This is a genomic window from Kribbella sp. NPDC048837, assembly GCF_055586945.1.
This window is the reverse complement of record NZ_JBVJHF010000006.1, coordinates 403,314-460,984: the sequence shown is the minus strand read 5'-3', so window position 1 is coordinate 460,984 and position 57,671 is coordinate 403,314. Positions and strand designations below refer to the sequence as shown.

General features: G+C 68.4%; 49 protein-coding genes (2 of these 49 cut by a window edge). 36 read left to right on the top strand and 13 right to left on the bottom strand.

Going from position 1 to position 57,671, the window contains the following annotated elements:
* The 24 genes from ACZ6O0_RS28725 to ACZ6O0_RS28610 all read left to right on the top strand — a co-directional run.
* Positions 1-30, top strand: the final stretch of a protein-coding gene (locus tag ACZ6O0_RS28725) for an AtpZ/AtpI family protein (protein WP_465768103.1). Its footprint begins 183 nt before the window's first position; the window shows 30 of its 213 coding nt (coding positions 184-213); its start codon lies beyond the left edge, outside the window; the stop codon is at positions 28-30.
* A 118-nt stretch (positions 31-148) separates the two neighbouring features.
* The gene (gene atpB, locus ACZ6O0_RS28720) at positions 149-931 is read left to right on the top strand and encodes a F0F1 ATP synthase subunit A (RefSeq protein WP_465768102.1); all 783 of its coding nucleotides are present in this window, start codon (positions 149-151) and stop codon (positions 929-931) included.
* A gap of 75 nt (positions 932-1,006) precedes the next feature.
* A complete protein-coding gene (gene atpE, locus ACZ6O0_RS28715) occupies positions 1,007-1,228 on the top strand; it encodes an ATP synthase F0 subunit C (protein ID WP_328519104.1) in 222 nt (73 codons plus the stop codon).
* A 30-nt stretch (positions 1,229-1,258) separates the two neighbouring features.
* Complete coding sequence (locus tag ACZ6O0_RS28710; RefSeq protein ID WP_465768101.1) at positions 1,259-1,831, top strand: F0F1 ATP synthase subunit B; 573 nt, start codon at positions 1,259-1,261, stop codon at positions 1,829-1,831.
* Positions 1,831-2,628, top strand: coding sequence for a F0F1 ATP synthase subunit delta (locus ACZ6O0_RS28705; RefSeq protein WP_465768100.1), 798 nt, complete (start codon positions 1,831-1,833; stop codon positions 2,626-2,628). Before ACZ6O0_RS28710 ends, ACZ6O0_RS28705 begins: the two co-directional genes overlap by 1 nt.
* 89 nt (positions 2,629-2,717) lie before the next feature.
* Positions 2,718-4,355 carry a F0F1 ATP synthase subunit alpha gene (atpA, locus tag ACZ6O0_RS28700; protein ID WP_465768099.1) on the top strand — a complete coding sequence of 546 codons (1,638 nt, stop codon included), beginning with the start codon at positions 2,718-2,720 and terminating at the stop codon, positions 4,353-4,355.
* A 6-nt stretch (positions 4,356-4,361) separates the two neighbouring features.
* Entirely contained in the window at positions 4,362-5,273 is a 912-nt protein-coding gene (locus ACZ6O0_RS28695; protein WP_465768098.1) for a F0F1 ATP synthase subunit gamma, read from the top strand.
* A 5-nt stretch (positions 5,274-5,278) separates the two neighbouring features.
* Positions 5,279-6,733, top strand: coding sequence for a F0F1 ATP synthase subunit beta (gene atpD / locus ACZ6O0_RS28690; RefSeq protein WP_465768097.1), 1,455 nt, complete (start codon positions 5,279-5,281; stop codon positions 6,731-6,733).
* Position 6,734: 1 nt separating this feature from the next.
* On the top strand, positions 6,735-7,139 hold the full coding sequence (locus tag ACZ6O0_RS28685; RefSeq protein ID WP_465768096.1) for a F0F1 ATP synthase subunit epsilon: 405 nt from the start codon (positions 6,735-6,737) through the stop codon (positions 7,137-7,139).
* A 101-nt stretch (positions 7,140-7,240) separates the two neighbouring features.
* Entirely contained in the window at positions 7,241-7,672 is a 432-nt protein-coding gene (locus ACZ6O0_RS28680) for a DUF2550 domain-containing protein (protein WP_465768095.1), read from the top strand.
* A 133-nt stretch (positions 7,673-7,805) separates the two neighbouring features.
* On the top strand, positions 7,806-9,449 hold the full coding sequence (locus ACZ6O0_RS28675; RefSeq protein WP_465768094.1) for an ABC transporter substrate-binding protein: 1,644 nt from the start codon (positions 7,806-7,808) through the stop codon (positions 9,447-9,449).
* 2 nt (positions 9,450-9,451) lie between these two features.
* Entirely contained in the window at positions 9,452-10,450 is a 999-nt protein-coding gene (locus tag ACZ6O0_RS28670; RefSeq protein ID WP_465768093.1) for an ABC transporter permease, read from the top strand.
* A 2-nt stretch (positions 10,451-10,452) separates the two neighbouring features.
* Positions 10,453-11,313, top strand: a complete 861-nt coding sequence (locus tag ACZ6O0_RS28665; protein ID WP_465768092.1) for an ABC transporter permease — start codon at positions 10,453-10,455, stop codon at positions 11,311-11,313.
* Complete coding sequence (locus ACZ6O0_RS28660; RefSeq protein WP_465768091.1) at positions 11,310-12,323, top strand: ABC transporter ATP-binding protein; 1,014 nt, start codon at positions 11,310-11,312, stop codon at positions 12,321-12,323. The genes ACZ6O0_RS28665 and ACZ6O0_RS28660 overlap by 4 nt, the downstream gene beginning before the upstream one ends.
* Positions 12,320-13,282, top strand: a complete 963-nt coding sequence (locus tag ACZ6O0_RS28655; RefSeq protein ID WP_465768090.1) for an ABC transporter ATP-binding protein — start codon at positions 12,320-12,322, stop codon at positions 13,280-13,282. The genes ACZ6O0_RS28660 and ACZ6O0_RS28655 overlap by 4 nt, the downstream gene beginning before the upstream one ends.
* The gene (locus tag ACZ6O0_RS28650) at positions 13,279-14,292 is read left to right on the top strand and encodes a LacI family DNA-binding transcriptional regulator (RefSeq protein ID WP_465768089.1); all 1,014 of its coding nucleotides are present in this window, start codon (positions 13,279-13,281) and stop codon (positions 14,290-14,292) included. The genes ACZ6O0_RS28655 and ACZ6O0_RS28650 overlap by 4 nt, the downstream gene beginning before the upstream one ends.
* A gap of 15 nt (positions 14,293-14,307) precedes the next feature.
* Entirely contained in the window at positions 14,308-15,867 is a 1,560-nt protein-coding gene (locus ACZ6O0_RS28645; RefSeq protein ID WP_465768088.1) for an FAD-dependent oxidoreductase, read from the top strand.
* Between the two features lie 55 nt (positions 15,868-15,922).
* On the top strand, positions 15,923-17,308 hold the full coding sequence (locus tag ACZ6O0_RS28640; RefSeq protein WP_465768087.1) for a cellulase family glycosylhydrolase: 1,386 nt from the start codon (positions 15,923-15,925) through the stop codon (positions 17,306-17,308).
* 68 nt (positions 17,309-17,376) lie between these two features.
* Positions 17,377-19,431: a DUF6351 family protein gene (locus ACZ6O0_RS28635; protein ID WP_465768086.1), complete on the top strand. Its 2,055-nt coding sequence runs from the start codon at positions 17,377-17,379 to the stop codon at positions 19,429-19,431.
* 138 nt (positions 19,432-19,569) lie between these two features.
* Positions 19,570-20,613, top strand: a complete 1,044-nt coding sequence (locus tag ACZ6O0_RS28630; protein WP_465768085.1) for an ABC transporter permease — start codon at positions 19,570-19,572, stop codon at positions 20,611-20,613.
* Positions 20,610-21,539: a carbohydrate ABC transporter permease gene (locus ACZ6O0_RS28625; RefSeq protein ID WP_465768084.1), complete on the top strand. Its 930-nt coding sequence runs from the start codon at positions 20,610-20,612 to the stop codon at positions 21,537-21,539. Before ACZ6O0_RS28630 ends, ACZ6O0_RS28625 begins: the two co-directional genes overlap by 4 nt.
* Positions 21,536-23,155: an extracellular solute-binding protein gene (locus ACZ6O0_RS28620; RefSeq protein WP_465768083.1), complete on the top strand. Its 1,620-nt coding sequence runs from the start codon at positions 21,536-21,538 to the stop codon at positions 23,153-23,155. Before ACZ6O0_RS28625 ends, ACZ6O0_RS28620 begins: the two co-directional genes overlap by 4 nt.
* Positions 23,156-23,196: 41 nt before the next feature.
* Positions 23,197-24,045 (top strand): ATP-grasp domain-containing protein, encoded by an 849-nt coding sequence (locus ACZ6O0_RS28615; RefSeq protein WP_465768082.1) that lies wholly within the window; start codon positions 23,197-23,199, stop codon positions 24,043-24,045.
* The gene (locus tag ACZ6O0_RS28610; protein ID WP_465768081.1) at positions 24,045-26,546 is read left to right on the top strand and encodes a DEAD/DEAH box helicase; all 2,502 of its coding nucleotides are present in this window, start codon (positions 24,045-24,047) and stop codon (positions 26,544-26,546) included. Before ACZ6O0_RS28615 ends, ACZ6O0_RS28610 begins: the two co-directional genes overlap by 1 nt.
* Here ACZ6O0_RS28610 and ACZ6O0_RS28605 read toward each other — a convergent pair.
* A complete protein-coding gene (locus ACZ6O0_RS28605) occupies positions 26,533-27,792 on the bottom strand; it encodes an MFS transporter (protein ID WP_465768080.1) in 1,260 nt (419 codons plus the stop codon). The genes ACZ6O0_RS28610 and ACZ6O0_RS28605 overlap by 14 nt on opposite strands.
* A 91-nt stretch (positions 27,793-27,883) precedes the next feature.
* Between ACZ6O0_RS28605 and ACZ6O0_RS28600 the strand changes: the two genes are divergently transcribed.
* Positions 27,884-28,435: a CGNR zinc finger domain-containing protein gene (locus tag ACZ6O0_RS28600; protein ID WP_465768079.1), complete on the top strand. Its 552-nt coding sequence runs from the start codon at positions 27,884-27,886 to the stop codon at positions 28,433-28,435.
* Between the two features lie 59 nt (positions 28,436-28,494).
* Here the strand turns inward: ACZ6O0_RS28600 and fabV are convergent, their stop codons facing one another.
* Both fabV and murA read right to left on the bottom strand, forming a co-directional pair.
* A complete protein-coding gene (gene fabV / locus ACZ6O0_RS28595) occupies positions 28,495-29,664 on the bottom strand; it encodes an enoyl-[acyl-carrier-protein] reductase FabV (RefSeq protein ID WP_465768078.1) in 1,170 nt (389 codons plus the stop codon).
* A gap of 70 nt (positions 29,665-29,734) precedes the next feature.
* On the bottom strand, positions 29,735-31,021 hold the full coding sequence (murA, locus tag ACZ6O0_RS28590; RefSeq protein ID WP_465768077.1) for a UDP-N-acetylglucosamine 1-carboxyvinyltransferase: 1,287 nt from the start codon (positions 31,019-31,021) through the stop codon (positions 29,735-29,737).
* 49 nt (positions 31,022-31,070) lie between these two features.
* Between murA and ACZ6O0_RS28585 the strand changes: the two genes are divergently transcribed.
* The gene (locus ACZ6O0_RS28585) at positions 31,071-31,655 is read left to right on the top strand and encodes a cob(I)yrinic acid a,c-diamide adenosyltransferase (RefSeq protein WP_465768076.1); all 585 of its coding nucleotides are present in this window, start codon (positions 31,071-31,073) and stop codon (positions 31,653-31,655) included.
* Here the strand turns inward: ACZ6O0_RS28585 and sppA are convergent.
* The 5 genes from sppA to ACZ6O0_RS28560 all read right to left on the bottom strand — a co-directional run bounded on the left by sppA (position 31,652) and on the right by ACZ6O0_RS28560 (position 36,701).
* Positions 31,652-33,304 (bottom strand): signal peptide peptidase SppA, encoded by a 1,653-nt coding sequence (gene sppA / locus ACZ6O0_RS28580; protein WP_465768075.1) that lies wholly within the window; start codon positions 33,302-33,304, stop codon positions 31,652-31,654. The two genes, ACZ6O0_RS28585 and sppA, sit on opposite strands and share 4 nt — an antisense overlap.
* 79 nt (positions 33,305-33,383) lie before the next feature.
* The gene (locus ACZ6O0_RS28575) at positions 33,384-34,334 is read right to left on the bottom strand and encodes a hypothetical protein (RefSeq protein ID WP_465768074.1); all 951 of its coding nucleotides are present in this window, start codon (positions 34,332-34,334) and stop codon (positions 33,384-33,386) included.
* 110 nt (positions 34,335-34,444) lie between these two features.
* Positions 34,445-35,575 carry a CU044_5270 family protein gene (locus ACZ6O0_RS28570; protein ID WP_465768073.1) on the bottom strand — a complete coding sequence of 377 codons (1,131 nt, stop codon included), beginning with the start codon at positions 35,573-35,575 and terminating at the stop codon, positions 34,445-34,447.
* Positions 35,572-36,192, bottom strand: coding sequence for an RNA polymerase sigma factor (locus ACZ6O0_RS28565; RefSeq protein ID WP_465768072.1), 621 nt, complete (start codon positions 36,190-36,192; stop codon positions 35,572-35,574). The genes ACZ6O0_RS28570 and ACZ6O0_RS28565 overlap by 4 nt, the downstream gene beginning before the upstream one ends.
* A gap of 176 nt (positions 36,193-36,368) precedes the next feature.
* On the bottom strand, positions 36,369-36,701 hold the full coding sequence (locus ACZ6O0_RS28560) for a hypothetical protein (protein WP_465768071.1): 333 nt from the start codon (positions 36,699-36,701) through the stop codon (positions 36,369-36,371).
* A 126-nt stretch (positions 36,702-36,827) separates the two neighbouring features.
* On the opposite strand from ACZ6O0_RS28560, the gene ACZ6O0_RS28555 reads away from it, so the two are divergent.
* Together ACZ6O0_RS28555 and ACZ6O0_RS28550 are read left to right on the top strand one after the other, a co-directional pair.
* Positions 36,828-37,202, top strand: a complete 375-nt coding sequence (locus ACZ6O0_RS28555; protein WP_465768070.1) for an STAS domain-containing protein — start codon at positions 36,828-36,830, stop codon at positions 37,200-37,202.
* Between the two features lie 75 nt (positions 37,203-37,277).
* Positions 37,278-39,257 (top strand): protein meaA, encoded by a 1,980-nt coding sequence (locus ACZ6O0_RS28550; protein ID WP_465768069.1) that lies wholly within the window; start codon positions 37,278-37,280, stop codon positions 39,255-39,257.
* A gap of 35 nt (positions 39,258-39,292) precedes the next feature.
* Here ACZ6O0_RS28550 and ACZ6O0_RS28545 read toward each other — a convergent pair whose 3' ends face one another.
* Positions 39,293-39,883: a TetR/AcrR family transcriptional regulator gene (locus tag ACZ6O0_RS28545; protein WP_465768068.1), complete on the bottom strand. Its 591-nt coding sequence runs from the start codon at positions 39,881-39,883 to the stop codon at positions 39,293-39,295.
* Positions 39,884-39,948: 65 nt separating this feature from the next.
* Between ACZ6O0_RS28545 and ACZ6O0_RS28540 the strand changes: the two genes are divergently transcribed.
* A complete protein-coding gene (locus tag ACZ6O0_RS28540) occupies positions 39,949-40,884 on the top strand; it encodes a patatin-like phospholipase family protein (protein ID WP_465768067.1) in 936 nt (311 codons plus the stop codon).
* Positions 40,885-40,903: 19 nt separating this feature from the next.
* On the top strand, positions 40,904-41,782 hold the full coding sequence (locus ACZ6O0_RS28535; protein WP_465768066.1) for an alpha/beta fold hydrolase: 879 nt from the start codon (positions 40,904-40,906) through the stop codon (positions 41,780-41,782).
* On the opposite strand, the gene ACZ6O0_RS28530 is transcribed toward ACZ6O0_RS28535, so the two are convergent.
* Together ACZ6O0_RS28530 and ACZ6O0_RS28525 are read right to left on the bottom strand one after the other, a co-directional pair.
* Entirely contained in the window at positions 41,710-43,005 is a 1,296-nt protein-coding gene (locus tag ACZ6O0_RS28530; RefSeq protein WP_465768065.1) for an MFS transporter, read from the bottom strand. The two genes, ACZ6O0_RS28535 and ACZ6O0_RS28530, sit on opposite strands and share 73 nt — an antisense overlap.
* Positions 43,002-44,189: an amidohydrolase gene (locus tag ACZ6O0_RS28525; protein ID WP_465768064.1), complete on the bottom strand. Its 1,188-nt coding sequence runs from the start codon at positions 44,187-44,189 to the stop codon at positions 43,002-43,004. The genes ACZ6O0_RS28530 and ACZ6O0_RS28525 overlap by 4 nt, the downstream gene beginning before the upstream one ends.
* A 169-nt stretch (positions 44,190-44,358) precedes the next feature.
* On the opposite strand from ACZ6O0_RS28525, the gene ACZ6O0_RS28520 reads away from it, so the two are divergent.
* Genes ACZ6O0_RS28520 through ACZ6O0_RS28510 form a run of 3 tightly spaced genes read left to right on the top strand, consistent with a single transcriptional unit; the run spans position 44,359 to position 47,554 of the window.
* Positions 44,359-44,997 carry a GntR family transcriptional regulator gene (locus tag ACZ6O0_RS28520; protein ID WP_465768063.1) on the top strand — a complete coding sequence of 213 codons (639 nt, stop codon included), beginning with the start codon at positions 44,359-44,361 and terminating at the stop codon, positions 44,995-44,997.
* A gap of 36 nt (positions 44,998-45,033) precedes the next feature.
* A complete protein-coding gene (locus ACZ6O0_RS28515) occupies positions 45,034-46,701 on the top strand; it encodes a glycoside hydrolase family 32 protein (protein WP_465768062.1) in 1,668 nt (555 codons plus the stop codon).
* Between the two features lie 22 nt (positions 46,702-46,723).
* Positions 46,724-47,554, top strand: coding sequence for an aldo/keto reductase (locus tag ACZ6O0_RS28510; protein ID WP_465768061.1), 831 nt, complete (start codon positions 46,724-46,726; stop codon positions 47,552-47,554).
* 414 nt (positions 47,555-47,968) lie between these two features.
* On the opposite strand, the gene ACZ6O0_RS28505 is transcribed toward ACZ6O0_RS28510, so the two are convergent.
* Entirely contained in the window at positions 47,969-48,457 is a 489-nt protein-coding gene (locus ACZ6O0_RS28505; protein ID WP_465768060.1) for a pyridoxamine 5'-phosphate oxidase family protein, read from the bottom strand.
* An 84-nt stretch (positions 48,458-48,541) separates the two neighbouring features.
* On the opposite strand from ACZ6O0_RS28505, the gene ACZ6O0_RS28500 reads away from it, so the two are divergent.
* From ACZ6O0_RS28500 to ACZ6O0_RS28490, 3 genes are all read left to right on the top strand, one after another.
* Entirely contained in the window at positions 48,542-50,446 is a 1,905-nt protein-coding gene (locus ACZ6O0_RS28500; protein WP_465768059.1) for a hypothetical protein, read from the top strand.
* A 69-nt stretch (positions 50,447-50,515) separates the two neighbouring features.
* Positions 50,516-51,511 carry a helix-turn-helix transcriptional regulator gene (locus ACZ6O0_RS28495; RefSeq protein ID WP_465768058.1) on the top strand — a complete coding sequence of 332 codons (996 nt, stop codon included), beginning with the start codon at positions 50,516-50,518 and terminating at the stop codon, positions 51,509-51,511.
* Between the two features lie 131 nt (positions 51,512-51,642).
* Positions 51,643-57,624, top strand: coding sequence for a DNRLRE domain-containing protein (locus ACZ6O0_RS28490; protein ID WP_465768057.1), 5,982 nt, complete (start codon positions 51,643-51,645; stop codon positions 57,622-57,624).
* A gap of 44 nt (positions 57,625-57,668) precedes the next feature.
* Here ACZ6O0_RS28490 and ACZ6O0_RS28485 read toward each other — a convergent pair whose 3' ends face one another.
* Positions 57,669-57,671, bottom strand: the final stretch of a protein-coding gene (locus ACZ6O0_RS28485) for an isocitrate lyase/PEP mutase family protein (RefSeq protein ID WP_465768056.1). 720 nt of this gene lie beyond the right edge of the window; 3 of the gene's 723 nt are visible here — the last part of the coding sequence; the start codon falls outside the window, past its right edge; the stop codon is at positions 57,669-57,671.

Genomic DNA, 57,671 nt, shown 5'->3' with positions numbered 1-57,671 from the left:
TTGCTGCACTTCCGGTACGGAAAGTCCTGATCCCTTCGGGGTCTGGCGCGATCCGCACCGGGTCTGACGTTGTTGACCGCCATGCCCTGAGCCGCCCTGCCCTTAGCCACAAGGCGTCCGACTTGAGCACGACGCGAGAGGAGACCCGGTGACCGCCGGCGTTCCGACCGAGTTCATCGCACCCGGTCCCCAGAGCTTCGACACCCCGCCCATCATCGACGGCGTGGAGTGGTTCACCAAGCCCGTGCTGGTGTCCGCACTGACCGTCGTCGTCATCCTGTGGTTCTTCTGGGGTGCGTCCCGCAAGGCCGCCGTTGTCCCGAGCCGGCTGCAGTTCGCCGGCGAGCTCGGGTACAACTTCGTCCGCAACTCGATCGCCCGCGACGCGATCGGCAGCCAGGAATACATGAAGTACGTGCCGTACCTGACCGGCCTGTTCTTCTTCATCCTGCTGAACAACGTCGCGGCCACCATCCCGCTGGTCCAGTTCCCGACCTTCAGCCACATCGGCTGGGCGTACAGCGCCGCGATCATGAGCTGGGTCATCTACAACGCGGTCGGCATCAGGAAGCACGGGCCCTGGGGCTACTTCAAGCACCAGACCATGCCGGCCGGTGTGCCGTGGTGGCTGATGCCGCTGATGATCCCGATCGAGTTCATCTCGAACATCCTGGTCCGGCCGATCTCGCTGAGCCTGCGGTTGTTCGCGAACATGTTCGCCGGCCACATCCTGCTGCTGGTGTTCGTCCTCGGTGGTGAGTACCTGGTCTTCGAGACCGGCAGCATCGCTCTCGCCGGAGTCGGCATCGTCACCTGGCTGATGGGCATCGCGATCGCCGGACTGGAGCTGTTCGTCCAGTGCATCCAGGCCTACATCTTCGTCGTGCTGACCGCGCAGTACATCGGCAGCGCCATCGCCGACGACCACTGATCCGCACCACCCACCCAGACCCGTAGTAACGGAAACCCGGATAGCCCCTATCCGTACCGAAAGGAAACACCTGAGATGGCTCTCGAGATTGCCGGCAACATCGCAGTCCTCGGCTACGGCCTGGCCGCGATCGGCCCGGGCGTCGGCGTCGGTCTGATCTTCGCCGCTGTGATCAACGGCACCGCGCGGCAGCCGGAGGCCCAGAGCAAGCTGCAGTCGATCGCCTGGATCGGCTTCGGTGTCACCGAGGTGCTGGCGATCATCGGTATCGCGCTCGCCTTCGTCTTCCGTACCTGAGCTAGTTCCTCCGACTGACAGGATTCAGACATGACGACGTTGGTGCTGCCGCTCACGGAAGCGGCCGGTGAGGCCGCGAACCCGCTGCTCCCGCACACTGCCGAGATCATCTTCGCCTTCGTTTTCCTGATCCTGCTGGCCTACGGCTTCGCCAAGTACGTCGTCCCCCGGTTCGAGAAGGCATATGCCGACCGGACCGCGGCGATCGAAGGCGGGATGGACGAGGCCAAGCGGGCCCAGGCCGAGGCGAAGGCGGCGTTGGAGAAGTACAACGCGCAGCTGGCCGAGGCCCGGCAGGAGGCTGCGAAGATCCGCGAGGACGCCCGCGAGCAGGGTGCCCAGATCATGGCGGAGATGCGAGAGCAGGCGAACGCCGAGGCCGAGCGGATCGTCACGCACGCGCGGACCCAGATCGACGCGGAGCGGGCCCAGGCGGTCGCTTCGCTGCGCAGTGAGGTCGGCACCATGGCGACCACGCTGGCCGGCCGGATCGTCGGTGAGTCGCTCGAGGACGAGGCGCGGCAGCGTCGCACCGTCGAGCGCTTCCTGGCCGACCTCGAGGCGTCGGAGTCCGCCCGGCAGGCCGTCGGAACGGACGGCTGATGCGCGGCGCGTCGAACGAGTCACTCGCCCGGGCCGCGGAGGCCCTGGCGGGTGTCACCGTGACCGAGGGGCTGGGCGCCGAGCTGTTCTCGGTCGCCAAGTTGCTCGACGGCAGCGGCGCGCTCCGGCGCGCACTGACCGATCCGTCCCGGCCCCGCGATGCCCGTGTCTCGCTGGTCCAGCAGCTGTTCGGCGGCAAGATCTCCACCCAGGCGCAGGAGATCCTGACGACCGCCGTGGCCGGCCGCTGGGTCGGCGGCCGTGACCTCGGGAACGCGCTCGACCAGCTCAGCGTGCAGGCCGAGGTGGCGTACGCCGACGGCCGCCGCAAGCTGGACGACGTCGAGGACGAACTGTTCCGGCTCGACCGGATCGTCGCGGCGGAGCGGGGACTGAGCGACAAGCTCAGCGACCGCAACATCCCGCTCGCGGCCCGGCAGGAGCTGCTCGCCGGACTGCTGCAGGGCAAGGCCGACGCCGTCACGGTGCGGCTGGCCGAGCGTGCGGTGGACGGCCGGGGCCGCAGCTTCGCGGCCTCGATGCGGACGTACCAGGTCGCCGCGGCGGCCCGCCGCAACGCCAGCATCGCGACCGTGCGGGTGGCCACCGACCTGACCGAGGCCGAGCGCGCCCGGCTCGCCACGGCGCTGGGACAGCAGTACGGCCGGGACATCCAGCTGAACGTCATCGTCGACCCGAACGTGGTCGGCGGCGTCCGGGTGGACATCGGCGACGAAGTGATCGACGGAACCATCGCGGCCAGGCTCGACGAAGCGCAACGGCGCATCGCGGGCTGAACGCCCCTTAACGACATAAGCGGCGCTAAGGGTCGGGAAAGCCTTTAGAGCCACAACAGGCCAGCAAGGTCAAGGAAGCAGGAAACACAATGGCTGAGCTCACGATCAGGCCGGAGGAGATCCGGGACGCCCTGGATCGGTTCGTCACCGACTACCAGCCGGAGCAGGCGAGCCGGGAAGAGGTCGGCACCGTCATCGACGCGGGTGACGGCATCGCGCACGTCGAGGGCCTGCCCTCGGCGATGACCAACGAGCTGCTCGAGTTCGAGGACGGCACCCGCGGCATCGCGCTGAACCTGGACACCCGCGACATCGGTGTCGTCGTGCTCGGTGAGTTCGACGGGATCGACGAGGGCCAGCAGGTCCGCCGTACCGGCACGGTCCTTTCGGTCCCGGTCGGCGAGGGCTACCTCGGCCGCGTGGTCGACCCGCTCGGCAAGCCGATCGACGGCCTGGGCGAGATCAAGGACCTCGAGGGCACCCGCGCGCTGGAGCTGCAGGCGGCCGGCGTGATGGACCGCCAGGAGGTCCGCGAGCCGCTGCAGACCGGCATCAAGGCGATCGACGGGATGATCCCGATCGGCCGCGGCCAGCGCGAGCTGATCATCGGCGACCGCAAGACCGGCAAGACGGCGATCGCGGTCGACACGATCATCAACCAGAAGGCCAACTGGGACTCCGGCGACCCGAAGAAGCAGGTCCGCTGCATCTACGTCGCGGTCGGCCAGAAGGGCTCGACGATCGCCGCCGTCCGCGGCGCGCTCGAAGAGGCCGGCGCGATGGAGTACACCACCATCGTCGCCTCCCCGGCGTCCGACCCGGCCGGCTTCAAGTACGTCGCGCCGTACACCGGCTCGGCCATCGGCCAGCACTGGATGTACCAGGGCAAGCACGTGCTGATCGTCTTCGACGACCTGACCAAGCAGGCCGAGGCGTACCGCGCGATGTCGCTGCTGCTGCGCCGCCCGCCGGGCCGCGAGGCGTACCCGGGTGACGTCTTCTACCTGCACAGCCGGCTGCTCGAGCGCTGCGCGAAGCTGTCCAACGAGCTCGGCGGCGGCTCGATGACCGGTCTGCCGATCATCGAGACCAAGGCCAACGACGTGTCGGCGTTCATCCCGACCAACGTCATCTCGATCACCGACGGCCAGATCTTCCTGCAGTCCGACCTGTTCAACGCCAACATCCGCCCGGCCATCGACGTCGGTATCTCGGTCTCCCGGGTCGGCGGCGCCGCGCAGGTCAAGGGCATGAAGAACGTGTCCGGCTCGCTGAAGATCGACCTGGCCCAGTTCCGCGCGATGGAGGCGTTCGCGATGTTCGCGTCCGACCTCGACGCCACCTCCCGTCGCCAGCTCGACCGGGGTCAGCGGCTGGTCCAGCTGCTCCGTCAGCCGCAGTACTCGCCGTACCCGGTGGAGGAGCAGATCGTCTCGATCTGGTCCGGCACCAAGGGCAAGTTCGACGACGTCCCGGTGGACGACGTCCTGCGCTTCGAGCGGGACTTCCTGGACTACCTGCGGCGGGAGAGCAAGGTGCTCGACGCGATCCGTGAGTCGGGGCTGTTCGGCGACGACGAGGCGCAGGCCGTGACCGAGGCGCTGGACGCGTTCAAGCCGACGTTCCAGACCTCCGAGGGCACGCTGCTCGGCACCGAGGCCGAGGCCGAGGCGATGGACGAGGGCGACGTCGAGCAGGAGCAGATCGTCCGGCAGAAGCGGGGCTGATCGACCGTGCCAGCCAATCTGCGGGAGCTCCGCGATCGCAAGGCCTCGGTCTCGACGATCAAGAAGCTCACCCGGGCGATGGAGCTCATCGCGGCGTCCCGGATCGTCAAGGCGCAGCAGCGCGCCCAGGCGGCCGGTCCGTACGCGCGTGAGCTCACCCGTGCCGTGTCGGCGGTGGCGACGTTCTCGAACGTCGACCACCCGCTGACCACCGAGAAGGCGAACCCGCGGCGGGCCGCCGTCCTGCTGATCACCTCCGACCGCGGTCAGGCCGGGGCGTACTCGTCCAACGTGATCCGCGAGGGGGAGCGGCTGAACAAGCTGCTCCGCGAGGACGAGAAGGAGATCGTCCCGTACCTGAGCGGCCGCAAGGGCATCGCGTACTACACCTTCCGCCAGCGCGAGGTCGCGCAGACGTGGGCCGGTGACTCCGACAACCCGAGCTTCGCCCGGGCCCGGGAGATCGCCGACGCGCTGATCGAGGCCTTCCTGACCCCGACCGAGGAGGGCGGCGTGGACGAGATCCACATCGTCTTCACCCGGTTCGTGTCGATGCTGACCCAGCGGCCGGACGTGATCCGGCTGCTGCCGCTGGAGGTCGTCGAGGGCGAGGAGGCGCCGGCGCCGGACGACGTACTGCCGCTGTACGAGTTCGAGCCGTCCGCCGAAGAGGTGCTCGACGGGCTGCTGCCGAAGTACGTCGCCAGCCGGATCCACTACTGCATGCTGCAGGCGGCGGCCTCCGAGCTGGCCAACCGGCAGCGGGCGATGAAGTCCGCGACGGACAATGCGCAGGACCTGATCGAGAAGCTGACGCGGGACCTGAACCAGGCCCGCCAGGCCCAAATTACCCAGGAAATCAGCGAGATCGTCGGTGGCGCCAGCGCGCTGGCCGACGCGAGCGCCGGGAGCGAGTGAGAGAGATGACTGCCACGGTTACCGAGAAGAACAACGAGGCCGGCGCGGCTGCCGTCGGTCGCGTCGCCCGGGTGATCGGCCCGGTCGTCGACGTCGAGTTCCCCGCGGACGAGATGCCCGACATGTACAACGCGCTCGAGGTGGACATCACCCTGGGCGACACCACCCAGACGATCACCCTCGAGGTCGCGCTGCACGTCGGCGACAACATCGTCCGGGCGATCTCGATGAAGCCGACCGACGGTCTGGTCCGCGGCACCGAGGTGCGCGACACCGGCGCCGCGATCTCCGTCCCGGTCGGCGACGTCACCAAGGGCCGGGTCTGGTCCGTGACCGGCAAGTGCCTGAACCAGGACGAGTCCGAGTTCCAGATCACCGAGCGCTGGCCGATCCACCGCAAGGCGCCGGCGTTCGACCAGCTCGAGTCGAAGACCGAGATGCTGGAGACCGGCATCAAGGTGCTCGACCTGCTCACGCCGTACGTCCAGGGCGGCAAGATCGGCCTGTTCGGCGGTGCGGGTGTCGGCAAGACCGTGCTGATCCAGGAGATGATCTACCGGATCGCCCACAACTTCGGTGGTACGTCGGTGTTCGCCGGCGTGGGCGAGCGGACCCGTGAGGGCAACGACCTGATCAACGAGATGGAAGAGGCCGGCGTCTTCAAGGACACCGCGCTGGTCTTCGGTCAGATGGACGAGCCGCCGGGCACGCGCCTGCGGGTCGCGCTGTCGGCGCTGACGATGGCGGAGTACTTCCGCGACGTCAAGGAGCAGGACGTGCTGCTCTTCATCGACAACATCTTCCGGTTCACCCAGGCCGGTTCCGAGGTCTCCACGCTGCTCGGCCGGATGCCGTCGGCCGTTGGTTACCAGCCGAACCTGGCCGACGAGATGGGCGTGCTGCAGGAGCGGATCACCTCGACCCGGGGTCACTCGATCACCTCGATGCAGGCGATCTACGTGCCGGCCGACGACTACACCGACCCGGCGCCGGCGACCACCTTCGCCCACCTCGACGCGACCACCGAGCTCTCCCGCGACATCGCGTCGCGTGGTCTGTACCCGGCCGTCGACCCGCTGACCTCCACGTCGCGGATCCTCGACCCGCAGTACATCGGCCAGGAGCACTACGACGTGGCCGTCCGGGTGAAGCAGATCCTGCAGAAGAACAAGGAACTGCAGGACATCATCGCCATCCTGGGTGTGGACGAGCTCTCGGAAGAGGACAAGATCACCGTCGCGCGGGCGCGCCGGATCGAGCAGTTCCTCTCCCAGAACACCTACATGGCGGAGAAGTTCACCAACATCCCGGGCTCCACGGTGCCGCTGAAGGACACCATCGAGTCCTTCAAGAAGATCACCGAAGGCGAGTGCGACCACATCGCCGAGCAGGCGTTCTTCAACGTTGGTTCGCTCGAGGACGTCGAGCGCAAGTGGGCCGAGCTGCAGAAGGAAAACTGACATGGCCGACGACGCTGCCAAGCACCTCGAGGTCGCGCTGGTCGCGGCCGAGCGGACGGTGTGGCAGGGCCAGGCCAAGATCGTCATCGCCCGGACCACGGACGGTGACGTCGGGATTCTGCCCGGCCACGCGCCGCTGCTGGGCCTGCTGCAGGGTGGCACCGTCCAGGTGCGGACCGTCGACGACGAGTTCTTCGTCGCGGCCGCGCCGGACGGCTTCATCTCGGTGGCCAACGACCGGGTCTCGATCCTGGCCGAGAACGCCGAGATGGGTCACGACATCGACCTCGAGGAGGCCCGTCGCGAGCTCGAGCAAGCGCTCGCGGCCGGCACCGCGAGCGAGGCCGACGCGGACGAAGTGCGACTCGCCGAGGCTCGGGTGAGGGCCGCCGAGAAGACGGCCTAGCCCCACCTGCCATAATTGAACATCGTCACTGACAGTACGGTTCTCCGGCGGTGCCCGGGGCGTTACCGAACTCGGGCACCGGGAAATGGGGTCGGCAAGGTATGAGGGTAGTCCTCGATGTCGTCGGGGTCTGTCTGCTTGCCGCCGTACTGCTGATCATTCTCTTCGCGTTCCGCCGTCGCTGGTTGTCCAGGGACGGCGGAACGTTTGATTGCAGCCTGCAACTGGCCCAGAAGGAGCACGGCCGCGGCTGGGCCCTCGGCCTGGCGCGGTACGTCGGCGACGACCTGCAATGGTTTCGGGTCTTCAGCCTCGCCTGGTGGCCGAAACTCGTCGTGAACCGCCGCCAGCTGGAAAGCATCAGCACCCGCCGCCCGATGGGCAACGAGCCCCTGGTCACCTACGCCGGCCACGTCATCGTCGACGCCGACCTCCGCGACCGCACCGTCCACTTCGCCATGACCGAAGAAGCCCTCACCGGCGTCCTGGCCTGGATGGAATCCGCACCCCCCAGCACCCAGACGTATCTCTAGACCGTCTCGGTCTTGACATGCGCTCGTAACGTTCGTAGGTTCCTGCGCATACGTAAGAGCAGATCCCAACTAGGTCATATATGAGCGCTCATACGTATGAACAAGCAGCCGCTCTAAATCTGGGGTGAGAGATATGCGCAGTCGATGGCGGGTCCTGGCAGTGGTCGGAGCGGTGCTGCTGGCCGGGTGTTCGGGCCCTGCGGCGACCAAGGCGGGTGGCGGCGCTGGTGACGCGGCCATCGTGTACGGGAAGACGGACGGCGGGACCACGTTCGTCCGGAACTACAACGTGCTCGGCCCGGCGACCGACAAGGCGCCCAACATGGAGCTGGTGTACGAGCCGCTGATGCGGGTCGACTACGGCGCCGGCGGAGTGGTGAAGCCGTGGCTGGCCGAGAGCTGGGCGTTCAGTGAGGCCGGCAAGCTGCTGACCATCAAGCTGCGGAAGGACGTCACCTTCTCGGACGGGCAGAAGTTCACCGCCGACGACGTGGTCTACTCGCTCGGCCTGCCGATCGAGAAGCCGGACTTCAGCATCGCCGGGATCACCTACAAGTCGGTGGCCAAGGTCGACGACAGCACGGTGACGGTGCGGTTCGCGGAGCCGTCGTACGCGACGCTGAACCAGTTCGCGAACATCCTGTTGCCGATGGTGCCCAAGCACATCTGGGCGAGCCAGAACCTGAACACCTGGACGAATCCCGAGCCCGTCGGCACCGGCCCGTTCACGCTGGCCGAGTTCAAGCCGCAGCAGATCACGCTCAAGGCGCGCACCGACTACTGGGGCGGGAAGCTGCCGATGAGCACCTACAAGATCATTCCGACCAGCGCGGACGCGCTCAAGGCCCAGCTGCTCAAGGGCGATGTCGACTGGTCGTCCGCGAGCTGGCCGAACGGCGAGAAGGAGTACGTCGCCAAGGACCCCGACAAGCACCTCTACCAGCTGTACTCCAACGGCGGCGCGATGTCCGTCCTCTTCAACACCGCCAAGGCACCGTTCGACGACGTCCACGTACGGCGTGCGCTCGCCCTCACCATCGACCGGACGGCGGTCGTGACGACGCTGCAACGCCCGGGCACCGAGGCCGGGCCGACCGGGCTCTCCGACCAGCTGTTCGCCGACTGGCTCGACCCGGCGTACAAGGGCAAGGTGCAGAAGGTCGACGCGACCGCGGCCAAGGCCGAGCTGGCGGCCGGTGGCTGGACCGTCGACCAGGGCGCGCTGGTCAAGGACGGCAAGCGCTACCAGCCGTCGATCCTGTTCAACGCCGACTGGGGCTGGGGCAACTACGCCGACATCCTGATCAACACCTGGAAGCAGACCCTCGGCCTGCAGGTGAAGGGCGCCGGCCAGCCGAGCGCCGGGTACTACGACAAGCAGAACCTGGGCCAGTTCGATCTGGCCGCCGCGTCCACCGGCGGATCCGGCGTGTACGGCGTCTACCGGTTCCTCAGCAGCTCCTTCAAGGTCCCGGTGGGCAAGTCGGCCACGCTGAACCAGGGCCGCTGGGCCGACCCGCAGACCGACACGATCATCGCCGCGATGCAGCGCACCGACGACGTCGACCAGCTCAAGACCCTGGGCCGGCAGCTGCAGAAGATCGTCGTGGACAAGGTGCCGTTCAGCCCGATCTACAACAACTTCTACTTCGTCGACATCAACGCGACCCGCTGGACCGGCTGGCCGACGCCGGACGACTTCGACCACATCCCGTTCGTCGGCATGGGGCCGGACACGATCCTCACCCTGCTCGGCCTGCAGCGCCGGGGGAGCTGACGATGCGATGGGCGTTCCCGGTCCGGCGGCTGGGGTTCTACCTGGCCGCCGCGGCCGCCGCGATCGGCCTGAACTTCCTGCTCCCGCGGCTGATGCCCGGCGACCCCTCGTCCGCGATCGTCGAGGAGCTCGAACGGGTCAGCGGCCAGCAGGTCCCCGCCGAGACGCTGATGTCGATCCGCGCGATCTTCGGCAACCCGTCCGACAACCTGGCCCACCAGTTCGCCGACTACCTCCGCCAGCTCGCGCACGGTGACCTCGGCGTCTCGGTGGTCAACTTCCCGGTCCCGGTCGCCGACCTGGTCTGGCAGGCCCTGCCCTGGACGCTGCTCCTCGTCGGCACCACGACGATCACGGCGTTCGCGATCGGTACCCTGCTCGGGGTCGTGGCGGGCTGGAAGGCCGGCAGCCGGTTCGACGCGATCCTGACCCCGTTCACCACCTTCCTGTCCAGCGTCCCGTACTTCTGGGTCGCGCTCCTCGCCCTCTGGGTCTTCGGCTTCGTCCTCGGCTGGACGCCGCTGTCCGGCGGGTACGACGCCGACCTGCCGCAAGGCTTCAGCTTCGCGTACGCCGTCAGCGTGCTGCACCACGGTGTGTTGCCCGCAGCAACCATCGTGTTCTCCGCCTTCGGGGGCTGGCTGCTCGGCATGCGCAACATGACGGTCACCACAGTTCGTGAGGACTACGTCCTGCTCGCCCAGGCGAAGGGGCTGTCGCCGCGACGCGTGATGTTCCGGTACGCCGCCCGCAACGCGATGCTGCCCAGCTTCACCGGCTTCGCGATGGCACTCGGCGGTGTTGTCGGCGGCGCACTGCTGACCGAGATCGTCTTCAGCTACCCGGGTATCGGCTACCTGCTGTACGAGGCGTTGCAGAAGCGGGACTACCCGATGATGCAAGGCGTCTTCCTGCTGATCACGCTGGCCGTCCTGCTGGCCAACCTGGTCGCCGACCTGGCCTATGTCCTGCTCGATCCGCGGATCCGGGCGAAGGGGTGATCATGCTCTCCAGCTGGAAGGTTCGCTTCGGCCTGTCGGTGCTGGTCTTCTTCGTGCTGCTCGCGCTGTTCGGGCCGCTGCTGCCACTGGATCCGCGCGCGAACGACATCTCCGCCATCTCGCAGCCACCCAGTGCCGATCACCTCTTCGGCACCACCCAGTTCGGTCAGGACGTCCTCGCGCAGACGATCGCCGGCGCCCGCGGGTCGATGCTCGTCGGTCTCCTCGCGGCCGCGATCGGCACCCTGATCGCGATCGTCGTCGGGGTTCCCGCCGGGTACTTCGGCGGCGCGGTCGACAACGGACTGAACTTCCTCACCAACCTGTTCCTGGTGATGCCGGTGCTGCCGCTGATCCTGATCGTCGCCGGGTACGTCCAGGGCACCGGTCCGTGGGTGATCGCGCTGATCATCGGCCTGTTCGGCTGGTCGGGCGGCGCGCGGACGCTGCGGGCGCAGTCGCTCAGCCTGAGCAGTCGCGACTTCGTGCTGGCGATGAAGATGGTCGGCGAACCGCACCGGCGGCTGATCTTCTGCGAGATCCTGCCGCACCTGACCGGCTGGATCTCGGCGATGTTCCTGCACGGCATGATCGGCGGCGTGATGGCCGAGGCCGGTCTGGCGTTCCTCGGGATCTCCGACTCGGGCTCGATCAGCTGGGGCACGATGATCCAGTCCGCTCAGCAGCAGAGCGCCGTACTGCGGGGTTTGTGGTGGTGGTTCGTACCACCCGGGTTGTGTATCGCGCTGATCGGTACGGCGGCGACCCTGGTGAACTTCGGGGTCGACGAGCTGTCCAACCCCAAACTCCGGATGGCTCGCCGGTCGGTCGTCGTCCGTACCCGGAAGGTGGTGGAGGCATGACAATCACGGAGGTGTCCACGCGGACGGCGGTCCTGTCCGTCGCGGGACTGACCGTCGACTACGTGACCGGTGACCAGCCGGTCCGGGCGTGCGACGATGTCTCGTTCGAGCTCCGGCGGGGCGAGATCCTCGGCGTCGCGGGGGAGTCCGGCTCGGGCAAGTCGACCCTCATCACCGCATTGACCCGGCTCCAGCGTCCGCCGGCGGTGACCACGGCGGGCAGTATCCGGTTCGAGTCGCGGGACGGCGACTCGGTCGACCTCGTCGGCCTGACTCCGGCCGAGTTGCGGGCGCTGCGGTGGACCTCGCTGGCGATCGTCCTGCAGAGTGCGATGGACGCGCTCAATCCGGTGATGCGGGTCGGCGCGCAGTTCGTCGACGTACTGCGCGAACACGACAGGCACCTGAGCCGCAAAGATGCCTGGACCCGTGCCGCCGAGCTGCTCGCCATGGTCGGGATCTCCGCCGATCGTGTCCGCAGCTACCCGCACGAACTGTCCGGCGGGATGCGGCAGCGGGCGAGTATCGCGCTCGCACTCGCCTGCGGTCCGGAGCTCGTGGTGATGGACGAGCCGACCACGGCCGTCGACGTGGTGATGCAGCGCCAGATCCTGGCCCAGGTACTGCGGCTTCGTCGCGAACTCGGATTCGCCGTCGTCTTCGTCACCCACGACCTGTCCCTCCTGCTCGAGCTGGCCGATCGGATCGCGATCATGTACGCGGGCCGGATCGTCGAGATCGGTACGGCGGAGTCGCTCTACACCAAGCCCCGCCACCCCTACACCCGCGGCCTCCGTGACTCCTTCCCTCCGCTCCGGTCACCGATCACCCGCCTGACCGGCATCCCCGGCACCCCACCGGACCTGCGCAACCCACCACCGGGCTGCCCGTTCCATCCGCGCTGCGCCGACCGCTTCGACGGTTGCGACGAGCAACAACCCGCCCTACTGACCATCGAGGACCACGCCGTCGCCTGCCGGCTCTACCCGTCGGGAGAAGATCGAGCATGAGCCAACCTGTGCTCGAGGCCTGTGGGGTCTCGAAACATTTTCCGGCCGGCCAGGGTGTGGTCCGGGCGGTCGAGGATGCGACGCTGGCGTTGCGGCCCGGGCGGATCGTTGCGCTGGTCGGGGAGAGCGGGAGCGGCAAGACCACGCTGGCCCGGCTGCTCGCCCGGTTCTACGCGCCGACGGAGGGCGAGATCCGCCTGCAGGGTAAGACCGTCCGGGGCAAGCCCCGCGCGTACTACAGCGACGTCCAGCTGATCTTCCAGGACCCGTTCGGTTCGCTGAACCCGTTGCACCGCGTCCGGTACAACCTGGAGCGGGCGGTCAAACTGCATCACGCCGTACGGTCGAAGGACGAGCTGGAACGGCGGGTCGTGGAGCTGCTGGAGCGGGTCAGTCTGTCGCCCGCGGAGCAATTCATCGACAAGTTCCCTCACGAGCTGTCGGGTGGGCAGCGGCAGCGCGTGGTGATCGCGCGGGCGCTGGCGGTCGAGCCGAAGGTGCTGCTGGGGGACGAGCCGATCTCGATGCTGGACGTGTCGATCCGGCTGGAGATGCTCAACCTGCTGGACCGGTTGCGGACCGAGGACGGCCTGGCGCTGCTCTACATCACCCACGACATCGCCAGCGCCCGCTACCTGTGCGATGACATCGTGGTGATGTACGCCGGCCGGATGGTCGAAGGCGGTCCGAAGGAGGACGTGATCGCCAGGCCGCTGCACCCGTACACACAGCTGCTGATCGACTCGTCGCCCGATCCCGAACGCGAGCGCACCGACCGGGACGCGTTGTTCGGCGCCGAGGATCTCGGTGAGCCGCCGAGCCTGATCGATCCACCCGCCGGCTGCCGGTTCCACCCGCGCTGCCCGTTCGCGATGGACGTCTGCCGCACCGAAGCGCCGCCCCGGACCGAACTACCCACTGGGCAGTGGACCCACTGCTGGTTGCAGGAGAAACGATGAAAGCGCCACGACAGTCCGACGTCGCCCGGCTCGCCGGGGTCTCCCAGTCCGCGGTGTCGCGGGTGGTCAGCGGGGACATCGACCGGATTCCGGAGGAGACGCAGCAGCGGATCCGGGCCGCCGTCAAGGAGCTCGGCTACGTCCCGAACGCGGCCGCGCGGAACCTGCGGAACAAGAGCAACCGCCTGCTCGGCGTCCACACCTTCGAGGCCGTCTTCCCGCACGCCCGCGAGGACTTCTACTTCGAGTTCCTGCTCGGCATCGAGGAGCGCGCCGAGGAGATCGGGTACGACCTGGTCCTGTTCACCTCGACCGGGACGAGCGACGGCCGCCGCCGGATCTACCGCGACGGCACCAACCGGCTCAACCTCGCCGACGGCAGCGTGCTGCTCGGCGCCGCGACCGACCGCGAGGAGCTGGCCCGGCTGTGGCACGACGGATATCTGTTCGTCCACATCGGCCGTCGTGAGGTCGCCGGCGCGGAGATCCCGTGCATCATCCCGGACTACGTGTCGGCCGCCGATCAGCTCGTGACCTCCTTGGCCGAGCGCGGTCACCGCCACCTGGCCTACCTGCGCTCGGGGATCGAGCAGGAGGCGTACGCCGATCGCCGTACGGGCTACCGCAACGCCGTCGAGCGGCTCGGCCTGCAGGACCGCTCACCCGGTTTCCACGGTGAGCCGGAGCTGACCGAGGAGTGGCTCGACGAACTCGCGTCCGGACCGGAGACCGCGGTGGTCGCCGAGAACATCGGGCTGGCCGAGCACCTGCGGACCGGGCTGGCCGCGCGCGGGCTGAGCATCCCGGCGGACGTCTCGGTCGCGGTGCTGGAGGGATCCGGCGACGAGCCCGGGCACCGCTGGGACTGCCTGGTGATCCCGCGCAAGGAGATCGGCCGGATCGCGATCGACGCGCTGGTGACCCGGGTCGAGAACCCGCACGAACCACCGGTCAGCCAACTGGTGCCCTGTGATCTGGTGGCCGGCGAAACCGTCGCCGAACCCCGCTGACGAAGGAGCAAACGCGTGGAACTCACGACGGACGTGCTGGTGGTCGGGGGCGGCCTGGGAGGTGTCGCGGCCGCCTTGACCGCGGTGCGGCTGGGACGGCGCGTCGTCCTCACCGAGCCGACGGACTGGCTCGGCGGCCAGCTGACCAGCCAGGCGGTGCCACCCGACGAGCACCCCTGGATCGAGGAGTACGCCGCCCCCGGGTACGCCGACCTCCGCCGGCGGATCCGGGACTACTACCGGCGCAACTACCCGCTCCGCCCCGAGGTGGCTGCCGATCCGTTGCTCGACCCCGGCCGCGGCGTCGTCAGCCGGTTCTGCCACGAGCCGCGGGTGGCGGCCGCTGTGCTGGCGGAGATGCTCGCACCGTGGCAGGCTTCCGGCCGACTCAGTGTGTATCTCGAGCACGAGCCGGTCTCGGCGCACGCCGCGGGCGACCAGATCGAAGCGGTGACCGTCAGGGATCTGCGCGACGGCACCGAGCTGACCGTGTCTGCCAGCTATGTCGTCGACGCGACCGAGCTCGGCGACCTGCTGGAGCTGGCCGGCGTCGAGCATGTGATCGGCGCCGAGAGCCGTGCCACGACCGGTGAGCTGCACGCCCCTGAGGTCGCGGATCCGCTGGACCAGCAGGCCTTCTCGTGGTGCTTCGCACTGGAGCACCGGCCGGGCGAGGACCACACCATCGACCGGCCGGCGGGGTACGCGCACTGGCGTGACCACGTCGCACCGTTCTGGCCGGGACCGCAGTTGTCCTGGGAGGACGTCGTACCGGTCACGCTGGAGCGGCGGGAGTGGCGGTTGTTCGAGGCGAACCCGGAGCACCGTGCGCCGTTCTCGCTCTGGCGCTACCGGCAGATCCTTGCCAGCAGCAACTTCGTCGACGGCGTGATCCCGGATGTCACCGTGGTCAACTGGCCGCAGCTCGACTACTGGGAGCGCCCGTTGATCGGTTGGGACGACCCCGCCGCCGCGCTGGCCGCGAGCCGGGACCTGTCGCTGTCCTTCCTGTACTGGATGCAGACCGAGGCCGGCTACCCCGGTCTGCGGTTGCGGCCCGACGTCACCGGGACGGCGGACGGTCTGGCGAAGACGCCGTACATCCGGGAGTCGCGGCGGATCCAGGCCGAGTTCACCGTGCTCGAGCAGCACGTCGGGGTGGAGGCGCGACCGGACGGGGCCGGGAGCGAGGTGTTCGCCGACACCGTCGGCCTCGGGCGCTACCGGATCGATCTGCATCCGAGCACGGCCGGGCGGAGCTATGTCGACATCGAGGCGTATCCCTTCCAGATCCCGCTGGGTGCGCTGATCCCGGTCCGCGTCGACAACCTGCTGCCCGCGAACAAGAACATCGGCACCACCCACATCACCAACGGCTGCTACCGCCTGCACCCGGTCGAATGGAGCATCGGCGAGGCCGTCGGCGCACTCGCCGGCTTCTGCCTCACCGAGGCCCTCACGCCCCGCAAGGTTCGCAACGATCCCACTCACCTCGCCGACTACCAGCGCCTACTGACGTCCGGCCTCGGCGCGAAGCTGGCCTGGCCGGAGGAGATCCGCACCCACCGCGACTGAATGGAGAAACGCTGTGCTCAGGAGATCCGCCCTAGCCCTGTGCTCCGCAATCTTGTTGTCTGCGGCAACCCTGGTGAATGCCGCCGCCCAGACCACCGCACTCCCGGCCCTCCACACCGACGGCAACCACATCGAGAACAGCGCCGGGACGAACGTCACCCTCAAGGGTGTCTCCGTCATCGCCCCCGAGCAGAACGACGTCTGCACCGACTGCAACAACAAGCCGATCGACGACCTGATCGACATGACCGTGTCGAACGGCTGGAACTCCAAGGTTCTCCGGCTCCTGGTCACCGAGGCCATCGGCAAGGACCTGAACGCGTACGACGCCACCTACATCAAGCCGTACGTCGACCACGCGGTGGCCAAGGGCCTCTACGTGATCATCGACCTGCATCTGGTCCGCAACTACGGGGACGCGGCCGGCGCCGTACCGCAGTCGGACGTGAAGGGGTTCTGGGACTTCATCGCCCCGCGCTACGCGAACAACCCGAACGTGCTGTTCGAGGTGTTCAACGAGCCGATCGCGCCGGACAACTGGGCGACCTGGAAGGCGTACATCCAGCCGGTGGTGACCTCGATCCGGTCGGTCGCGTCCAACGTGATCCTGATGGGAAGCCCGTCCTGGAGCACCCGGCTGAACGGCGCGCTGACCGACCCGATTGCCGGCGGCAACATTGCGTACGTCTACCACCTCTATCCGAACCAGGGCCCGGCGACCGCGACCAACCTCGACCCGAAGTTCGGCAACGCCGCGGCGACACTGCCGGTCGTACTGACCGAGTTCGGCTGGGATCCGTCGCCGTCGGCGAACACGGTGACGGCGGGTACGACGTCCGGCTGGGGGCTGCCCTTGCGGCAGTACCTGGACGCGCGCCCGCAGATCGGCTGGCTCGGCTGGATCTTCGACAACTTCTGGGCGCCGGTGATGTTCGACAAGAACTGGAACCTGCTCAGCGGCGAGTACCAGGGCGCCTTCGTCCGGGACTGGCTGGCCGGTGCGCCCGCGGTCTCGCCGTGCTCGGATCACCTGGCCCGGGGCGCCACCGTCACCGTGTCCTCGACGTACGACGCCTCGTCCGGCGCGGCGAAGGCGGTTGACGGGTCATGCACCGACAGCGGACGCTGGATGTCCGCCGTGGGGGACACGGCGCCGGTCCTCACGCTGGATCTGGGCACGTACAAGGAGGTGAACCAGGTCGACGTCTACAGCGGGTACGGGTTCCCGAACGTTGCCACCGGCACCGTTCTGACCGCGTTCGGGGTCGAGGCCCACACCGCGGCCGGCTGGGTCCAGCTCGGCAGTGTCACCGGCAACACCCGATCCCTCGTCTCCGTCCCCGGCCCGTCCGCCACCGTCGACCAGCTCCGCCTGACCATCACCGATCCGTCCAGCACCACCCCCGACATCGCCCGCGTCTACGAGGTCGCCGCCCACTAAGACCTGGAGGACCCGTGAACCGCTCCCGATCAGCTGGTCTGGTGGCTTGCCTTGTTCTGATCCTCCTGATGCTGCCGGTCGTCCCGGCCACCGCGTCCAGGCAGCTCCGGGTGGAGATCCTCTCGAGCCGGCCGGACAAGGTGACCGGCGGCGACGCGCTGGTGCACGTCGACGTACCCGACGACGCGGCAGAAGTGCGGGTGTCGCTGAACGGCAAGGACGTGACCTCGGCGTTCGTCGCCGACGCGCGGGGTCTGACCGGTCTGGTCGGGAGCATGCGGCTGGGTTCGAATCTCCTCCGAGCAGAGACCCAGGAGCACCGGGCGACGCTCGAGGTACGCAACTATCCACGCCAAGGCCCGGTCTTCTCCGGGCCCCATCAGCAACCGTTCGTTTGCGAGACCGCGAAGTTCACCATCCCGGTGATCGGCGTCGCGCTGGGCGATCCGCTCGACGCCGACTGCACGGTCGCGCCGCGCGTCGACTACTTCTACCGAACGACCGCCGGGCAATGGGCGGCGTGGCCGGCCGGCGCCACGTCGTACCCGGCCGATCTGGCGCGCACCGACGAGCATGCGCCGTTCATCGTCCGGATGGAGACCGGCAGCGCCAACCGCGCGGTCGTGCAGACGAGCATGCTGCACGACCCGCTGAACGACCCGGCACCGACACCTACCCGCAGATCGCCCGGCTGGAACGGCCGGGCGATCTTCACCCTTGGCGGCGGGTGTGCGGGCGGCTGGTACCGCTCCGGCAGCACCACCGGCGGCGTGACGGACGCCTTCCTGCTCGGCCGTGGCTACGCGCTGATGTCCTCGTCGCTGAACGTCTTCGGCCAGAACTGCAACGACCTGACCGCGGCCGAGTCCGCGATGATGACGAAGGAGCTCTTCGTCGAGCACTACGGGCGGCCGGAGTTCACGGTCGGTTTCGGCTGCTCCGGTGGTTCGTACCAGGCGCACCAGATCACCGACAACTACCCGGGCATCTTCGACGGCATCATCGTCGGCTGCTCCTTCCCGGACGTCGGCTTCGGCACCGTGACGTTCATCAGCGACGCCTGGCTGCTCGACTCGTACTTCACCTCGCGGACGACCGTGCCGTGGACCCAGGAGCAGAAACGGCAGGTGGCCGGCTTCGCGACCTACGCGACGCTGCCGAGTATGGCGATCAGCGCCGGCCGGATCGACCCGCGCCGCAACTGCGACATCGTCCCGCCGGCACAGCGCTACGACCCGGTCGGCAACCCGGACGGCGTTCGCTGCGATGTCTACGACCACACGATCACGGCGTACGGCGCGGATCCGGCGACCGGGTTCGCCCGGCGACCGCTGGACAACGTCGGCGTGCAGTACGGGCTCGGCGTGCTGAAGTCCGGCGTGATCACGGCCGACCAGTTCCTCGATCTGAACCAGCGGATCGGTGGCTTCGACGCGGACGCGAACCTCGCGCCGGCCCGGACCGTCGCCGATCCGCAGGCGGTGCGAGCGGCGTACCGGACCGGTCGGCTGACCAGCGGTGGGGGAGGGCTGAAGGACGTGCCGATCATCGACTACCGCGCGTACTTCGACTCCCAGTCGTACGGCGACATCCACGTCCGGTACCACACGTTCTCGATGCGCGCCCGGCTGGAGAAGGCCAACGGTACGGCGGCCAACCAGGTCAGCCTGATCGAGGACGCGAAGTACGGCCTGTTCAGCACCGAGAGCCCGCTGCTGCAGCACGCGGTCGACGAGCTGGATCGCTGGCTGACTCGGTTGGCTGCCGATGGCTCGTCCCGTCCACGCATCGACAAGATCGTCGCCGCCCGGCCGTCGGAGCTGAAGGAAGGCTGCCGCGGACCGTCGGGTTTCATCGCCCAGCCGCTCGACCGCGACCCGTCGTCGCAGTGCGAGCAGCTCTTCCCGTCGGCGTCGTTCCCGCGCGAGGTCGCCGGCGCCGGGGTGGCGGCGGACGTGATCAAGTGCCGGCTGCACGACCCGGTCCGGTCGGAGTATCCGGGCTTCACCGAAACTCAATGGGCCAGGCTCCGCGCGATCTTCCCCGGCGGGGTGTGCGACTACTCCCAGCCCGGCATCGGTCAGCAACCACTCGCCGGTACCTGGCTCAGCTTCCCCGACTGATACCGGGCGCCGCCGTCCGATATCCGGATGACGCTCCGCTCAAGCTGCGCCGTTCCCCAAGACACGACAAGATCGAACAGGGGGGAACGGAAAGCGCTCTCCAATGGTGGGCGCCGTTCACGACGCAGGGAGTGAGGCGTGTCCCGAGCAGAAGAGGTTCTCAGCCCCGAAAGCACCCGACCCACCCAGCTCGACCCAGCCGGTGCCACCGGCTCCGGACCACCGGGTCCGGCCGCACCGCCGAGATCCGCCCGTCCATCCGCCCAAGGCCTGTCCTGGTGGGCGCGCGCACGTCGCGACAAGATTCTGCTGCTGATGGCGCTGCCCGGCCTGGCGCTGTTGCTCGCATTCCACTATCTGCCGTTGCTCGGCAACCTGATCGCGTTCCAGGAGTACCTGCCGTTCGTCCCGCTCGGCCGCAGTGCGTGGGTCGGGCTGGACAACTTCGCGGTCATCTTCAACGGTGACGCGGAGTTCCTGAACGCGCTGAAGAACACCCTCGTGATCACGCTGGTCCAGGTGATCTTCGTCTTTCCGGCACCGATCGCGCTGGCCCTGCTGCTGAACAGCCTGCTGTCGGAGCGGATCAAGCGCGTCGTCCAGTCGGTGCTCTACCTGCCGCACTTCCTGTCCTGGGTCATCGTGGTCGCGATCTTCCAGCAGGTGCTGGGCGGCAGCGGCATGATCAACAACGCGCTGCGGTCCCACGGCCTGTCCACGATCGACTTCCTCGGCAACCCCGACGGCTTCATCGCGCTGCTCACCAGTCAGGTGATCTGGAAGGACACCGGCTGGGGGACGATCCTGTTCCTGGCCGCACTGACGCAGATCGATCCCGGTCTGTACGAGGCCGCCCGGGTCGACGGAGCCTCGCGCTGGCGGCAGCTCTGGCACGTCACCGTGCCGGGGATCCGCGGGCTGATCATCCTGCTGCTGATCCTGCGGCTCGGCGACTCGCTCACGGTGGGCTTCGAGCAGATCATCCTGCAGCAGAGCCTGGTCGGCAGACCGGCCAGCGAAGTCCTGGATACCTACGTCTACAACAACGGCGTACTCGCCGGCCAATGGGGAGTCTCGGCCGCGGTAGGTCTGGTGAAAGGCCTGTTCGGTGTCGCCCTGGTGATCGGCGCCAACAAGGTCGCGCACATCTTCGGCGAGGCGGGGGTGTACCGGAAATCATGAGTACCCAGACGAACGTCCTCCGGCCGCCCGGGACCAACCGGCGGCCGAAGCAGATCGACGCGCCCGCGATCCCGACGCGGGCCCTCAAGGGCATCGTGCTGCTGCTGTGCTGCGCCCTGGTGATCGTCCCGTTCATCGGCGTGATCTCGACCAGCATCGCCAGTCAGGCGCATGTCACCAACTCCGGCGGCTTCGTGCTGTGGCCGGACGGCCTCAACCTGGAGGCCTACCGGTCGATCTTCAACGGCGGTGTGGTGCAGCGGGCGCTGCTGGTCAGCATCTTCATCACCGTCATCGGCACGCTGGTCAGTCTGGCCGGGTCCACCATGCTGGCCTACGCGCTGAGCCGCCCGGGCTCCTTCGGGCAGCGGCCGATCCTGATGATCGTGCTGTTCAGCATCCTGTTCAGCCCGGGGCTGATCCCGAACTACCTGGTGGTGAAGGAGTTCGGCCTGCTCGACTCGCTGCTGGCACTGGTGCTGCCGACCGCGATCAACGGGTTCAACGTGATCGTGCTCCGCTCGTTCTTCATGGCGATCCCGGACTCGGTCCTCGACTCCGCCCGGATCGACGGGGCCGGCGACTTCCGGATCTTCTGGTCGGTCGTCCTGCCGTTGTCGCGAGCGGTCCTCGCGGTGGTCGGCCTGTTCTACGCCGTCGGGTACTGGAACGCGTTCTTCAACGCGATGCTCTACATCAACGACACCGCGAAATGGCCGCTGCAGCTGGTACTGCGGACGTACGTGATCAACAACACCGAGCTCAGCAGTGGTGATCTCGGTGGGTCGGCGGCCGATCAGCTACCGCCGCAGGAGTCGATCCAGATGGCGATCCTGGTGGTGTCGCTGGTGCCGATCCTGATCGTGTACCCGTTCCTGCAACGGCACTTCGCCAAGGGCATGCTGACCGGGGCGGTGAAGGGATGACACCGATCAGCAGAAGGTCACTCCTCGGTGGATCATTGGCCGCGGCGGCGGGCATCGGCGGCCTGAGCGGCTGCGCCACCGTGACCCGGTCGACCGACATCGCCGCGTTGAACAAGCCCGTGCGGTTGCCGACGTACAAGCGGTTCGACGGGCCGAAGCCGGACCTGCCTCGCGTCCATCCGTTGATGCCGGATTGCTTCTACCGGTTCCCGGCGCATCCGGTCCAGGTTACGCACGGCGTTCCCGGCGACGGTACCGACCTGGTCGGATCGGTGTCGACATCGAACCCGATCCCGCCGACCGCCGACCGGAACCCGTACTGGCAGGAGCTGAACCGCCGGCTCGGCTCACCGCTGGCGCTGACCATCACCGCGGCCGCCGACTACCCGAACAAGTTCGCGACCGCGGTGGCCGGCGACACGCTCGGCGATCTGTTCAACGTCGACGGCACCTTCGCCTACCTGCCGCAGTTCCTCGAGGCGCGGGCGCAGGATCTGACCGAGTACCTGTCCGGCGACGCGATCCTGGACTATCCGTTCCTGGCCAACCTGGCCACCGAGTCCTGGCGCGGGTGCGTGTTCTCCGGCGGCATCCGGGCGATCCCGATCCAGCGCGGCGTGATGTCGTCCAACCTGCTGCTGGCCCGACAGGATCTGCTCGACAAGCTGGGTGTCGAGCTCGGTTCGCCGACGGTGGACGAATTGATCAAGGTCGCGAAGGCGGTCACCGACGAGAAGAAGAACCGCTGGGCCTTCGCAGTGCCACCGGCGGCGGCGTTGAGCGCGATGCTCGGGTTGCCGAACGGATGGGAGGTTCGCGACGGCCAGCTGGTGCACAGCCGGGAGCTCGAGGAGCACAAGCAGATGCTCACGATCACCCGGCAGATGGTCGCCGACGGGCTGATCCATCCCGACGGGGTGGCGAAGAACAACCAGAAGGTCTGGTTCAGCCAGGGCTCGGCGGTGATGACCCAGGACACGTACTCGTCGATCCAGAGCTTCTACCGGCGCAGTGTCGTCAAGGACTTCGCCATCGCGCTGCCGGTCGTGCGTGATCACGCCGGGAAGGTCGGCCGGTTCCTGCTGGGAGCGCCGAACAACTCGATCGCGGCGATCAAGCCCAGCTCGCCGGAGCGGACCAAGATGCTGCTGCGGGTGCTGAACTGGATGGCCGCGCCGTTCGGGACCGAGGAGTACCTGTTCCGCAAGTTCGGCCTGCCCGGGCGCCACTACACGCTGAAGGGGACCGACCCGGCGCTGACCGAGGCCGGCGGGAGCGAGGTCTGCCTCGGCGAGTTCCCGATCCAGTACCTGGCCGACGGCGGGTATCCGGTCTACTTCCCGGGTCACCCCGACGCGGTCGACGTGGCGTACAACCACCTCAAGGCGATCCTGCCGACGGCGATCCTGCCACCGACGTACGGCCTCTACTCACCCACCCAGTCGATCAAGGGAAAGGTCTTCGACACCCGCCTCGACGCACTGACCAAGGACATCCAGCTCGGCCGCGCCGACCTCAAGACCTGGGACTCGGCCATCGCCGACTGGCGCAAATCCGGCGGCGACGCCATCCGCCACGAATACGAACAAGCCCTCACCATCCAGGGCCGCAAATAACCGGAGGAACATCGGGAGCGGGTCCAGGGACAATCAGCCGCATGCTGCTCGTCCCCCTGGACCCGCTCAACCCCCGCCGCGTCGATCCGCACTTCGCGCCCCAGGCCGCCGCGGCCCGACGCCGAGGTATCCCGGTCGCTCGCATCGACCACGACGCCCTGTCCCACCCGGACCAGGCGGTCGCGGGCGTGCCCGCCGCCGACGATGCGGTCTACCGCGGCTGGATGATGACCGCGCCCGAGTACGACGCCTTCGCCGAAGCACTCGCCGACCGCGGGGTCACGCTGCGGACCACCCCGGCCAACTACCGGACGGCTCATGAGCTCCCCGGCTGGTACGACGTACTCCGGTCGGTGACGCCGAAGTCTGTCTGGACCACGGGCGACGACGTCGACGAGTTGGTGTCCGCGGCCAAGGGACTCGGCGAAGGGCCTGCCGTCCTGCGGGACTACGTGAAGTCGATGAAGCACTACTGGGCTGAGGCCGCCTACATCCCGGACGTTGCCGACGCCGCGGCGGTCGAGCGAGTAGCTCGGCGCTTTCTCGAGCTGCGGGAGGATTCCTTCACCGGTGGCTTCGTCCTGCGGCAGTTCGAGGAGTTCGCCGGTGCGGAGGCGCGCACGTGGTGGATCGGCGGTCGGTGTGCGCTGGTGACTCCGCATCCGGATACGCCGGACGAGGCGCCGGCCGGCGTGGATCTGGTGGAGATCGAGCCGCTGATTGCCGGGCTGGCGCTGCCGTTCGTCACGGTCGACCTCGTCCGGCGCGCGGATGGTGTGTGGCGGGTGGTCGAGCTGGGGGACGGGCAGGTGAGTGACTGGCCGGGCTCGCGGGAGCCGGACGACCTCGTCGAGCGGTTGTTCCAGGAGGTAAGGGACAATGGTCAGTGATGACGCTGACTGAGCAAGTGCCGGGGACGACTGAGCCTGATGACCTGTACGACGCGTTCGCGCGGTGGGTGGGTGAGCAGGGGATCTCGTTGTATCCGGCGCAGGAAGAGGCGTTGATCGAGGTGATGACGGGATCGAACGTGATCCTGTCGACGCCGACCGGGTCCGGGAAGAGCCTGGTCGCCACCGGGGCGCACTTCGCCGCGCTCGCGAACGGGCAGCGGACCTTCTACACCGCGCCGATCAAGGCGCTGGTGTCGGAGAAGTTCTTCGCCCTGTGCGACGTGTTCGGCGCAGACAAGGTCGGCATGCTGACCGGCGATGCTTCGGTGAACGCCGGCGCGCCGATCATCTGCTGCACGGCCGAGGTGCTGGCCAACGTCGCGCTGCGCGAAGGCTCGGCCGCCGACGTCGGCCAGGTGGTGATGGACGAGTTCCACTTCTACTCCGAGCCCGACCGCGGCTGGGCGTGGCAGGTCCCGCTGCTGGAGCTGCCGAACGCCCAGTTCGTCCTGATGTCAGCGACCCTCGGCGACGTCGAGCGGTTCAAGATCGACCTCTCCCGCCGCACCGGCCGCCCGACCGCGATCGTCGCGTCCGGCGAACGCCCGGTGCCGCTGATCTACAAGTACGTCACCACCGCGCTGCACGAGACGCTCGAGGAACTCCTCACCACCCACCAGGCCCCGGTGTACGTCGTCCACTTCACCCAGGCCGCCGCGCTCGAACGAGCCCAGGCGCTGATGAGCATCAACGTCTCCTCGAAGGAGGAGAAGGAGAAGATCAACGAGCTCATCGGCAACTTCCGGTTCAGCAAGGGCTTCGGCCGGACCCTGCAGCGGTTGGTCAAGCACGGCATCGGTGTCCACCACGCCGGCATGCTGCCGAAGTACCGCCGGCTGGTCGAGCAGCTCGCCCAGGCCGGCCTGCTCAAGGTCATCTGCGGCACCGACACCCTCGGGGTCGGCATCAACGTCCCGATCCGGACCGTCGTACTCACGGCGCTGAGCAAGTACGACGGACGCCGCCAACGGATCCTGAAAGCGCGAGAGTTCCACCAGATCGCGGGCCGGGCCGGCCGGGCCGGGTACGACACGTCCGGGACTGTCGTCGTACAAGCGCCGGATCACGTGGTGGAGAACGTGAAGGCGCTGGCCAAGGCCGGCGACGATCCGAAGAAGCAGCGCAAGGTGCAGCGGAAGAAGCCGCCGGAGGGGTTCGTCACCTGGGGCGAGGACACGTTCGACCGCCTGGTCGCGGCCGAGCCGGAGGCGTTGCAGTCGCGGATGCGGGTCAGCCACGCGATGCTGCTCAACGTCATCGCCCGCGACGGCAACGCGTTCGAGAGCATGCGGCACCTGCTCCGCGACAACCACGAAGACTCCAAGGTGCAGGTCCGGCTGATCCGGCGCGCGATCCAGATCTACCGGACGCTGCTCACAGCCGGTGTGGTCGAGCGGCTGTCGGAACCCGACGAGAACGGCCGCACCCTGCGGCTGACCGTCGACCTGCAGAAGGACTTCAGCCTCAACCAGCCGCTGTCGACGTTCGCACTGGCCGCGCTGGATCTGCTCGATCCGGACGATCCGTCGTACGCGCTCGACGTCGTGTCGGTCGTCGAGGCGACCCTCGAGGATCCGCGAGCGGTGCTGTGGGCGCAGGAGCACCACGCCCGCGGCGAGGCCGTGAACGCGATGAAGGCCGAGGGCATCGAGTACGACGAGCGGATGGAGCTGCTCGAGGACGTCAGCTGGCCGAAGCCGCTCAACGAGTTGCTCGAGGCAACGTTCGAGATGTACCGGCAGACGCATCCGTGGATCGCGGAGACCGGGTTGTCGCCGAAGGCGGTGGTCCGGGACATGTTCGAGCGGGCGATGACGTTCGGCGAGTTCATCGGGTTCTACGGGCTGGCGCGCTCGGAGGGCGTCGTACTGCGCTACCTGAGCGACGCGTACAAGGCGCTGCGGCAGACCGTGCCGCCGGACAAGGTGAACGAGGACCTGACCGACCTGATCGAGTGGCTCGGCGAAGTGGTCCGGCAGACCGACTCCAGCCTGCTCGACGAGTGGGAGGAGCTGACCAACCCCACCGACGAGCCGGAGGCCGAGGTCACGCCGACGGGTCCGCGCCGGATCACCTTGAATACCAGGGCTTTCCGGGTTCTCGTCCGCAACGCGATGTTCCGCCGTGTCGAGCTGCTCGCGCTGCACCGGTGGGCCGAGCTGGGCCAGCTCGACGCCGACGCCGGCTGGGACGCCGCGCGCTGGGCGGAAGCGGGTACGGCGTACTACGCGGAACACGACGTGGTCGGCACCGGCCCGGCCGCCCGTGGGCCGGCACTGTTCCTGATCGAGGAACACCCCGGCTACTGGGAAGTCCAGCAGATCATCGACGACCCCGAAGGCAACCACGACTGGCGCATCACCGCCTCGGTCGACCTCGCCGCCTCCGACGAAGCCGGCGACCTGGTCCTGGAACTGGCCTCCTTCAAACCGTTGTAGTCACTGGGGTTTCCAGGGTTCTGACCTCTCTGACGAGCATCGGGAGGGCGGACAGGGCGATGCCGGCTGCGCCTACGGCGACGGCCGCGGTGGTGCCGAAGGTGCTGCCGAGGACACCGCCCAGTGCGGCGCCGATCGGGAGGACTCCGAAGGTGAAAGTGCGGTAGGCGCCGTTGCTGCGGGCAAGGGCTGTGCGGGGGATCAGCAGTTGCCTGATCGTCACCGAGAGGACGTTCGCACTGCCGAGGCCGATGCCGGCGAGGAACTGGATCACCCCGAGGAGCACGCCGTACTGCACGCCGCGGCCGGGGATGAACGCCAGCAGGAGCGGGAGCCCGGTGGACAGGATGAGCGAGGTGCCGAAGGCGCGACCGTAGCCGAGTCGCTTGGCCAGGCGGAGGCCGAGCATCGCGCCGACGAACGCGCCGGCGCCGCCCGCGCTGAGAGCGACGCCGTACCCGCCGGCGGAGAGGCCGCGTTCCTTCACGGCGAGGATGACGAGGTTCACGACGAGGATCTGCGCGGAGGCGTTGTACAGCGCGGCGTGCGCGGTCAGCGATCGCAGGAACGGACTCACCTTGATCTGGCGCACCCCTTCCCAAAGGCCGGGACGGTCGTCGGTCGCGTGGGGTGGCGACTCGGGCCGTCGCGCGGACGCGATGCCGACTGCGCTGGCCACGTACGAGACAGCGTCGACCAGGAGTGCGATCGCCGGACCGAGGAGCTGCACGAGGAGGCCTGACAGACCAGGACCGCCGACCTGGGCTGCTGTCGACGAGCCCTGCAGCGCCCGGTTGGCCGCCGGGAGTTCGTGCTCGGGGACGAAGTCCGGCAGGTACGCGAACGACGCGATGTCGAACACCACGCTCGCCGCGCCGACGAGGAACGCGACGACGACCAGCAAGGGCAGCGTGAGTTGGTCGAAGGCCCAGGCGAGCGGGACGACCGCGATCGCGGCCGTGCGGATCAGGTCGGCCGCGATCATCACGCCGCGCTTGCGCCGGCCCTCCAGCCAATGCCCGGCCAGCAGGGGGAGCACCGCGCTGGGCAGGTAGCTCGCGGTCGCGATCGCGCTCACTCCGGCCGCGCCCGTGTCCAGGGTGAGCGCGGCGGTCAGCGGCAGCGCGACCGCCGTCACGTGCGTGCCGACCGCGGAGACCGTCTGACCTGCCCAGAACCGCTTGAAGTCGCCGTCCACCGTTACCCCAGCCTCCGCCTCATCCAGTGCCCGTCCACCGTCACGCATGCCTCCGTCTCACCAGGTTCTCGTTACCGATACATGGGCTGATCCGGTAACCGTTACCGGATCATGCCCTATGAGCAGTAACGTGGCAACCGTGATCCAGCCAGGCGAGCGCACTCCGGCTCCGGAGCCGCTGGCGCTCGTCCAGGACCTGGTCAACACCGTCGACCTGGAGATGGAGCGGGACGTCCTGGAGAAGCCCGCGGACCTGGCCACGTTCTGTGCCGACCACGGGCTGGCCGACCTGCGGTTCGACCAGGCTGACCTCGACGAGGTGCTGATCCTCCGGGAGGCGATCCGCGACGTCTGTCAGGCGCACGCCGGGGTCGACGTACCGGCCGGGTCGCTCGCGGTTCTCGACCGGCTGCTCGCCGAGGCGCCGCTGCGGTTGGCGTTGTCAGCCGACGGGGACGCGACGATCCGCCCGGCCGACGGGCTGCGCAACGTGCAGGCCCTGGTCGCCAGGCTCGCGGCGGACATCACCGCATCCGTCGCGGCCGGCACCTGGCCACGCCTCAAGGCGTGCGCCGCCGACACCTGCCGCTGGGTCTACTACGACCGCAGCCCGGCAGGCCGCAGCCGCTGGTGCACGATGTCCCTCTGCGGCTCCCGCAACAAGATGCGCAAATACCGCGCCCGCAACTGACCCCAAGCACCGCGGCCGAGCGGGCTGTCCAGCCAGGAGACGTTGGGGGCTGGCCCGTCCTACGGCCAGGTGACGTCGACCTCGGCTGGGGCTTCGTAGTCGACGCCCGGTACGTCGAAGCCGTACAGCCGCCGCACCTCCGCGAAGAACCACGCCGTGTCGGCCACCTCGGCGATGTTGTCCTGAGTCGCGGACTCCCATTGGGCGCGGACGGCGGTCTGGGTCTCGTCGTTCAGTTCCCAGCGGTCCAGGCGGATGCGGCCGTCGTCGTCCAGGTCCAGCGGAGCCTCACCGGTGAGCTGGTCCCAGAGCGAGATCGACTGCTGGACCGGGCTCTGCAAGCCATCGCCGAGGACGTTGTGGAGGAGGCTGACGTAGAGGCCGATCCCGGGGATGGCGGACGACGCCTGGGTGACGGCGGCACCGTTCACCGAGGTCATCGCCTGAATGCCGTTCTTGCTCAGAGTCAGCGCGGTCTGCTCGAGGTCGGCCTTGGCGGCGCCGATCGAGCCCTGGCGGTAGATCGGGCCGGTGAGCTCGGAGCCGATGTACGTCAGAGCGACGGTGTTGAAGCCAGGCTTCAGCAGGCCGCGCTCCTCGAGTGCGGAGACCCAGCGGGACCAGTCCTCGCCGCCCATCACCTTGATCGTCTGGGCGACCTCGACGTCGGTGGCGACCTCGATCCCGACCTCCTGCAGGACCGGTTCACCGTCGTCGAAGGCGAGGCTCTTGGTGGTGTGCGCGGACCCGATCGCCCTGATCGCCGACTGGTAGGTCTCGCCGTTGCGCGGATCGACCCGGCGCGGTGCGGCGACGCTGTAGATCAGGTGGTCGATGCCACCCCACCGCTCGGCGATCAGGTCGAGCACCTCGGTCTTCGTGGTGTCCGCGAACGCATCCGCGTTGACGAAGCGGAAGTCGCGGCCGAACTCCTTCGCCAGCGTGGCGGTCTCGGCCGTGCGATACCAGCCCGCGGTCGCGGTCCGGCGGGCGGTCGGCGCCTTCTCGAACGAGATGCCGATCCCATCGATCCCGTACCGCGCCAGACCGGCGATCGTGGTGGCGAGACCGTACCCGGAGCTGGAGCCGATCACGAGCGCCGTACGGCGTTCCGGCGCGCGACGCTCGACCTGGTCCGCCAGGTCGCGGACGAGCCGCGCACACCCGGCTGGATGCGAGTCCAGGAACAGGAATCCACGGCCCACGGGCTTGACCACACGCTCACTCATGCGGACGACCCTAACCCGCCAGATCGGCCAGCACGGCGGAGTGCCGGAAGAATGCACCGAAAAGGCGGGGTCAGTTCCAGTACAGTTCCGCGTCGTCCGGCTCGACGGTGACGTCCGCGCCGAGGCGGCGGAGGTTGCCGGCGAAGTCGGTGTACCCGCGGTGCACGTGGTGCGCCGCGGACACGAGCGTCTCGCCCTCGGCCGCGAGCCCGGCGAGCACCAGCGCCGCGCCGGCCCGGATGTCACTGGCCACCACCGGAGCACCGGAAAGCCGCGGCACTCCGCGAACCACGGCGTGATGACCGTCGGTCTGGATCTGCGCCCCGAGTCGGGTCAGCTCCTGCGCGAACGTGAACCGCCCCTCGAAGAGGTTCTCCGTCACCATCGCCGCGCCGTCGCTCAGCGCGTTCAGCGCGATCACGAACGCCTGCAGATCGGTCGCGAAGCCGGGGTAGGGGAGCGTGACCACGTCCACCGGCTTCGGCCGGTCGTGCATCCGGACCCGGAAGCCGGACGTCTCCACGCTGATCTCGGCGCCGGCCTTGTGCAGCTTGTCCAGCGGCAGCTCCAGGTGCTCGGCGTGGCCGTTCGTGATCGTCACGTCGCCCTTGGTGATCGCCGCCGCGAACGCCCAGCTGCCGGACACGATCCGGTCCGGCACCACGGTGTGGTCGACCGGCCGGAGTAGACCGGACACGCCGGTGACCTCGATCCGGGGCGAGCCGGCGCCGTCGATCTGGGCGCCCATCGCGCTCAGCATCGCGGCGATGTCCTGGATCTCCGGCTCCCGCGCGGCGTTCTCGATGATCGTCGTACCGCGGGCCATCACCGCGGCCATCATGATCGTCTCGGTCGCGCCGACACTCGGGAAGTCCAGCCAGACCTCGGCGCCGTGCAGGCCCTGCGGCGCCTCGGCGATCACGAAGCCGTGCTCGATGTGCACCTTCGCGCCCATCGCCTCCAGCCCGGCGACGTGCATGTTCAGCCCGCGGGAGCCGATGTTGTCACCACCCGGCAGCGCCACCTCCGCCCGGCCGCAGCGGGCCAGCAGCGGTCCGAGCACCGAGATCGACGCCCGCAGCTTGCGCACCAGCTCGTAGTCGCACTGGTGCCCGATCTCCTGCGGTACGGCGATGGTCGCGATCTGATCGTCCGCGTCCACCTTCACCGAGCACCCGAGGGTGTCCAGCAGCTGGGCCATGAAGGTGACGTCGAGGATCCCCGGTACGCCGCGCAGCGTCGTCGTACCCTCCGCCAGCAGGGCAGCCGCCATCAGCTTGAGCACACTGTTCTTCGCCCCGGCGACTTCGACGGCTCCCTCGAGCCTGGCCTCACCTGCGATCCGAAACCGTTCCACCGGTCGACTGTAGCGTTTGACGGTGGCGGGCTTTGCGTAGAGTCCTGGCATGGCAGTGAACTTGACGCGGATCTACACGCGCACCGGTGACGCCGGCGAGACCCGCCTGGGCGACAACTCCTCGACCTCGAAGACCGATCCGCGGCTGGCGGCGTACGGCGAGGTGGACGAGGCGAACTCGGCCATCGGTGTCGCGATCGCGGCCGGCCACCTGAACAGCACGCTGGTGGTGCTGCTGACCCGGATCCAGAACGACCTCTTCGACGTCGGTGCCGACCTGTGCAACCCGATCACGCCGAATCCGGAGTATCCGCCGCTGCGCATCACCCAGGAGTACATCGACCGGCTCGAGGGCTGGTGCGACGACTACAACGGGCGGCTGACCAAGCTGCGCTCGTTCATCCTGCCCGGCGGCACCGAGGGCGCCGCCTACCTGAACGTCGCCCGCACCGTGGTCCGCCGGGCCGAGCGGGCCGGCTGGACCGCGGTCGAGGCGCACGGCCCGTCGGTCAACCTGCTCGCCATCACGTACCTGAACCGCCTGTCCGACCTGTTGTTCATCCTCGGCCGCGTCGCCAACCTCTCCTCCGGCGGCGACGTCCTCTGGGTGCCGGGCGGCGAGCGGACTCCCTAGCCCAGTTCCCAGTTCAGCGGCATCCGGAGCAGACCGGCGGGCGGCAGGCCCAGAGCGCTGTAGAGACCGGCGGTCAGGCCGTCGACAGTCAACGGCTGCGCCGTGACGGCCAGGTCGTCGGTTGTCGTCGGTGCGCGCAGCTGATCCAGCAGGTTGCGGTGCGGGACGTTGGCCAGGGCGATCTCATCGCGGTCCAGACCGGCGCGGTTGCAGGCCAGCGTGAGCGCGTGCTGAAAGCCGCCGAGCTCGTCGACGAGTTTGCGGGCGTGCGCGTCGGCACCGGTCCAGACCCGGCCGCGGGCGAGCGCTTCCAGCTGCTCCTCGGGCAGGCCGCGGTCCTGAGCCGCTTTGGCGACGAAGTCCTTGTAGATGCGGTCGAGGGTCTCCTCCACCCGCGCCCACTGCTCGTCGGTGAACTCTTCCTGCGCCGAGTACATCCGCGCGTTCTCGCCTTCCGACACGGCCTCCTGGGAGATCCCGATCCGCGCCAGCGCGTCGCGGACCACGCCCTTGCCCGTCAGCACGCCGATCGACCCGGTGATCGTGCCCGGCTGCGCGACGATCACATCGGCCGGCATCGACACGAAGTACCCACCGGAGGCCGCCACACTGCCCATCGACGCGATCACCGGACGACCGGTCGACCGCAACCGCAGCACCTCGTTCCGGATGGCGTCCGACGCGACGTACGAACCGCCCGGGCTGTCGACGCGCAGTACGACGGCCTTGACCTTCTCGTTGTCCGCCACCGCGCGCAGTGCGGCGCCGACCGTGTCAGAACCCGACCCCGGCCCGCCGAGTGGGCTACTGGAGTTCCGGCCCACAGTGATGCCGCCGGACACCCGTACGACGGCCACGAGCGGCTTGGCCGGCCACGGGAGTGTCTTGCGCAGCTCCGGCAGAGTGCGCGGACCACGCCGGATGTAGCGCTCGGCCAGCAGCCGCGCGTCGTAGTCGAGCTGCTTCTGCAGTTCGTCGTACACATCTGAGCGATAACCGAGCCGATCGACGAGTCCCGCGTCCAGTCCGGCCTGGGCGTGCAGTGGTGCGCTGTCCACGAGTTCCCGCACGCGTGCGGTGTCCAGACGCCGCCGTACGGCGATCCCCTCGACGATCTGTTCGTACGCCGACTCCGCAAGCCGCGACGCCATCTCGCGGGCCGGTGCGGTCATCTCCTTCTCGGTGAAGGTGTCGGCCGCGGTCTTGTACTCACGCCGCTTGCCGAACTGCGGGATCACGCCCGCCTTGTCGAGCGCACCGCGGATGAAGACCGCCTGCACCGAGACGCCGGTGATGCCGAGATCGCCGGACGGCTGGACCCAGATCTCGTCGAACGCGGTGGCCAGGTAGTACGGGACCGTGCCGTAGCCGGTCTCGCCGAACGACTCGGTCCACGCGACCGCCGGCTTGCCCGACGTACGGAAATCGGCGACCGCCTCGCGGAGGTCCTGCACCTGGGCCAGCGACAGCCGCTGCCCGCCCAGGTGGGCGACCACGCCGACCACCGCGTCGTCGCGGGCTCCCTTCCGCAGGGCCGCCACCAGCTCCCGCAGCGTCGGCAGATGGCGTGCGCGGAACGCCGCCACCGGCGAGGTGGGCGGCGTCTCGAGGACACCGCGGGTCAGATCCAGCTCGAGCAGAGTCGCCATACTCCGACCCTAGACCCGCCACAAAAGACCTGCCCCGCTCGGCAGGGAGCCGAGCGGGGCAGGGAGTGCAACTACTCGATCAGTCGCCGACGCGCTGCGGACCGTAGGCTCCGGTCAGCAGGAAGTTGACCTTCGCGCCGAACGTCGCCTGGAAGCTGCCGTAGCTCCTGATCACCGTGGTCGGGCCGGTGGTGCGGCTGACGGCGAACACGGTGCCCAGGTTGGTGTCGGTGTCGAGCGCGGTCAGCAGCGTGCTGCTGGCGCCGCACCGCTGGGCCACCAGCGACTCGTACGAGCCGAACCCGCTGGCCCGGACCTGCGTCACGATCGGCTTCATCGGAACGGTGACCGGCACCCGGACCGTGTACAGGGCCCCGCCCCGGGTGTTCACGAGCAGGGTGTCGTACGTCGGGGTCTCGGCGATCACCGTCATCGCCTTGACGGAACCGAAGCCCGGCGCCGAGCCGTACGCCCTGGGCGCGCCCGCCACTGTGTAGCGGTAGAGCGAGCCGTTGGTGTGCAGGCCGTACAGGAAGTAGTGCGGCCTGGCGCCGTACACGTAGTTGGAGTCGGTGATCTGGCTGAAACCGCTCCAGCCGGAACCCAGCTTGGTCGCCCGGACGGTCGGCGTGGTGGCCGTGCCCGTGTACTTGGTGACCGCGGCGTAGAGGTTCCCGGCCTGCAGGATCATGCCGTAGAACGTGTCGCTGCTCCGGTCGGACTCCAGGTACCAGGTGGAGCTGGCCCGGACGCCGAAGAGCTTGTACTGGTCGAGAGCCGCCACCGTCGGTGGCTTGGTGGCAGTGATGTCGTAGCCGCCGGCGGTACCGACGGCGTTGACGGCGCCGACCGACACGCCGCAGGCCGCGGTGGCGGCCTCCGCGGCGGTGGTCGGCAGCTTGGCCGCGGCCTTGCCGGCAGACCGGAAGGACTCCGGCTCCGGCTTGGTCGCGCCCGCGGTCACGGGGACCGCCGCTGCCGCGACCAGGCTGAGCCCGGCCATCGTCAGCGCAACACTTCGCATGGTCATCTAGAGAGATACCTTTCGAGTTCTCGATGCCCCCTCGGGCATGCGCTCGTACATCGTTTTCACGACACCCGGTGTTACAGCCAGGATTTGACGAACCGTGGCGGCGGGGACTAGCCGACTTTGGCCGACGGTGGCGTGGGCTTCTCGTCGGTCCAGCCGGACTCGAGGACGACGGTGGAGCCGGGCTTCGGCCCGCCGATCGAGGAGCTGAGCAGGCGGCCGGTGGCGGGATCGATGATGTAGGTCGCGCCGCCGCGGAACAGGAACGTCTTCTGACTGCTCGGCCTCGACAGGTCCGCGGTCAGAGTGATCTCGGTGCCGACACGGCCGATCGGGTCCTTCACGCCGGTGCGGATGTGGGTGCCGGGCAGCGCCGCCAGCACGCGCAGGGCGGCGCCGCGGAGCTTCGGCGGCGACGGCAGCTCGAACAGGAGCCGGCCGGCCGCGGCGAAGACGGCGTAGTTCCGCAGGTCCTCGCTCTCACCCGGACCGACACTCCTGGCGAGCACCTGGCGGAGCGCGACCGGGTCGGTCGGCAGCGCCGCGATCTGCTGGGCACTCAGTGGTCTGTCACCGGTCAGGTAATAGCCGGGCGGGACGTCGCGGAACGACATCTTGTTCACCACCGGTACGCCGTCCTTCGTGGTGATGGGGTCCACCTCGTACGGCAGCTGCCAGGACTGCGGCGATCCCTGGGCCTGCCACTTCGTGACGTCGTTCGCGGTCGCCGGCCGGTAGGCGAGGTTCACCCAGCCGAACCACGACTGGACGCCGGGCTTCATCGGCATCCAGCTCTCGGTGATGGATCGCCGTTCGAGCGTGTACCTCGGGTTCCCCACCCGGGTCGTCGCGCTGACCTGCAGACTCCGCACCCGGAAGAACTTCCCCGAGACCTTCTCGTCCACTTCCTGCCGCACGGCCGCCGCGATCAGCACCTGGGCGGCCGTCATCAGCCGCGGCGCCGTCGTCGTCTCACCGGTGCCAGGCACGGCAGCGTCGCCATCCCCAGGACCATCGACGAGCAACGCGCCTCCGAGGCCCACCACAGCCACCAGCGCAGTCGCTGCCGTGACAGCAGTCCCCAGCCACCCGGCCCGAACGATTCCACTGAGGACGTGGGGCTTCTCGGACTTCGCTTCGCGGATCAACGCCTCGACCTGCTGCCGCGCGGCGGCGGCCGCTTCCGGAGTGGGGGCGTCCTGTTGCGGGAACGCCTTGCGGAGGTGCTCGAAGTCGTTCATGACGGGTCCTCGAGGTGCGTGCGGAGAGTCCGGCGGGCCCGGGACAAGCGGGAGCAGACGGTGCCGTACGCGATCCCGAGCGCCGCCGCGACCTCGTCGTACGTGAGATCGCCGAGGGCCACCAGGAGCAGCACCTCGCGATCCTTGGCGTTGAGCGTGGCGAGCGCGGCGGCGAGCTCGCGACTCGCGCCCTGGGCCGTGACCTGGGCGGCGATCCGGTCCTCGGGAGCGCTCGCCGGGACCGGCAACGGCAGTTTCGCGAGCGCCCGCCAGGCGCGGACCTCGTCGCGGCGGTGCCGGCGGATGAGGTTCGTCGCGATGCCGTAGAGCCAGGCCCGCACCACTCCGTTCCGCCGGTCGAACTTCTCCCGCTGCCGGAACGCTATGAGAAATGTCTCCGCGGCCAGATCGTCGGCGATATCGGTCCCCAGCCGGCGTGCGACGTACGCGTGCACCTGACCGAAGTACCGATCGAAGATCACCGTGAACCGGTCCGGCTCCCGCACCGACGCCTCCAGCGCCCGCCCGTCCGCATCCGCGTCGGAATCGGCCGGTACGGCGCTTGTCCGCGGCCGGCCGGGGAACGCCAGGGTCGCCAGGGCCAGGTCGGGCGTCATCGAACTCCTCACATCTGGTGCGCTGCCGGTCGGCTCACCTTCTTCTTGTCCGATGTCCCCAGAACCCTTGTCGATGCCGGATAGCGCAGTTCGCTGCGCCGAAATCCCTGACCTGCCGGGAAAAGGACGCGCGAGAGCGCTCCCCGGAGGACATCCCGAGGAAAATGCGTGAAGAATCAGGAAGCGTCGAGCAGTCCGCGCGCCGCGGCCTCGTCGTTCGGCCAGACGTAGACAGTCCAGCCGTCTTTCGTCCGCGCGGCCGTCGCCTTGATGCCAAAATCCTTCAGCTTCGATACGGTGACCCGGGCCTCGTTGTACGTACGCACGGTTCGGACATCGATCAGCAGCCCGAACGCGTCCCGATCCGCGGGGCCGAGATCGATCCGGCGAACCAGCGACCCGCCCTTCGCCTTCGAGAAAGCCCAACGACAGAGCAGTACCATCAGTCCGGCCAGGGCGATGGCCACCACCGGAAAGAGGAAGTACTCATCGGCGAACACGGACACCATTGTCTCGCGAAAGAAAAGATCGTGAGGTCTTGGCAACCTTCTGTCTCGCCAGGGAGTCTTTACCAACACAAACGCTGCCACGCGGCCGATGACTCGGGGGCCGCCGGAAGAGCGGAGGGCACGGACATGCTCGCACCGACCCCTGACACAACAACTCTGCGCACCACGACCTCCTCCTCGCCCGTGCCGGCGATCCCGGTCGAGGAGAACGTCGTCCATCTGACCGGCATCCTGGACGTCCGCTCCGTGGGCGACGTCCGGCAGACCCTGAACAACCTGATCGACACTTCTGTCGGCGACGTCATCGTCGACCTGGAAACCGTCGACGCGGTCGACGCGACCGGCCTCGGCCTGCTCGTCGCCACCCACCGCCGGACCCAGTTGCTCGGCCGTCAGCTCGTGCTGTGGCACCCGATGCCTTCGGTCGTGCGCATCCTCGCGGTCACCCGCCTGCACCGCATCCTGCACGTCGAACGCAGTCCACTGCCGATCAGCGCCTGAGTGTGATCCACACCCCTGGTGACACCGGTCACGAGGTGCGGACTCACCAGGGAACACGGTCCTACTCTCGGGTACATGGCGACCGAGAAGGATCGACCGTGGGTGATGCGGACGTACGCGGGCCATTCGTCCGCGGCCGAGTCGAACGCGTTGTTCCGGCGGAACCTGGCCAAGGGCCAGACCGGGCTGTCGGTCGCGTTCGATCTCCCGACCCAGACCGGGTACGACGCGGATCACCCGCTGGCCAAGGGTGAGGTCGGGAAGGTCGGCGTACCGATCGCGCACCTCGGCGACGTCCGGGCGCTGTTCGACCAGATCCCGCTCGCGCAGATGAACACGTCGATGACGATCAACGCGACCGCGATGTGGCTGCTCGCGCTCTACCAGGTCGCCGCGCAGGAGCAGGGCGCGCTGCCCGACGAGCTGACCGGGACGACGCAGAACGACATCGTCAAGGAGTACCTGTCCCGCGGCACGTACGCGTTCCCCCCGGACGCGTCGCTGCGGCTGACCACGGATGTGATCGCTTACACGGTCGCTCAGGTGCCGAAGTGGAACCCGATCAACATCTGTAGCTACCACTTGCAGGAGGCGGGGGCGACCCCGGTCCAGGAGCTGGCGTTCGCTCTGTCGACCGCGATCGCCGTACTGGACCGGGTCCGTGACTCCGGGCAGGTCCCGCCGGAGCGGTTCGGTGACGTGGTCCAGCGGATCTCGTTCTTCGTCAACGCCGGTGTGCGGTTCATCGAGGAGACCTGCAAGATGCGGGCGTTCGTCCGGCTCTGGGACGACCTGACCCATCAGCGGTACGGCGTGACCGACGCGAAGGCTCGCCGGCTGCGGTACGGCGTACAGGTGAACTCGCTCGGGTTGACCGAGGCACAGCCGGAGAACAACGTCCAGCGGATCGTGCTCGAGATGCTCGGGGTCACGCTTTCGAAGAACGCCCGGGCCCGCGCGGTCCAGCTGCCGGCGTGGAACGAGGCGCTCGGCTTGCCACGTCCGTGGGACCAGCAGTGGTCGCTGCGGATGCAACAGGTGCTGGCCTACGAGTCCGATCTGCTCGAGTACGACGACATCTTCGACGGATCGCACGTCATCGAGGCGAAGGTCGGCGAACTGGTCACCGGTGCGCTCGAGGAGATCGACCGGGTGCAGGCGATGGGCGGTGCGGTTGCGGCCGTCGAGAGCGGTTACTTGAAACAGGCGCTGGTCGCTTCCCATGCCGAACGGCGGCAGCGGATCGAGTCCGGTGAGCAGGTTGTGGTCGGTGTGAACAAGTTCGAGAACACCGAGCCGTCGCCGCTGACCGCGGACCTCGACACCGCCATCCAGACCGTCGATCCGGCCGCTGAGTCAGCCGCGTTGGAGTCACTGCGGAAGTGGCGGTCCGAGCGCGACGACACGGCTGTCGAAACGGCCCTGACCAAGTTGCGGGCCGCCGCCAAGACCACCGACAACCTCATGCCGGTCACGCTGGAGTGCGCCCGTGCCGGTGTGACCACGGGGGAGTGGGCGGGTGTGCTGCGGGAGATGTACGGCGAGTACCGCGCACCGACCGGGGTATCCGGCTCGGTCGGCGTGTCCGGCGGCGGCGAGGCGATCGCTTCTGTCCGCTCGAAGGTCGCCGCGACGTCCGAGGAACTCGGCGGCCGCCTGCGCCTCCTGGTCGGCAAGCCCGGCCTCGACGGCCACTCCAACGGCGCCGAGCAGGTAGCAGTCCGCGCCCGCGACGTCGGCTTCGAGGTCATCTACCAAGGCATCCGCCTCACCCCCGAGCAGATCGTCGCCGCCGCCGTCGCCGAAGACGTCCACTGCGTAGGCCTCTCCATCCTCTCCGGCTCCCACATGGAACTCGTCCCCCAGGTAGTAGAAGGCCTCCGCCAAGCCGGCCTCGAAGACGTCCCCGTCGTAGTAGGCGGCATAGTCCCCGAAGCCGACGCCAAAGCCCTGATCACGGCCGGCGTAGCCGCCGTCTACACCCCCAAGGACTACGACCTCACCGGCATGATGTCCAACGTCATCGACGTAATCCGCCAAGCCCACAAGCTCTAACCGCCGCGCGTTCGCGGCCAGGCCTCCGTCGCGCCCTAATGCTGGAAGCCTTTGAGTAGGGCGTTGAGGCCGAGGTGCCAGCGGCGGTTGGTGGATTGGGTGGAGGTGCCGAGGCGGTGGGCGTTCTCGGCGGCGGCCAGGCCCTCGGTGAAGGTGAAGAGGATGAGGGCGAGGTCGGTCGGATCGCCGGAGAGTTGGCCGGCGTCGACGGCGGTGCGGACGTGCTGGACGAAGATCTTGCGCACCTTGACGCCGGCCTTCGCCTCGTCCTTCGTGGGATCGAAGTCGGCGAACGGCCGGGAGAACATGACCTCGGCGAGCACCGGATTCGCCAGGATGAACGCGCGGAACGCATCGGCCAGCCGGCGAAGCGCCTCGAGTGGATCCGCGCTCGGGGGCAGCGCCGCCAAGTCGTCTCCCAGCATCCGGAATCCCTCGAAGAAGACCTCCCGGATCAGCCCCGCCTTGTCGCCGAAGACCTCGTAGATCGCCGGAACGGAAGCGTTCGCGCGGCGCGCCACGGTCCGCGTGGTCAGGCCGCCCACACCCTCCTCGTCGAGCACCGCCATCGCACTCGCCAGCCCGCGCTCATGCAGAGCTTCGGTGCGCTGCTTCACCCTGGGCACGCCCCGACGATAGCATCCAGATCAACGTTATGGAACGCTGATACAAAACGATGTATAAAGGTCGAGTGACCGAAACCGTCCTTCAGTTGCTGCGTGACCGCAGAGAACAGGGAAGCGTCCCCGGACACCGCACCGACGACGCGCGCCTGGTGCTGCTGATCGAGGGCGGGAGCTCGCGCGGCGCCTACTCCAGTGGCATGACGATCGCCATCGAGCAGCTCGGATTGTTGCCGATGTTCGATGTCGTCTACGGAAGCTCCGCCGGAGCACTGAACGCAGCCTGGCTGCTGTGCGGTCGGGCCGAAAGCACCATGCACGCCTGGTGGGATCCCATGATCATGGGGACGACCATCAACCCACGCCGTGCCCTGCGCCGCCGGCCGGTGGTGGACACGCGCTACCTGGTCCACACCGTCTACACCGAGATCATGCCGATGGGTTTCGACGACATCCTCGACAGCCCCGTCGAGCTCCACCCAATCGCCACGGACGCTCTGACCGGCAAGGGCGTCGACCTGTATGAGCACATCCACGACCAACCGAGCCTGCAGGCCGCGCTGCGTGCATCGGCCGCGATGCCCCTTCTCGCCGGCGAACCGGTCATGATCGACGGACGCGCGTACGTCGACGCCGGGCTGAGCGAAGGCACGCCCGTACGCACGGCTCTTGCACAGCAGGCCACGCACATCGTCGCGCTGCGCACGCGACGGGTGGACGAGACCCAGTCGGCTCCGTCCCGCGCCGAGCGGATGCTGATGTCGCGATGGTTCGCGCGGTACGCTCCAGGCGCCCTCGAGCCATGGCTGCATCGCGTCGAGATCCGCGCAGAGGAAGAGCGTTTGCTCGCGTCCCACCCTGCGACCGTTCAGATCCGCCCGCCGTTCGGCAGCGTTCGCATCAGCCGCACCGAGCGGCGCCCAGGCCCCCTGCGGACCGCCGTGGATACCGGTCGGCAGGCCGCGCTCGACGTGTTGGCGGCCACCGTCGAATTAGCACTCTGAGTTCCTGAAGGAGACCGGCATGCACGATGCGGCTCTTGGTGCACGCAAGACCGTCGCGCTGCCCAGCGGCCAGCTCGAGTACGCCGAACGCGGGTCCGGTCCGCCGGTCGTGTTCGTCCATGGTCTGCTGGTCAACGCCAACCTGTGGCGCAACGTCGTTCCGGCAGTCGCCATCGCGGGATTCCGCTGCATCGCGCCGGACTGGCCGCTCGGCGCACACCGACTGCCGATGCCGGACGAGGCCGACCTGACGCCGTCCGGGGTTGCCGGCCTGATCGCCGAGTTCCTTGCCGAGCTCGACCTGACTGATGTCACCGTGGTCGCCAACGACACCGGCGGCGCTCTCACGCAGATCTTGATGGCATACCATCCCGAGCGGCTGGGCCGCGTGGTGCTCACCCCCTGCGACGCGTTCGAGGCCTTCTTCCCCGAGCCGTACTCCCGGATGCCGAAGCTGGCACGCCTTCCCGGCATGATCTGGCTGGCCAGCCGCCTCCTCCAACTGCCGGTGGTGCAACGGCGCCCCTTCGCGTTCGGTTGGCTGACGAAGGACGGTATACCGGACGAGATCCTCGACTCCTACCTGCGCCCGATCCGCGAGAGCCGGGAGATTCGGCGGGATGCCAAGCGCTTCGTCGTCAGCGTGGACAACAGAACCACCGTGGCCGCGGCGAAGTCGCTGACCGGATTCCGCAAGCCAGTGCTCCTGGTCCGCGCGGCCGACGATCGCATCTTCCCCGCCAGCCTGTTCGACCGGTTGTCGGCGACGCTCCCCGACGCTCGACTGGTCACGCTTGCCGATGCGTACTCGTTCGTGCCGGAGGATCAGCCTGCCGAGCTCGCCCGCTTGATCGTCGACTTCGCCACCGACGCGCGCACGTCGTCGGATCCGGCGTAGCGGAGGAGCTGAGGGGTCCAGGTGGCCAGGAGGGCCATCAGGATCACGAGGAGGGCGGAGCTGACGAAGGTGGTCGGCCCGACGCCGAAGTGTTGGGCGAAGGCGCCAAGGATCAGCGATGTGACGGGCATGACGCCGATGGCCAACTCCTGGAGGCCCAGGGCTCGGCCATGCAGGGGTGGGGCGGTGGTCATGAGGAGGAGCGTGGTTTGGAGGACGCCGAACGCCGCACTTAGGACTCCGATCGCGGTCATCAAGATGAACGAAGCGACTGCGTTGTGGGACAGAGCGAAGAGCGCCCACAGGGCGCCCCAAGCGGCGGTGCCCAGGACGAACAGCGCACCTTTGAAACGGAAGTCGCCCAGCCACGCGATCACCAGGGAACCGACCAGGCCGCCGACGCCGCTGCAGGTGAGCAGCCAGCCCAGACCGGCGGCGTCCAGCCCTAGCGACTCCTCGGCGAACACCGGCATGAACGACTGAGCGATCGGCCAGACGAGGATGTTGGCGGCCAGCGTGACGAGCAGGACCGTTGCGGCCAAGCGGTTCCGGGCGATCGCGCGAAGCCCGCTGGTGACCATGCGGAGCGACGAGTCGGTGTGCTGGTGTACCACCTGGCCGAGTCCGCGTAAGGGCAGCAGCAGGCCGAGCGAAACGGCATACCAAATCGTCGAGACCCAGAGCGCGGCCGGTGCGCCCAGACCGTTGATCAGCAGACCGCCGGCCGCGGGGCCGATCACCTGCGTCATGTTGAGCGCCATCGAGTTGAGCGCGTTCGCGTTGCTGAGGTTCTGGCGGCCGACCAGATCGAGTACCAGCGAGGCGCGGGCCGGTTGCGACGGTGACTGAGCGAGCCCGAGCGCGAGGCCGCCGACCAGCAGCACGCCGTACGAGGCTCTGTCGAGCGACGCGAGCGTGGCCACGACGCTGACGGCCGCAAGCGCCCACGAGCACGCGATGATGAGCAGCCGGACCCGGTTGTGCCGGTCCGCGAACGCACCGGCGAACGGCCCGAGCAGCAACGGCGCGAGCCGCACCGCTCCGAACACGGCAACCAGGAAGTCGGAGTGCGTGGTGTCCCAGGCAAGCCAGCCGAGGACCAACGTCTGCGTCCACACACCGCCGAAGAAGAACAGGTTGGAGTACCAGAGCAGCTGGAACGGCCGGTTCCCCCGCAACGAACCCAGAGTCCGCCCAAGCATCGCGGACGTACGGGCGCTCACACCTGGAGTTCGCCGTTGTGGACCACGACCTGTCCACCGGCGATGACCACGTCACGACGCGGCGCGCGGACGAGGACGTCCGGCACGTTCTCGGCGTCGATCAGGACGACGTCCGCGCGGGCTTCCACGGCGAGCGCGTGGTTCTCACGGTGGACGAACGGCGCGGCGGCCGTCGTCGCGAGCTCCACGGCGTACGTGAGGTCCTCGTCGGCACGAAACCCGTGCAGCCGGGCGAAACTGCGGGCGACCTGCAGGAGGTCGCCGTCGCCGTACGGCGACCACAGGTCGCGGATGCCGTCCGTGCCGAGGCCGATCGCGACTCCCGCCGTCCGCATCTCGCGCCAGGGGAGCGGCGCCGAGCGGACCGGCGCGACCGTCGTCCAGGAGATCCCGGCCGCGCCGAGCTCCTCGACGAGTTCGGTCTGCCGCGTTGCGGACAGCTCGCCGAGGGCGAACCCGTGCGACACGTTGACCTTCCCCGCGAGACCGGTCTGCCGGGTGCGCTCGACGATCAGCTCGTACTGGAACGCACCGAGCTCACCGCCGTCGTGCAGGTGGATGTCGATCCCCACGCCACGCCGTACGGCGATCTCGAAGAGCGCGTCGAGTTGGCCTACCGGATCGCGGTCGATCGACGCCGGGTCGAGCCCGCCGATACTCGTCGCGCCCTCGGCCGCGGCCTGGTCCAGCAGGTCGAGTACTCCGGGGCGCCGGAGTACGCCGTCCTGCGGAAACGCGACGATCTCCACGTCGACCGCGCCGCCGAGTGCGGTCGCGGCCTCGCGGACGTTGGCGATCCCGCGCAAGCCGACGCCGAGGTCGACGTCGATGTGCGTGCGCGTCGCGGTGGTGCCGTGCCTCAGGAACTCCCGCAGCACTGCCGTCGCGCCGGCGATGCTCGGGATCCCGTACTTGTCCCGCTCGGCGCGCTCGTGCGCGATCCGCCCCTGGGTGGTCGGCTGACCGCCGTACGAGACCCACGGCTGACCCCACCAGCTCTTGTCGACGTGCGCGTGCGCGTTGACGAATCCCGGCAGCGCAAGCAGCCCACGCCCGTCGACGCGCACCTCCTGGTCGGCTGCTGTGCCGGCCGAGGTGATGTCCGTGATCTTGCCATCGGCAATCACCAGGTCGACCGGGTCGCCACCCCATGGGCGCACGTCAGTAAGCAGCAAGGACGTCATGGGCGTAATGGTATACCAAAGTGCCGAAGTGCTCGGATGTCGAGGGAGGTTGGTATACCGGCGCGAGCGAGAGCCCAGCGGCGCACTTCAGCAGACCGGGGTGGCGGGGCAGGCGGATGGACGCTCGATGCGGCATGCTGGGTGGCGGTTGACCGACGTGGGGAGTTCGATGAGCGAGAGCCGGGAGTCCGAGACGGAGCGGGTGACGCGGCGCCTGCGCGGTGAGATTCTCGACGGGGTGCGCAAGCCTGGAGGCAGGCTTGTCGAGCGGGAGTTGGCGACCGCGCTGGACGTGAGCAGGGTGCCGGTGCGGGAGGCGCTGAAGGCGCTGGCCGCTGACGGGCTGGTGACCTTGCGGCCCCGGTCCTGGGCGGTCGTCCGCGAGTTCACCGACTCCGACATCGCCGATCTCAACGAGGTTCGCGTCGCCTTCGAGCCACTCACGTTCCGGCTCGCGGCCGAACGGCGTACGCGCGAAGGGCTCGACCGGCTCCGGCGGACCTTGGACCAGCAACTCGGCGCGGCGCGCGCGGGCAACGCCGTACTCGCCAGGCGGAAGGCAGCGGACTTCCACGAGATCGTGACCGAGTTGGCGTCCAACGAGCTCTTGATCGAGATCGAGCGTCCGCTGCGCAGCCGCATGCGCTGGCTGATGGCGCAGCACGACGATCTGATCGCGGTCGCGGGACAGCACCTGGAGCTGTTCACCGCGATCGAGAACCGCGACGTCGCCGAGGCCGAGCGGCTCGCCGCCGAACACCTCGCCCAGTCGGAGGCCCTCATCCGCGACGTCCGAGGCCGCCTCTGACGGTTGACGCACGTCGAATGCGGGCAAGGAGCGGTGATGAACCGTCGCGATGACCTGGTGGTATCCCAGTTCGAGATGTCCGGGCCGGAGGGTGAGCACTCGACCGGTTCGGTCACCTCGCCGGAGTTCACCATCGAGCGCGACTTCATCGCGTACGCCGTGGCCGGCGGGGACTACGAGTACGTGTGCTGCCTGAACCTGCTGGTCGGCGGGGAGATCGTGCGCAGTGCGACCGGCCGCAACAGCGACATCCCCACGCCGGGCAGTTGGGATGTGACCGAGTTCGCCGGTCACAAGGCTCAGCTTCAACTGGTCGATCAGGCCACCGGCGACTGGGGTCACATCACCCTGGACCAGGTCGTACAGACCGACCATCCCGAGGTACGGCCGGCCAAGACCCAGCCGTTGTACGGCGAGACTTGGCGGCCGCAGTACCACTTCACAGCAAGGCAGTTCGCGATGGACAGGCTGAACCCGGGGATGCGCCAAGAGGGCTGGCTGAACGATCTGAACGGGTTGGTATACCACGAGGGTGAGTACCACCTGTTCGCCCAGCGATGGAACAAGTGCTGGATCCATGCCATCAGCAACGACTTGGTCCACTGGACCGAGCAGCCGCCGGCATTCTTCGAGGAATCACTCGACACCGGTGTGCAATCCGGATCGGTGGTCATCGACTACGGCAACACCTCAGGGCTTTCAGACGATCCGGCCACGCCGCCGATGGTCGCCTTCTGGTCCCGCAACGACAACCTGAGTCAGTGCCTGTCCTTCAGCCTCGACAAGGGCCGCACCTGGCAGCACTACGCCGGCAACCCGATCATGACGATGCCCGAGCGCGACCCGAAGGTGTTCCGCTACCACCCGGGTGATCACTGGGTGATGATGCTGTACGGCGACCAGCAGTACCACTTGCTCACCTCGACCGACCTCCTGCACTGGACCGACACCGGCAACGTCATACCGAACAGCTTCGAGTGCCCCGACTTCTTCGAGCTCCCGCTGGACGGCGGGGCGACGAAATGGGTGCTGGTGCGAGGGGATGGGAAGTACTCGGTGGGTGAGTTCGACGGGACGAGATTCGTCGAGGAGTCCGAGCAGGTGGTGTCGGACACCGGCGCGAACTTCTACGCCACCCAGACCTGGAACAACACCGAGACCGGCGACGGCCGCCGGATCCAGGCCGCGTGGATGCGGGACGGCGTTTATCCCGACATGCCGTTCAACCAGCAGGTCACGTTCCCGTGTGAACTCACGCTGCGTACGGTCGACGGACGGCCACATCTCTTCCGTAGTCCGGTCCGTGAGCTCGCCACGCTGCGCTCCGACACCAGGCACTGGTTCGGGACGGTCGAGCCAGGTGCGGACGTGGTTCTCACCACCGGTCCGCTGGAAGCCGAGCTTCACCTCGAGGTTGGGATCCCGTCCGGTGCGACCCTGACCGTCAACCTCTCCGGCTCGCCTATCGAACTCACTAGCGCCACGGTGGCCTCAGGCTCGTCTCCTCAAGCGGTGTCGGGGACGCTGCGTACCGCTCGGCTCCTCGTCGACCGGACGTCGCTGGAGCTGTTCGCGAACGACGGCGAAGTCTCGATCTCTCGCTGCTACCTGCCCACCGACCGCGGAATCGTCCTCGCCTCGACTGGACCTGTCCAGGTTGTCTCGACCCTCCACACCCTGGACTCGATCTGGCCTGATCGCTGAGTGGTCGTGGTAGAAGGGGAGCATGACTGCGAATGGCTCTCAGCCGACCCGAACGCTCGCCAACGGTACGGAGATCCCTGTGCTGGGTTTGGGGGTCTGGCAGGTGGACGACGGAGCGGAGTGCGAGCGGGCCGTGAACTGGGCGCTGGAGATGGGCTATCGGCTGATCGACACGGCGCAGGCGTACGGGAACGAGGCGAGTGTCGGGCGAGCGATCCAGAGCAGCGGGATCGCCCGGGAGGACATCTTCCTCACGACGAAGTTCTACCCGGGCAGCCGGGACCCGCGGGTCGAGGCGGAGAAGAGCCTGGAGCGACTCGGCACCGATTACCTCGACCTCTACCTCATCCACTGGCCGCAGGGTGGGCCGACCTGGGCGTGGCCCGGGATGGAGGCGGCCAGCGAGGCCGGCCTGACCAGAGGCATCGGGATCTCGAACTTCGGCGCCGGTGAGATCCAGCAGCTCCTGAAGGTGAGCCAGATCCAGCCGGCGGTCAACCAGATCCAGTTCAGCCCGTTCGAGTACCGCCGGGCGCTGGTGGAGGCCGGTGCGGACGCGGGCGTGGTCTCCCAGGCGTACAGCCCGCTCGGAACCGGTCGGCACCTCGGCGATCCGGTGGTCGAGCGGATCGCGTCCGCTGCCGGCCGTACTCCTGCGCAGGTCCTGATCCGCTGGGCGATCCAGAAGGGCCTGCTGGTCATCCCCAAGTCGTCACACCGCGAACGCATCGAAGAAAACTTCAACGTCTTCGACTTCGAACTCGACGACGAGTCGATCACCGCCCTCGACTCCTTGGACAAAACCCACCAAACCACCGAGGCCCTGGCCCCCCACGGCAAGTGGTGGTCCTGAGCCCAGCCGTAGTCGTGTCGATGGTGGTGCGTCGGGCGCTCTCTGCCGATGTCATCGGTGTCCCCGCACCGCGCTGACCGGTGGTAGGTCGGGCCTGGCGGCCGGCGTCACGGACGGTCGTCCTGAGCGCGGGCTGACCTGGCCGGAGTGGCGGCAGATCGTCCATCCGACGGGCGCCCGCCCAGCAGTCGACCGCGTGCGACGAAGGAGCACGCAGCACGCGGGCGGCAGCCCGCAAGGCGCCGGCGATGAGCCGGCAGATCGTGGGGCGGACGCCGACGCAGCCTGGGGGCGCTAGTCCGTCAGACCGCGGGCGATGAGCCCGCAGGGGAAACCTCGGGTGGGTGGGAGCGCGCGTAGCGGGCGCGACGAAGGAGTGCCTGCGTAGCACGCGTGGGTGGACCACAGCTCGCGTCAGCCGGCGGACCTTTCCTTGATGAGGTCTTCGACTGCCTTGGGGATGGTGGTTTCGAAGTCGAGGAGTTTGGCCCAGGTGGGGGTGACCGTGATGAGGGCCATCTCGGTGTAGAGGGCTTTCACGCCGGATTCCCAGTCCGGGTACTGGTCGTCGGTCATCACCTTGTGGCCGGCCTGGAGGTAGCCGTCGGGGACGCCTTCGACGAGGTCGACGGTGGCAGTGCCGCGGATGAGGAGGACCTTCGGGGGGAAGGCGCCGGTGTCGATGGTGAGGGCGACCTTCGGGTTCTTGCGGAGGGCCGCGACCTTGGCGGACTTCGGCACGGTGGCCATCAGGATCTGCTCGCCCTCGGTCCAGAAGCCGATCGGGATCACCCGCGGGTCCCCGTCCAGGCCGTCGTACCCGAACCGGGCCGGCTCGGGGCCGGTCAGCAACGCCTGCGCGTAGGGCTTGGCCAGGATCTCGGCGATCTCGTCCTTGGTCATGATGCTCGTCCTTCCGTCCAGGAGTGTTCTCATCAGGGGGACGAAGCCCCAGTACGTTCCTCGACATCGATAGGTTGAGGAATCGTGGAGAGTTTCGGGTTCGGTGCGGGCACGGTGGAGGTCGGGGATGACGGGGCGGTCGAGCAGGTCGTGCATCCGGACGGCAGGCGGGTGTTGCTGGACGTCGGGAAGGTGCATGACGGCCTGTATGCCTGGGGCAAGGGGTTCGTCGTCACCGACCGGGGGAGTCACCGGTTCGACAGTCCGGCGTTCGCGCGGTGGCGGAGCACGGGGATCGATCTGCTGTACCAGTTCGGCGGGCTGGAGTTGCGGGTCGGGCGCCGGTTCGGGGAGCGGTGGACGGAGACGTACGAGCTCCGCAACACCACGGCAGCCCCGACGAAAGTCGGGTCCCTCGCGATCAGTACGCCGTACCGCGATGTCTACACGTCGAGCCGGGAGAGCCTCACACAGGCTGTCCACGCACACGTCTGGACCGGGGGAACGGACGCCTGGGTCTGGGCGCAGCCGATGGACGGGAGCGGCCCGGGACTCGGACTGCAACTGACCGAAGGCGAGCTCTGGGCGTACTCGATCGAGTCGCGCGAGCCCGGCACCAGCAGCAACGTCCGCGGCCACATCTATCTCCACGTCACCGACCACGCCCGCGCACCGCACGCGATGGGCGGTCAGCCGGAGATCACCCTCGCGCCCAACGCGTCGTACCGCTGGACCTGGCAGCTGGCCTGGTACGACGACCTGCCCGCCTTCCACGCGGATCGTCGACCACTGCTCCACGCCGACCGCCTCGCCGCCGAGGTCGGCGAGACGATCGAGGTGAGAGGCGCGAACGACCTCACCAGCGACGAGCCAGGACTCAGGTACGTCGAGGCGACCGATGGCCACCGGACCGCACGGCTTGCCGTGCTGTTTCATCAACCCCTCAAGGAGATCGCGGAGCGGCGGGTCCGGTTCATCCTCGACAAGCAGCGACGACCGGAGCTCGCGGACAGCCGCAAGTACGCGTTCGTCCCGTACGACAACGACAGCGGACTGACCGTCCTGTCCGGAGCATGGCGAGACTGGTCCGACGCACGGGAGCGGATCGGGATGGCGATTCTCCTGCAAGAGGTCCGCGCCCAAGGCTGGGGTGACAGAGCCGAGCTGGACGAGGCACTCGCCGGGTACGAGCAGTTCGTCCGCGAACATCTCCTCGACGAGGCGGGGACGATCCAGGACGACAGCATCCACCAGGACCACGTACGGCTCTACAACTTCCCCTGGTTCGCGCGGTTCCTGCTCGGCCAGGGCGATCGGGCCGGCGCGGCCCGCATCCTCGACCGGTACTACGAGCTCGGCGGCGACCACTTCCTCGCCTTCGACCTCGGTCCACTGCTGAGTGAACTCGGCATGCACGAGCACCTCATCCGCCACGCGCGCACCTTCATCGAGTACGGCGACGAGCTGCCGCCCCACGAGGTCAACTACGAGCAGTCGATGGTCGCGCCGCTGCTCGAGCTCCTGGTCGCGGCCTACCGAACGGCACCCGACCAGATCGACGGCGCCGAGCTGACCCGCCGCCTGCCCTGGCTCACCGCGTTCGCCGCCGACCAACCCGACGTACGCCTGCGGCACGTGGCGATCCGGCACTGGGACGGGTACTGGTTCGGCAGGCTGCGGTTGTGGGGCGACGTCTTCCCGCACTACTGGTCCGCGCTCAGTGCGGTCGTGTACGGCGCGTGGCCGCGCGAGCTCGTGGACCCGGAACAGGCGGCCTGGCTGGACGCGGCGACCGAGGCGATCCTCCGCTCGAATCTGGTCAGTTTCGAGGCAGACGGTACGGCGACCTGCGCCTTCGTCTACCCCAGTTGCGTGAACGGACAGCCTGCCCACGTTGCGGATCCGCTCGCCAACGACCAGGACTGGGCCCTGGTCTACGCACTGCGCGGCCGGCAGTGGCTTATGAAAGATAACTACCTAACCAAGTGAGCAAGTGGTAGCTTCTTCGCCACAACTGAACGCCACCGAGTGGTGGCTGACCGTGGTGGGGGAAGTCGCATGGTCGCCAACGTGACCGCCGGCCTCGGCCGGCACCAGGAACCGTCCGAACACGAGAAGCTGATCCGCGAGCTGCTGCCCGGCGACGTCGCGGACGCCTACCTCGAGCTGACCGTCACCGGGGGACGTCAGGCTCGCGAGCACCACCGGATCGACCAGGAGCTGGTCAGCCGGCACCTGGCCTACCTGCAGCGCGCCGACGATGCTGTCCTGCTGAAACCGGTCGATCCGCTGATCGCCGTCACCGGTCTGCTCACACAGGTCCATCGCGACCTCACCAAGCAGCACGACCGGCTCCTGCAGGGGTACGTCGCGGCCGCCGAGGTGCACCAGCTCCAGCTGCACGACCGGCGTACCGGTGACGTGCCATCGGTCCTCGCGCAGGTGCTGACCGATCCGGACGAGATCGCCGAGCGCTGGACGACGTCCATCCACACCACGCAGTGCACCTATCGGTCCATCGCTGTTGCCGACTCCGAGGTGCCGCTGCCCTCACAGCTCAACAGTCAGTGCTCCAGCATGCACTTCCGCGAGTTGTGTACGCCGGACTTCCTGGCCGACCCACGTGGCGCGAAGGCGATCCGGGCCGCGGTCGACAGCAATGTCGAAGTACGGACCGTACAGACGCTGCCCGCGCGGATGGTCATCGTGGACGACCACTTCGCCCTTCTCGGTCTCGTGGCAGGCGGCACGACCGGTGCACTGCTCATCCGGTCCGCCGTTCTGATCGCAGCGCTGATCCAGTACTACGACCACCTGTGGGAGACCGCGACACCGGTAGGAGCGGCGCAGCCGGCGGCCAGGACTCTCGGTGCAACCGAACGGGAAGTCCTCGCGCTGCTCGTCCACGGTCTGAAGGACGAAGCGATCGCCAGGCATCTCAAGCTCAGTGTCCGGACTGTACGGCGGCACATCGCAACGGTCATGGAGTTCGTCGACGCACCGACGCGGTTCGCCGCCGGCGCTGCCGCGCAACGGCTCGGGCTGCTTGGTTAACGTTGTAGAACTGGCCAGTTCGGGAAGTTGTCCACTTCTTCTCTGTCGGTGGGAGATCAGCCGACCTCACTCTTGTGGCGTCCGCCCCATAAGAGAGGTCCCCTATGTCCCCCTTCCCGAGATCTCGCCTCTTGGGCGTCTATCCGGGGCGCCGTTCGGCGCGCTGGATCGGCGTCACGGTCGGCCTGGCCTTGGTCGCCGGAGCACTGCAGTACTCCGAGGACGCCGAGGCCGCGGCGCCGGAACAAATCGATACGATCACCACTCCCGATGTACCGCTGGAACGGCCTGACGAGGCGTCCGCCGCGGTCACTGCCCGCGTCACCGGCAAGCCGGTGCTGATCACCGGCCGGACGACTGAGACCACCGAATTCCGTGCTCTGCCGAACGGCGCCATCGAGGCGACCGTGGCGGCCGGTCCCGTCCGGATGCGGGCCAGCAACGGCGAGTGGACCGACGTCGACGTGAACCTGGTCCGCCGCCCGGACGGTACGGTCGAGCCGCTCGCCCATCCGTACGGCCTGAAGCTGTCCGGTCCGGCCGGCCGGGGCGATCACGAGCTCGTCTCGATAGGTGCCGAAGGCAAGCGTTCGGCGCTGGGCTGGTCCGGCCCGCTCCCGGCCCCGGAGCTCGTCGGCACGACCGCCACCTACCGCGACGTCAAGCCCGGCGTCGACCTGGTCGTCGAGGCGACGCGCACCGGCTACCAGCAGCACTTGCTGGTGAAGAGCCGGGCGGCCGCCGCACAGGTGCAGCAGATCCGGATGCCCTGGAAGACCCCCGCGAGGCTGGACGGCAAGGGTGGTCTGACGGTTGCCAACGGCTTCGACGTACCGGCCCCGATGATGTGGGACGCGACGGTCGACGCCGCGTCGGGTGAGCACACCCGCCGTGCGCAGGTCGGGCTCGGGCTCGCCAAGGACGCGCTGCTGCTGACCCCGAGCGCCGCGTTCCTCAACGACCCGAAGACCGTCTACCCGGTGACGATCGACCCGTCGCAGAGCTCCGGTGCGAGCTTCGACGCGTTCGTCGAGAGCAGCTACACCAACGACCAGTCCGGCGCGACCGAGCTCAAGGTCGGCACGTTCGACGGAGGCTCCACGAAGGCCCGTTCGTACCTGCGCTTCGACAACCAGGACTGGCTGTGGGACAAGCAGATCCAGGCCGCGACGCTGAACCTGTGGGAGCACCACTCGTACTCCTGCACCGCGAAGGAGTGGCAGGCCTACCGCACCCCGGACGTCACGAACGCGATCCGCTGGTCGAACCAGCCCGCCTGGTTCGACAAGGTCGGTACGTCGACGCAGACGAAGGGCTTCTCGACGTCGTGCGGCGACGGCTGGGTGACCATCCCGGTGACCGCCGCCTTCCAGTACACGGCGGCCAACAAGCTGGCCAAGACCAGCATCGGGATCAGGGCCGCGAGTGAGACCGACAGCTACGGCTGGAAGCGGTTCGCGTCCCGTGAGGCCGCGTCGAACCCGCCGTCGGTGACGATCACCTACCAGACCAAGACGGCGGTGAACGCGGTGGCGACCGCGCCGGACACGACCTGTGCGACCGGTGCGACGCGTCCGTACATCTCCAGCCTGACTCCGCAGTTGCGGGCGCAGGTCAGCGACGGACTGAGCGCACAGGTCTACGCGAACTTCGAGTACAAGCAGGTCGGTGCGGCCACCAGTACGACGGTGACCGAGGGGCCGGGCGCATCCGGCTCGTGGCTCGGCACGTACATCCCCGACGGTGTGTTCGCCGAGGGCGCCAGCTACGCGTGGCGCGTCCAGGGCAGCGACGGTACGACGGCCGGCGCGTGGTCCAACTGGTGCGAGTTCACCGTGGACACCATGTCGCCAGCAGTGGCGCCGACCGTGGCCTCGACGACGTATCCGGTCGCGGAGTGGTCCGGCAGCGCAGGTACGGCGGGCACGTTCACCTTCGGCGCATCCGGAGTGAGCGACGTGGCGGCGTACGAGTACGGCGTCGACGCGAACCCGCCAGATGAGGTGGTCAACGCAGCCGGCCTCGGCGCGAGTACGTCGCTGTCGATCACGCCGACCACTGACGGCCCGCACACGCTGTGGGTGCGTACCCGGGACCGTGCGGGCAACCGGTCGCCGTTGACGGCGTACCAGTTCGCCGTTGGTGGCGGTGCGGTGCTCACACCGAAGCCGGGTGACATCAGCGCGGCCAATACCGCGATCACCGGCGCGGGACGCAATACTGCGACCGGAGTGACCTACCAGTGGCGTCGAGGCGACACCGACACGTGGACCACCATCCCGGCCGCGCATGTGACGCTGGCCGCGGGAGGAGGTGCGGTGACCTGGCCGTTGGCCTCGAGTGGCAGCGGCCAGTTCCCCAAGCTCAACTGGGACATGGAGGCCACGCTGGCCGCGGTCGACGCACAGTCGATTCCGCGGGACGGTCCACTGCAGCTCCGGGGTGCGTTCACCGGTGGCACGGCCGCCAACTCGGGTGCGGTGAAGATCACCTTCGACCGCAACCTCGCGACGGCCGCGTCGAAGGAGATCGGTCCGGGCGAGGTGAACCTGCTGACCGGCAACGTGACGCTGACCGACACCGATGTGTCGGTGGACTCGTACGGCAGCGATCTGACCGTCAGCCGGACGTACAACAGCCGGCAGGCGGCGAAGGTCGACCCGTCCGGCATGTTCGGGCCCGGCTGGATCTCCGGTGCGGTCGTTGACGAGGCCCAGACGCCGTACACCTCGCTCGACGTCTACGGCTCGCTTCTGCAGGTCGGTACGCCGGATGGCGACGTGGTGGGCTTCACGGCGCGCGATGGCGTCAACTTCGACCCGGAGGTCGGGCAGGAGACGCTCAAGCTCACCTATGCGAGCTCGACGGACACGTACAAGCTGACCGACGACCAAGGGTCGATCGTGGTGTTCGGCAAGGTCACCGGCGCCGCTGCTGGGAAGTACTTCCCGACGACGACCACTCTGCCCGGCAGCAACCAGACCACGGCGTTCGCGTGGGAGAAGGTGACGGTCGGCGGTGTGGACGTCGTACGTCCGACGCGGGTGATCGCTCCGGTGCCAGACGGGGTCAACTGCGCCACGCTGACCCGTGGTTGCCGGGCACTTAACTTCACGTACGCCACCACCACCAACGGCACTGGTGACTATGCCGGCCGGGTGAAGGAGATCTCCTTCACCGCTTGGGATCCGGACACCGCGGCGATGCGGACCGTGCCGATGGCGGCGTACGAGTACGACACCGCTGGGCGCCTCAAGGGCACGTGGGACCCGCGGATCGGGTCTGCGGCGAAGGAGACGTACACCTACCAGGCCGACGGTGTGCTGTCGTCGGTGAAGCCGGCCGGTGAGGAGCCGACGCAGTTCACCTACACGACGCTCCCGACCGATCCCGGTGCTGGACGTCTGCAGAACGTGTCCCGGTCCGCGCTGTCCGCCGGTACTGCCGTCGAGAGCGTGGTCTACAAAGTGCCGCTGTCGGGCACCGGTGCACCGAACGACCTATCACCCGGGCAGACCAAGCGCTGGGGTCAGCCGGAGGCTCCCACCGACGCGACCGCGGTGTTCCCGGCAGACCAGCTGCCCAACGGCTCCAGCTACGAGCGGGCGACCGTCAGCTACCTGGACGCCAACGGGCGTGAGGTCAACGAGGCCCTGCCGGGCGGCAACATCTCCACCACTTGGTACGACGCGTTCGGCAACGAGGTTCGCAAGCTCACTGCGGCCAACCGGGTGCGGGCGCTGAACCAGTCCTCGAGTGACAACGACGTGGCCGAGCAGTCGCTCGCCCAGACCTACTCCACCGTCAACACCTACTCGCTCGACGGTGTCCGGCTGGAGACCGTGCAGGCTCCGGAGACCGACGTCCGCCTCGCCAACGGCACCACCACGCGCGGACGGCAGCTCACTCGCAACACCTACGACCAGGGTGCGCCGACCAGCGGTGGTCCGTTCAACCTGATCACCACCGAGGACGCAGCCGTCCGCGTGTGGGGGACCGGCGGTACGACGGTCGAGGCGGAACGGCGTACGACGACCACCGCCTACAACTGGACACTGCGGCAGCCCACTGTGGTCACCAAGGACCCGGGCGGCCTCGGCCAGACCGAGCGTACGACGCTGGACCCGGTGACCGGACTGGTCACGTCCACGACCCAGGCCGCCGGCGGTACGACGACCAACACCCCGGCGACCCGCAAGACGATCAACTACCGGGCCACCTCGGGCAGCGGGTTCGCCGAGTGCGACCTGCACCCGGAGTGGGCGAACCTGCCCTGCCGCACGCAGCCGGGTGGTCAGTCCGCGACCGGTCCGGAGATCCCCGCGGTCGTCACGACGTACGACATCTACAACCAGGAGCGCGTGGAGACGGAGAAGACCAGCGCGGGAACACTGCGCACCAGCACGACGACGTACGACGCGGCCGGCCGGGTGCTGGACACCACGGTGACCGGACTCGGTACGGCGCTGCCGACCAAGCGGAACGTGTACGACCCGGTCTCGGGCCAGACGCTGCGGACCCAGTCCGTGTCGGGTGGCACCGTGGTCGCCGAGGTCGTCCGGACGTACGACACGCTCGGCCGGCTGACGTCGTACAAGGATGCTGACGGCAACCTTTCGACCACGACGTACGACCTGCTGTCCCGGCCGGCGACGACCAGCGACGGGAAGGGCACCCGCACCTACGGCTACGACTTCCGGGGCTTGAACACCTCGGTCAACGACAGCCAGGCGGGCGACTACACCGGCAGCTACGACGCGGATGGCAAGCTGGTCAGCGAGACCTGGCCGAACGGCGTGAAGGTCGACACGACGTACGCCGAGAACGGTGACAAGGCCGGAATCACCTACAGCAAGCCGGGGTGTGCCTCGAGCGACTGCACGCTGTTCCGCGAGGTGCTGACCTCGTCGGCGCAGGGTCAGACCGCCAAGCGGGTGTCGACGCTGTCCAGTGAGGTGTACTCACAGGACAATACCGGACGGGTGACCACGGTCCAGCAGACGATCGGCGAGCAGTGCGTGACCCGCGTCTACGGGTTCAGTACGGCGAGCGATCGCAACAGTGTCACGGAGTACGGCCCGGCCACCGACGGCGGTTGCCAGACCGCCACTGCGGCATCGTCGCGGACCTGGACGTACGACACCGCCAACCGGGTGACCAGCGCCGGCTACGCGTACGACGCCCTGGGACGCACCACCACTGTCCCGGCGGCCGACACCGGTGTGCCGGCGGCGGGGGACCTGACCGTCACCTACCACGCCAGTGACCTGGTCGACACGATCACCCAAGGCGGGCGGACCACCGACTACACCATCGACGTGATGGGGGAGCGGATCCGGTCCTGGACCGACAACGGGACCGGTGCGGTCGTGCAGAACATCCAGCACTACGACGAGGACGGTGACTCGCCGGCGTGGACCCAGGAGGGCCCGGACCGGTACACGCGAGTCATCCCCGGTCTCTCCGGTATGACGGCGATCCTCGACAGCGACTCCGCCGTGGCCGAGTGGCAGGTCACCGATCTGTCCGGCGACATCGTGGCCACCATCCACGCTGGTGACGAGGGCCTGTCGACGACCACGGAGTCCAGCGAGTACGGCGTACTCGGGGACGCCGAGGCGGTCGGCAAGCAGCGGTACGGCTGGCTCGGTGCGGAACAGCGGGCCGCGGATGCGCCGTCCGGGATCGTGCTGATGGGGGTCCGGCTCTACAACCCGGTCACCGGCCGGTTCCTGCAGACGGACCCGGTCGTCGGCGGCGGGTGCAACGCGTACGAGTACGCCTGCGCCGACCCGGTCGACAAGACCGACCTGGACGGCAAGTGGCCGTGCTTCAGCAAGAAGTGCGCGATCAAGTGGGTCGCGAAGAAGTGGAAGAAGGCCAAGAAGAAGATCCGGAAGAACAAGTACGTCCGGAAGGCCTGGCGCTGGGGCAAGAAGGTCTACAAGAACAAGTACGTCCGCGCGTGTGCCGGTGGCGCGTTCGGCGTGCTGTCCGTCGACACGATCAAGAACGGCTGGAAGGCGCTGCGGAAGAAGGCGCTGCGCTGGGGGATCGCCGGGTGTGCCGGTGGTCTGTTCGCCTACCACGCCAAGCGCAAGGGCTGGTGGTGATGCTCTGAGCAAGGGTGGGGCCGTCCTGGGGGCGGCCCCACCGCTCA

Bases quoted from the DNA above. Each gene is read 5' to 3' on its own strand.
- ACZ6O0_RS28680 (WP_465768095.1), top strand. From the start codon at position 7,241: ATGAGGGTAGTCCTCGATGTCGTCGGGGTCTGTCTGCTTGCCGCCGTA.
- ACZ6O0_RS28615 (WP_465768082.1), top strand. From the start codon at position 23,197: ATGCTGCTCGTCCCCCTGGACCCGCTCAACCCCCGCCGCGTCGATCCG.
- ACZ6O0_RS28555 (WP_465768070.1), top strand. From the start codon at position 36,828: ATGCTCGCACCGACCCCTGACACAACAACTCTGCGCACCACGACCTCC.
- ACZ6O0_RS28710 (WP_465768101.1), top strand. From the start codon at position 1,259: ATGACGACGTTGGTGCTGCCGCTCACGGAAGCGGCCGGTGAGGCCGCG.
- ACZ6O0_RS28670 (WP_465768093.1), top strand. From the start codon at position 9,452: ATGCGATGGGCGTTCCCGGTCCGGCGGCTGGGGTTCTACCTGGCCGCC.
- ACZ6O0_RS28665 (WP_465768092.1), top strand. From the start codon at position 10,453: ATGCTCTCCAGCTGGAAGGTTCGCTTCGGCCTGTCGGTGCTGGTCTTC.
- ACZ6O0_RS28515 (WP_465768062.1), top strand. From the start codon at position 45,034: ATGAACCGTCGCGATGACCTGGTGGTATCCCAGTTCGAGATGTCCGGG.
- ACZ6O0_RS28525 (WP_465768064.1), bottom strand. From the start codon at position 44,189: ATGACGTCCTTGCTGCTTACTGACGTGCGCCCATGGGGTGGCGACCCG.
- ACZ6O0_RS28660 (WP_465768091.1), top strand. From the start codon at position 11,310: ATGACAATCACGGAGGTGTCCACGCGGACGGCGGTCCTGTCCGTCGCG.
- ACZ6O0_RS28650 (WP_465768089.1), top strand. From the start codon at position 13,279: ATGAAAGCGCCACGACAGTCCGACGTCGCCCGGCTCGCCGGGGTCTCC.
- atpA (WP_465768099.1), top strand. From the start codon at position 2,718: ATGGCTGAGCTCACGATCAGGCCGGAGGAGATCCGGGACGCCCTGGAT.
- ACZ6O0_RS28675 (WP_465768094.1), top strand. From the start codon at position 7,806: ATGCGCAGTCGATGGCGGGTCCTGGCAGTGGTCGGAGCGGTGCTGCTG.
- ACZ6O0_RS28635 (WP_465768086.1), top strand. From the start codon at position 17,377: ATGCTGCCGGTCGTCCCGGCCACCGCGTCCAGGCAGCTCCGGGTGGAG.
- atpE (WP_328519104.1), top strand. From the start codon at position 1,007: ATGGCTCTCGAGATTGCCGGCAACATCGCAGTCCTCGGCTACGGCCTG.
- ACZ6O0_RS28495 (WP_465768058.1), top strand. From the start codon at position 50,516: ATGGTCGCCAACGTGACCGCCGGCCTCGGCCGGCACCAGGAACCGTCC.
- sppA (WP_465768075.1), bottom strand. From the start codon at position 33,304: ATGGCGACTCTGCTCGAGCTGGATCTGACCCGCGGTGTCCTCGAGACG.
- ACZ6O0_RS28550 (WP_465768069.1), top strand. From the start codon at position 37,278: ATGGCGACCGAGAAGGATCGACCGTGGGTGATGCGGACGTACGCGGGC.
- ACZ6O0_RS28565 (WP_465768072.1), bottom strand. From the start codon at position 36,192: ATGACGCCCGACCTGGCCCTGGCGACCCTGGCGTTCCCCGGCCGGCCG.
- ACZ6O0_RS28605 (WP_465768080.1), bottom strand. From the start codon at position 27,792: ATGCGTGACGGTGGACGGGCACTGGATGAGGCGGAGGCTGGGGTAACG.
- ACZ6O0_RS28610 (WP_465768081.1), top strand. From the start codon at position 24,045: ATGACGCTGACTGAGCAAGTGCCGGGGACGACTGAGCCTGATGACCTG.
- ACZ6O0_RS28620 (WP_465768083.1), top strand. From the start codon at position 21,536: ATGACACCGATCAGCAGAAGGTCACTCCTCGGTGGATCATTGGCCGCG.
- ACZ6O0_RS28705 (WP_465768100.1), top strand. From the start codon at position 1,831: ATGCGCGGCGCGTCGAACGAGTCACTCGCCCGGGCCGCGGAGGCCCTG.
- ACZ6O0_RS28655 (WP_465768090.1), top strand. From the start codon at position 12,320: ATGAGCCAACCTGTGCTCGAGGCCTGTGGGGTCTCGAAACATTTTCCG.
- ACZ6O0_RS28510 (WP_465768061.1), top strand. From the start codon at position 46,724: ATGACTGCGAATGGCTCTCAGCCGACCCGAACGCTCGCCAACGGTACG.
- ACZ6O0_RS28685 (WP_465768096.1), top strand. From the start codon at position 6,735: ATGGCCGACGACGCTGCCAAGCACCTCGAGGTCGCGCTGGTCGCGGCC.
- atpD (WP_465768097.1), top strand. From the start codon at position 5,279: ATGACTGCCACGGTTACCGAGAAGAACAACGAGGCCGGCGCGGCTGCC.
- ACZ6O0_RS28585 (WP_465768076.1), top strand. From the start codon at position 31,071: ATGGCAGTGAACTTGACGCGGATCTACACGCGCACCGGTGACGCCGGC.
- fabV (WP_465768078.1), bottom strand. From the start codon at position 29,664: ATGAGTGAGCGTGTGGTCAAGCCCGTGGGCCGTGGATTCCTGTTCCTG.
- ACZ6O0_RS28520 (WP_465768063.1), top strand. From the start codon at position 44,359: ATGAGCGAGAGCCGGGAGTCCGAGACGGAGCGGGTGACGCGGCGCCTG.
- ACZ6O0_RS28505 (WP_465768060.1), bottom strand. From the start codon at position 48,457: ATGACCAAGGACGAGATCGCCGAGATCCTGGCCAAGCCCTACGCGCAG.
- ACZ6O0_RS28625 (WP_465768084.1), top strand. From the start codon at position 20,610: ATGAGTACCCAGACGAACGTCCTCCGGCCGCCCGGGACCAACCGGCGG.
- ACZ6O0_RS28535 (WP_465768066.1), top strand. From the start codon at position 40,904: ATGCACGATGCGGCTCTTGGTGCACGCAAGACCGTCGCGCTGCCCAGC.
- ACZ6O0_RS28560 (WP_465768071.1), bottom strand. From the start codon at position 36,701: ATGGTGTCCGTGTTCGCCGATGAGTACTTCCTCTTTCCGGTGGTGGCC.
- ACZ6O0_RS28575 (WP_465768074.1), bottom strand. From the start codon at position 34,334: ATGACCATGCGAAGTGTTGCGCTGACGATGGCCGGGCTCAGCCTGGTC.
- ACZ6O0_RS28570 (WP_465768073.1), bottom strand. From the start codon at position 35,575: ATGAACGACTTCGAGCACCTCCGCAAGGCGTTCCCGCAACAGGACGCC.